Source organism: Flavitalea flava (assembly GCF_054461575.1).
In genome coordinates, this window is record NZ_JBTLQH010000022.1 from 57,672 (window position 1) to 115,342 (window position 57,671).

A 57,671-nucleotide genomic window follows, 5' to 3' on the forward strand; every position below is an offset into this window, starting at 1 on the left:
GCTGAAGAGAAAAAAGACAAACAATTAAAGGACTCCGTTGCGCTGCATCTCCCGTCTTCTTTACCCCTGACTGCTTATACCGGCAATTATGTAAACGATGTCTATGGCGACATGCGGGTCGTTTTGGAAAAGGGGGAACTAAAGATGAAGTTCTCCCATCATCCGAATATGTATGCACGTTTGGAATCCCTGGGAGGTGACCGGTTCTATGCCAGTTTCACCGATCCTGAATTCAGTAAGGCCGTTTTTCCCTTTAAGACAGAGAATGGCCAGGTAAATGGAGTAACGGTTAAAGTAGCGGACTTCGTTGAATATACGCCTTACGAATTTGTAAGACGTCCCCCTAACCCCCTGAAGGGGGACAAATAAGTTATAGTGTTTACCATAATATCATAACCAGCAATTCAATAAATATGTATAACAATCATCTCAATTATTCTCCTGAAAGCGGAGACTCTGGCTCCCCTTCAGGGGCGGGGGGGTTAACCCTTGGCATAGGAACCCGTTTGCAACATACCCAATTCGGACCTGGCGTGATCGTGGGCATCCGTTATGCCACCTACCTCATCTCTTTTATTCATCATGGAATTAAAGAGATCGATAAGACGGATGCTCATCTGGATGAAATCATCGCAGAAAATGTAACAGAGGAAATCGAAACTCATTCCGAAGTGGAAAGATCATTGCTGAAAATACTGAAGCTTTGGGGTGGGCTGACGGAGATCGTTCCCCTGGGGGACAAGTGGAAAGGGGGCACCCTGGTTCTGAATTCCGGAGACAAATCAATCAAACCAAAAGAAGTTCCCATCGATGTCTTTTTTCATAAGATCGTAATGGCAAGGGACCGCCTCAGAGTATTGGAGCAACAGATCAATGGACATAAAGGCCTTAGTGATGAGGACAAGGTCAATCTTCAACAATACATTACCCGGATCTACGGATCCTTTACCACCTTTAATGTATTATTTAAAAATAAAGAGCAGTGGTTTGTCGGCGAGAAAGGCAGCAGCGAGTAACCAATTATCCTTTCATGAAAAACCTCCCCTGAAGGGAGGTTGCTCTAACCAGTTCCATTACCATTAAACCTTATCCTATTAATACCAATATACGTAAAAGTTCACCTAAAAGATAGGATGTGCATGAATAGTGCAAAACTATGAAAGGGGCTAATAAGGGTGGATACTAAAAAAAAATATCCAGGCGATAAAGAGCACTTGTAAAGGAACTCTAAACCATAAATAAGAAGGGCCGGGACCGGTAAAAGACGCATTTTGATAATTGACCCTGCTGGAAGCTGCATAAATATTGACAGGGAGAACGAATATAAAAAAAGCAAGCAGGACCCAGCCGGTCAGGTGCCGGACCGCCGGGATCAGCAAACCGACGGCGGCCAAACCTTCCAAAACACCGGATGCGTAAACCACGAATTTCCTGCAGGGAATAATATCCGGGACCATCATGATCATCCCTTCGGTAAAAGCAAAATGTCCGCTGGCGGTGAGGATCAGCATGGCACTCATGGCTATATTGCCTGAAAGGGTAAGGGAAAGATGGTAACCCGTTATTTTTCCGGAAAAAAAGGCTATCGCAAAAACTGTCAATAAGACAACAAGGGGTTTCATTCTTTAATAATCGTTTAATTGTAAATTTAAGGCCCTAAAAACTTACCTGCGCAAATTTTACCGGATCATTGTTTATATTTATTTTTTCATTTTTATCGATCAACCGCTTATGTCACTTCCCTTTTTGCAACTGCTGACCTTCCGCTCTTTGTTATTTTTGCTCGTTCCCTTATTTCCCCTGTTCAGCCTGGGACAGTCTTACGAAAAAATACATCAAAAGGCGATCCTGGTTGATACGCACAATGATATCCTTTCCACGGCTACCCAGCGGGGATTGGACATTGGGCAGGACCTAAGAGGTCAAACGGCATCTGATCTGGCCCGGTTCAAAAAAGGAGGGGTGGATGTGCAGATATTCTCCATTTTCTGTGATGACCGGTATGGTAAAGGAAGCGCCTTTAGTTATGCCAACCGGGAAATAGATTCCTTATATGCCATTGCCGCCAGAAACCCGGACAAAATGGAGATCGTGACGGATCCCGCCGGTCTGGAAAGGGCAGTAAAACACCATAAATTAGCCGCCATGCTCGGTGTGGAAGGCGGCCATATGATTGAAGACGAATTGGACAACCTGGATAGCCTGTTCCATAGGGGCGTACGTTACATGACCCTGACCTGGAATAACAGTACATCCTGGGCTACTTCAGCAAAAGATGAGACGACCAAAGCCTTTTCCGCCACCCCCTATGGGCTTACAGATAAGGGCCGGACGATCGTCCGCCGGATGAATGAACTGGGAATGCTGGTTGACCTCTCCCATGTAGGCGAAAAGACCTTTTGGGATGCGATCAATACGACGACCAAACCTGTTTTGGTTTCTCATAGTTCCGTCTATGCGCTTGCCCCGGTGTTCCGCAATCTTAAGGACGATCAGATCAAAGCCATCGGAAAGAATGGAGGGGTCATCCAGGTGAACTTTTATTCCGGTTTTCTGGACAGCAATTATCACAAACGATTGACCGCTTTCTTGGGACTGCACAAACCGGAGTTGGATTCCATGGAAAAGGCCAAAACGCCGGATTACGCCATCAACGAATTCCTTTCACAAAAATATCCCCGGGAGGCCGATGCCCTGCGCCCACCCTTATCTTTGTTGATCGATCACATCGATTATATTGTAAAACTGATCGGAGCGGACCATGTTGGTCTTGGTTCAGATTTTGACGGCATAGAATCGGCTCCCAGGGAGCTCGATGACGTCACCACTTATCCGCTGATTACGCGGGAATTATTAAAAAGAGGATACAGCAAGCCGGATGTAGAAAAGATCCTGGGAGGGAATTTTATCCGGGTATTCAAGGCACAGGGGACGCCACAGGTGTCCCGGCCGTAACCGGGCCTTAGTGAAGGTTTGGGGCGAAGGTTAGGGGTGAAGGTTAGGGCAACTCAATAATTAAGGAGCTTTTGCACATACGCATGCAGCCTGGATCTGGCCAGGAAATTATTTTCCAGTTCGATATTAAAAGGGATGGGCGTATCCAGGGAGGCGCAACGTAACACGGGCGCATCGAGGTGTTCAAAACAATGTTCACCGATCCATGCGGCAATTTCCGCCCCGAGCCCACCGGTAAGCGTGTCTTCATGCAGCAATAATACTTTTCCCGTCCTTTCGACAACCGCCCGTATGGCTGGATAATCCAGGGGCAATAAGGTCCGTAGATCCAGGATATCTATAGAAATCTCCGGATGAGCTGCAGCATAATCGGTAGCCCAATGTACTCCCGCCCCATAAGTTATAAGGGAAAAATCTTCTCCTTCCTGCACCTGGCGGGCCTTGCCGATCTCCACTTCATAATATGCCTCAGGGACCGGACCGCTTACGCTCCGGTAAAGAGCCTTATGTTCAAAATACAACACCGGATTAGGATCGTTGATTGCGGCGATCAACAACCCTTTGGCATCCTCAGGAGTTGAAGGGTAAACGACTTTCAGACCAGGGGTATGCACGAACCAGGCTTCATTACTTTGGGAATGAAAAGGCCCTGCACCGACACCTGCGCCAGTGGGCATACGGATGACCACATCTGCATTTTGGCCCCAGCGGTAATGAATCTTAGCCAGGTTATTCACGATCTGGTTGAATCCCACGGTGACAAAATCCGCGAACTGCATTTCCATTACACTCTTAAATCCCTCCAGGCTAAGCCCCAGGGCAGCCCCCACAATGGCGCTTTCACAAAGCGGCGTATTCCTCACCCTTTCTTTTCCGAATTCAGCCACAAATCCTTCCGTGATCTTAAAGGCTCCTCCATATTCTGCGATGTCCTGCCCCATGAGTATAAGACCGGAATGACGTTGCATGGATTGATAAAGCCCCTCTTTTATGGCATCGATCAGTCTTTTTTCCGGGGCGGTTTTCAGTTTTCCGGCATCCTGAATTCCAGCGTCGGGAGCTTCGGAATCCGGAACTCCGGCTATTTCCCGAGGCTGGCCGGGAAGCGGAGCATATATATCCGCCAGTTCCTCTTTCGTATCAGGGACCAATGTCCGGGCTTCCAGAACAGGAGCCAGCCGGGATTCAATATTTTCACGGATCTCCTCCCGGATTTGGCCGACAAGATCGGCAGTAAGGATCTTTTGTTCCAGTAACCAGGCTTCAAAAGTTGCCACCGGATCTTTTTTCGCCCAGTCCTCTACCAGTTCTTTAGGAACATACTTCATTCCGCTGGCTTCTTCATGACCCCGCATACGGAAGGTCATACATTCTATCAGGTAGGGCCGTTGGTATTTTACACAATACTCCCGAATGCCTTTTAGCGTATCGTAAACAGTTAAGATATTATTCCCGTCGATACGGACCCCTTCCATTCCATACCCTTCGGCTTTATATACCAGGCTTTCGCATCGATATTGTTCCGATACGGGAGTACTTAAACCATATCCGTTGTTCTCCACCAGGAAAATGACGGGCAGATCCCAGACAGAAGCGACATTTAGCGCTTCATGGAAATCTCCTTCACTGGTCCCTCCATCGCCTGTAAAAACCAGGGAGGCCTTATTGTTTTTTTTGAGTTTATAGGCCAGCGCTATTCCATCCGCGATCCCTAACTGAGGCCCCAGATGGGAGATCATTCCGCAGATCGAATGCTCCCTGCTCCCGAAATGGAAACTTCTTTCCCGTCCCTTGCTATATCCCTCCCTGCTTCCCTGCCATTGCAGGAATAACTTTTCCAATGGCATATTCCGGGAAGTGAATACGCCCAAATTGCGATGAAGCGGCATGATCCATTCATCTTCTTTCATAGCCAGGGTCGCCCCTACTGCGATCGCTTCCTGGCCAATCCCGCTAAACCATTTGCTGATCCTGCCCTGTCTTAATAAAACCAGCATTTTTTCTTCAATCAGCCTGGGTAGTAAAAGACTCCTGTAAAAGCCGGTAAGTTCCTCGTTTTTATACTCTTTTCTGTCAAAATTCATACAATCATCCTATCGGGTTTATCTAGTAACGTTAATTGTCCGCAATTATTCGATCTCCCTCAGCGATCCCTTTCTTCTTCCCGGTCCTTATATAAAATGGAGGTAAGCAAAGATACCAGCAGGCTGAACAACAGCGCCCACCAAAAGCTTCGCACATAAAATCCGTCCACAAACTTTGCAGCAAGCAGAACAATGGCGCCATTTATAACGAAGAGAAAAAGTCCTAAAGTAAGGAGGGTGATCGGAAAAGTAAGGATGATCAGGACCGGCTTGACCAAAACATTCAGGATCGCCAGCACGAAGGCCAGCACAATAGCCGTCCAGAAAGTATCGATATGAATACCCGGCAGTACTGCGGACAGACCAAACGCAACCACCGCCGTGACGATGATACGGAGAAGGAAATTCATCAGGAACTTTTCTTCAAGTTAAGAAGAATATTGGTTCACAAAGCCCTCTATTTTAAAGGCTAAATAACAACTAATTCATAAAAAGTCTCCGGGTTCAGGTATTTAATCGCCATTTCCTGCAATTCTGCAGGAGTTATTGTTTTAACGATACGGATGCCTTCGTAAAAATAGTTTCCGTCCAATCCGTTCAGCAGTAGATTTTTCCATCTGGCCGCAACATGGAATGGACCATCCAGGTCACCAAGAACCGAACCGATCGTAAAGTTCCTTGCCATTTGCAGTTCTTCGTCATCGATAGGCTCTTCGCGGAGCAATTGCATTTCTTTATAGACTTCTTCGATGGTAGCCGCACACACCTCTTTTCCCGCCTCCGTACTGATCAGCAGGGCGCTTTCCTGGATATTGTTTAACAGGTAACTATGGATGCCATAAGTATACCCCTTGTCTTCCCGGATATTCGTCATCAGTCTTGATCCGAAAAAACCTCCAAATACATTATTCAATACCTGCACTTTCTGAAAATCGGGATGATGGCGGTTGGGGAAGTTCCTTGCGATCCGGATGGACCCCTGTACGCCATTGGGGTCATTGATGATCTGATGTTTTTTTTCATTCTCGGGGATAATAAGCGGAGTGGGGGCCAAATGACCCGCATCATGGGCAGTAAGTGGCAATTGACCAAAGTTGTCCTCCAATTGACGCAGCATATCGGCGGGAAGTTTGCCTGCGGCAAAAATCCTGCAGATCCCGTTCTGATAATATTTACGGTAGAATTCCTTTAATTCCTCTTTTTCCAAAGCCTGGTAATCTTCCAGGGAGCTGTATTTCCCATATGGATGTCCCGCACCATATAAATAGACGTCGATCAGGCGGCCGGCAACAAATTCACTTTTTTTCAGGCTTACCTGTAATCTTTGCTGCCCGTTCTTTTTAAAGATATCCAGTTCTTCCTGCGGATATACAGAGTCCATGATCAGTTCGGCCACTACCGGAAGCAATTCTTTTACATATTTGCTGAGACTGTGCAGGGTAAGCTCAGCCGTTTCATGATGACTGGCCCTGCTCAGGTGGGCGCCGTAATAATCAAAATGTTCATTTATCTGAAAAGCATTGCGTCTGGATGTTCCATTCTTCAAAAGCGCATTGGCGGTGGCCGCAACCATGTTCTTCTCTTCATACGAATTACCTGCATCAAAAATCCAGTTCACCATTAATGCCTCTTCGTTACCTAATTCGATCAGGTATACTTCCACTCCATTCTTCAAAATATGTTTTTCGTAGACGGGTAAGGCGAGGTGAAATTCTTTAGCATCTATAATAGGTGGCGCGATCTTTCTGTTTACCATATTTTATCGTTGTGACACTTAACATTTTAATCAATAATCCCTTTTTCCATTAATTCCTGGCCCGGTAATACAGGGTATTGCTGTTTTTAGGATCAAAAATCTCCCGGCTGGCCGTTTGGATTTCTTCAGCACTGACAGCCTGATATTTTCCCAGTTCCGTGTTCATCATATTCGCATCTCCCAGCAGTTCATAAATGGCCAGACTATTAGCCCGGTTCATCACGCTCATGTCTTCGAATACGATGGCCGCTTCTGTTTTGTTCTTCACCTTGGTCAATTCGTTCTCTTCAATTTTTTGGGTCTGGACTTTCAGGAGTTCTTCTTCTATCGCTTTATCTGCGTCGCTCAGACTCACCCCTTTGATCAGTTTCCCCTCGATCACCACCAGACCCGGGTCTACCGACCCGGTATGATAACATTCGATCTGGCTGAATAATTTTTTTTCTTTGACCAGAACCTGGTGCAAACGGGAAGACGCGCCCCCACCCAAAATTTCGGTCAGCAGATCCGCTGAGTAATAACCGGGTTCAGTCCGGGAAGCCATGGGATAACATTTGTACAACGCGTCAATCGGCACATCGGCCGTTACCTCCAGATGCCGGACCTCGTCCTGTTTGGGTTCCTGAGGCAGGTTGCGGATATATTTTTCACCGGACGGGATATCTCCAAACCACTTTTCCGCCAGCACACGGACCTGTTCGGTTTTTACATGGCCCGCTACAACCAGGATCGCATTGACCGGCCGGTAATATTTAAAAAAGAATTCTTTTACGTCCGTAAGAGTGGCCTGTTCAATATGGCTTAATTCACTGCCTATAGTCATCCATCGGTAAGGGTGTTTTTTATAGACCAATTCCCGGAGTTTAAACCATACATCCCCATAAGGTTTGTTGATATAATGCTCCTTGAACTCTTCACACACTACTTTTCGCTGTACTTCCAGGCTTTTCTCGTCAAAAGCCAGTGATAACATCCGGTCGCTTTCCAGCCATAAGGCAGTTTCTAAATTTTCAGCCGGCAACTGGATATAATAATTGGTAAAGTCGTTTGTCGTATAGGCATTATTCTCACCTCCGGCCAGCTGTAAGGGTGTTTCGTAATCCTCGATGTTCACCGAACCTCCGAACATCAGATGCTCGAAAAGATGGGCGAATCCCGTTTTTGCCGGATTTTCGTCCCTGGCGCCCACATCGTACAGAACGTTCACTACTGCCATAGGGGTGGAAACATCTTCGTGTACCAGTACCTTCAATCCATTTGCCAGTTGAAACCTTTCATATTGTATCATAAACAAATCCTTTTCCCTTCTTTTGGGCATTAAAAGGATTGCAAGGTAAGGCATTTGACCTTTGATCCAATTTGGCTGGCCTATTGGAAAATTTGGGAAGGTTGGCCTTATTGGAGAATTTGGCCAGCCTTCCCAAAATCTCTTATGTTGGCCCTTGCGGCTATTGGACCCATGGTCCAATTTTGACCTTAAAGAATACTTTTGACCCTCAGGACGAGCATTTGGAGCTGGCCGTTCCTTTTTACGACGACTTTGACCTTTTCGCCGGTACTTTGGAGCATATTTTTGTAAGTCTGGATATTATTGGAGAAATTATTATTTACGGCAACAACCACATCATCCGGCTTGAATCCTGCCTTTTCCGCGGGGGAATCCGCCATGATATCCCCTACTCTTATCTCGCCTTCCACCCAATAGATCCCAAGACCGGTATAGGAATAATCAAACTGGTCGCGGTAATGGGAATTAGGAAGGAGATAAATATCCCGGTGCTCATAATTCAGGATCACGTTAAAACGCCGTAGGATATCGTTACCGAGCAATCCCCCCAGGCTGGGGTAATTGGTTACATTATAATCGTCGTCAAATATATAGGCGGGCACTTTCCGGAAACGGTATGGCCCTATTCTCAATTCCTTGATAGTGGTGAGTCGCATATTGGCTTTACCGCCCAACCCCTCAGCCTGAGTAAGGAAGGTTTTCTTACGGGGATCCAGCAAACCGCTGTCACTGGCAAAATCAGAGGACAACAGCACACAAAGACCCGCTCCGGTATCAAAATAGTACCTGGCGTTGATTAAATTTTCATCTCTTACCGTAGCCGTCTGTATCGGAAGGCTCGCAATGACGGGTTTTAACAAATGTCCTCCTTTGGGATATTTATATAAGCCTTTGGAATAAACGGAGATCCGGGAGCTGTCATAGTCGATCTTTACGATATATCTTGAGAAAAAGCTATATCCGATGATCCCATCCACTTTGTCTCCGTAAACCGAACTAAGGATATCGTAATCATTTACATGAAAATTCAGACTATCTACCGATAAGCCGGGCAATAAAAGGGTCTGGTTATAGACAAACTTTACCTGTCTTACCCCGGCAATGCCCAGGATTGTTTTATCGGAAGGAAGGGGATTCAGTTTGAGACGGAGGCAGGTTGCCGAATCAAGGGAAATGCCGCCGCTCCCGGTATCCAGGATAAAATTCAGGCTGTCGGGGAATTCAGCCAGCCTCGCCCTTACCAGGATAACACCGCCGGTAAACACCGTGAAAGGAAAGCTGGTGATAAGCTTCGATGGAGGCTGAATAAACTCTTCCTGGGCAACAGTCGGTGTAATGCAGAAAAGGCCGCTAATGATCAAATAAATAAAAAGCAGGAATCTGCCTGAGCGGGTAGGGTGGTAAGGTTCGGAATAGGTGTTTTTCTGGCTAAGCATGGTTAGTTCGATTCAATGCATTAAATATATTACCAATTTAGGGTTATAAAAACCCTTCCTCTCAAAATATTCTATTTTTAAATAAGAAGGACCATCTTTTCAATCTTATGTTGCTTCTTTTCAATGACCGGCAGATACCCGTCAATGAACGGTTTAAACCGCATTTACACAAAATGTGGTATTCCGGTCCTGCTGTCCTAACTTTGCCTTTACTGATCCTATAACCATACAAACAGGACAATCCATGAATTTATCAACATTATATAAGAAGGCGATGGACTGGGAATTTCTGTCCATAGAAGAGGGAGTGTTCCTGTTTGAAAATGCTCCACTTACGGAAATTATGTACCTGGCCAATGAATTGCGGAAAATACAGGTGCCCCATGGCAAAGTAAGCTGGCAGATCGACCGCAATGTAAATACGACCAATGTATGTATTGCCAATTGCAAATTTTGCAATTTCTACAGGATCCCCGGCCACGCCGATGCCTATATTACAGATATCGAAACATATAAAAGAAAGATCGAAGAGACCTTCCGTTGGGGCGGCGACCAATTGCTTTTACAGGGAGGGCATCATCCGGGATTGGGCTTGAGTTTTTATACCGATCTTTTCAGCCAGTTAAAAGGCCTGTACCCCAACCTTAAACTGCACACCTTAGGGCCGCCCGAAATAGCGCATATCTGCAAATTGGAAAAAATGAGTCACCGTGACGTATTGACGGCGCTGAAGCAGGCAGGAATGGACTCCCTGCCCGGTGCCGGAGCGGAGATCCTGGTGGACAGGGTCCGCCGGCTTATCAGTAAAGGCAAATGCGGGGCGCAGGAGTGGCTGGATATTATGCAGGAGGCACATCAGCTCCATATCACCAGTTCTGCAACCATGATGTTCGGCCATGTGGAAACCTTGCAGGAACGTTTTGAACATCTCGTGAGGATACGAGAGGTTCAGGCCCGGAAACCGGCTGAAGCAAAAGGCTTCCTGGCATTCATCCCCTGGACATTCCAGGATGTCGATACCCTGTTAACCCGGATCCGGGGAGTACACAATCTCACCACGCCTGAAGAATATATCCGGATGATCGCCATGAGCAGGATCATGTTGCCAAACGTAAAAAATATCCAGGCTTCCTGGTTAACGGTCGGCAAACAAACCGCCCAACTATGTCTTCATGCCGGGGCCAATGATTTCGGCAGCATCATGCTGGAAGAAAATGTGGTAAGCGCCGCAGGAGCTCCTCATCGTTTCACGGCACTGGGCATCCAGGAGGCCATCCGGGAGGCTGGTTTTGAACCGCAATTACGGACTCAGCAATACGAATGGAGGGATCTGCCTGTCTCCATGGAGGAACAGGTGATCGATTATTGACATATGATTGTTTTGCCAGCTTAAGAAGGTTATAATACAATCGTCCATACTATTCTATACATTCTTTCTTTTTCCATGCGTCGGTTACAAGGTCTCCGGGACGAATTTTGGTATGAGTAATTCTCTTAATTTATTTGCCCTCCGGGAAACTTAAATCGTTGGTTTTACGTTGTAAGGACTGAAGACCCTTAGCAACATTCATGAAAAGTCCTTTTCGCAAACTAATACGCATATCGGTTGTCCTTTTTGTGTCGGTACTTTTGTTCAATTTCTTTGGATATTATTTTAATCATATAAGATCCATTGAAAACAAAGGGCTGATAGAAGCTATCAACCGGTCCGGTCATCAGCAGACACTCAGCCAGCTTATCGCCAAAGAGTCTATTCTATTGCTGAATAATCCCGGAATGAATAAGGCTCAGATTCTGAGAGATACCATTTCCAGGCATCTTTTATCCTTTCAAAATGAACAGGAGCTCCTGCAAAAACAGGTAAGATCGACTCCCCTTCCGGTACCCCAGCGTATTTTCCAGATAAAACTATTATTATCAAGTTCCCAGCAATTCTTTCAGCCATTGGTGGCTATCGGGCAGGAACTGACACAGGCGGATTCGTCGCTGCTGGTGATCAACAAACATTTGTATCTCCGTGACCTTTTATATAATGAGAAAAAGTACAGCGAGCTGATGGAAGAAGTGACCGAACGTTATTCGGAAATGGTAAACGAGAAGAGCAGTGAGGTATCCACTATCGATACCGGCAAATTCATTTCTTTGATCGTTGCTATCCTTTGTCTTATCATTCTCGTTCTGGAGCCAGCTTTTAAAAAAGGAGAAATAAATTATAAGGAATTGCAGAAAGCGCGGAATGAATTATTGAATGAGAAAAAATTCCTGGCTTCTATCCTCCAATCACAGACCAACTATGTTATCCGGATCAACCGGACAGGCCATTTTACCTATGCCAACCCTGCCTTTTTAAAGACCTTTGGTTATACGGAACAGGAGATCCTGCAAATCCTTTTTTATACGACTATTTTTCCCAAGGACCTGGCGCGTTGTCAACAGGTAGCCAATGAATGCTGGAACAATCCGGGAATAGTTTCCAGGTTGCTGATCCGCAAACCGATCGGACAATCCAGGCAGTTTTTATGGACAGAATGGGAATTCCTCGCCTTGTCCGGTGAAAACGGCCAGATCAGGGAGATCCAGGGGATTGGGCTCGATGTATCGGAAAAAATACATACCCAGCAAATAAAGGAGGATGCGATCCGAACCCTGTCTTATGCCATGACCTATGCCAAAATGGGTTCCTGGAAACTGGATTTTCTTTCCGGGGAAATGTCCCTGAGTAAAGAATTTAAGGCCTTGCTGGCCCTTGAAGAAGAAGATCCCGATAAAATGCCGATCGATGATTTCCTGCAGATCTATGTTGTTCCCGAAGATTTTACCTTGGTTTCGGAAGAATTGGCCAAAGCCATCAAACATAAGGAAGCTATTGGTTATGAAACCTCCTTTTCCTGTCGCATCATTACCAAGATGGGGTGGATGCGTTATCTCTCCGTAAAAGGAAAAGTAGTTGATGAGCAGGTAGAATTCGGTATCGCACAAGATATCACGTCCCAGAAGGAGTCGGAGAACGCCCTGCTGAACAGCGAACAGAAATTCAGGTTACTGGCGGAGAACTCCGAGGATATTATCAGTGTGCATGCCATCGACGGAACGATCTGGTATCTGTCTCCATCTGTCCGGACGGTTCTTGGATATGAAGTGGATGAAATAATCGGGAGATCGTTCTCTCAGTACGTTCACCCGGAAGACCAGCATAAATTTCTGCCGCCAAAGGAACTACCTTCTTTTTCCGATACCGAAACCGTTATCGTCCGGTATCGCATTCTCAGAAAAGAGGGGAATTATATCTGGCTCGAAACCATTATCAAACCTATCGTCGATGAAGAAGAGCTGGTCAAATTGATCTGTACCTCCCGAAATATCACAGACCGCAAGATCGCGCAGGAGAAACTGAAAAAGAAAGATCAGTTATTACAGGCGGTGGCTCAGGGCACTCATTCCCTGCTGATCAATACGGATCTCAACCAGGCCATTTCCGAATCCATACAGACCCTGGGGATCAAAGCCATGGTTGACAGAGTATATGTATTCCAAAATCATTTCGATGTGGAAAAGCAGCAATGGTTCACCAATGAAATGTATGAATGGACGGAGGACCCTGTCCATCTCCGGTTGGGAAATCCGGCAATAAAGAATATACCTTTTGAGAATATCCGAAAGATCATTGAACCGCTGAAGACCAAACAACCCTTCCTTAGTTATAAAAGCAAAGAGGAAGATCCCCAACTTATAGCCATTTACGAAAAAACAGGCGTTTTATCCTCTGTTGCCGTTCCTATTTTCCTTAAAGATGATTTTTGGGGTTTTGTGGGTTTTGATGAATTAAAAAAAGAAAGGGAATGGTCGGAGGCGGAGTTTTCTATCCTCCGTTCTTATGCCTCTTCGCTGGCAGCGGCGATCCAGCGCAAACAAATAGAACTGGAACTGGTCCAGGCCAAGGAAATGGCAGAATCCGCCAGCCAGGCCAAGAGCGAGTTTATGGCAAACATGAGCCATGAATTGAGAACGCCTATGAATGGGATTATCGGTTTCACCGACCTGGTCCTTACCACGGAGCTGCAGAAGGCGCAGCGGGACTATCTGCAGAATGTAAAAAAATCAGCCTACGGACTTCTCGGCATCATCAATGATATCCTTGATTTTTCAAAGATCGAAGCAGGAAAACTATTGATAGACCATATCCTGTTCAAGTTGGATGAACTGATCGAGGAAACCATCGATATGCTTACTATTAAGGCATTCGAAAAGAAACTGGAAATGCTTTACCGGGTTGAGCCCTCTATCCCGTCCCAATTCCTGGGCGATCCTGTCCGTATCAGACAGATCGTGGTAAATTTATTGGGCAATGCCATTAAATTCACCGGGGAAGGAGAGATCCTGGTTTCGATTAAAAGATCCGGCGGGAGTTACTCCAGGGAAGGCAGGAGTTATTTAAAACTCGCCATCGAAGTAAAGGACACAGGAATTGGCATTCGGAAAGAAAAGCTGAAAAAAATATTTGAAAGTTTTACCCAGGCCGACACTTCCACTACCCGCAAATACGGTGGTACGGGTCTCGGGCTTACTATTTCCAAAAGCCTGGCAGAACTGATGGGCGGTCATCTTACCGTTGAGAGCGAGCCCGCAAAAGGAAGCGCCTTTGTCCTGCACCTCGACCTGGAAGTAGCCAATGAACAACCGGAGATCCTGTTTCCTCCAAAGGCTTTGATGAAGAAAGTGTTGATCGTAGATGACAATGCCAGCAACCTACGGCTAATGCAGGAAACCTTTGCATATTTCCATATCGAAGCCGAGCTGGCTGATAATGGAGCCGCCGCTTTAGAAAAAATAAAGGCGGCTGAAAAAAAGGGACAGTCCTTCAATCTTATCGTTACGGATCACCGTATGCCGGGGATGGATGGCATCGCAATGGTGAAAGAAATAAAAAAAGCATTCCCCGGGAACGATATGCCTTTTATCCTTATGTTATCTTCCGTTGAAAAAAATATCTATCAGACCGAAGCAGCCAAGGCAGGCATTCAAAAATTCCTTTCCAAGCCGGTGAAAATACATGAATTGCATGCCACGCTGCTATCTCTGTTTGACAAAGGCCGGCAAAACGACGCATCAGATCCATCGATACCCGGGAATATTGAAAAGATATCCGAACCTACAAGTGTCATGGTGGCAGATGATGACCCGATCAACATGTTACTGATCTCCGAGGTGCTGCGCAGGATGGGCTTTGAAGTGATACAGGTCAGTAATGGCAAAGAAGCGCTGGAAAGACTTCCACATTGTGATCCGGTCATCATATTTATGGATGTGAATATGCCTGAAATGGACGGATATACCACGACCCGGCATATCCGTCAGATGCCCGAGCCTTATTGCAATATTCCCATTATTGCCCTGACTGCCGACGCCATGAAAGGTGACAGGGAAAAATGCCTGGAAGCCGGAATGAACAAATATATTTCCAAGCCTTTCCGGCTGGAAGAAATCGATGAGGTGTTGAAAAACTATATCCTGGTCGTATAACTCTTGTTTACCTGCATAAATCCACGTGTGTGGAAGGGGGAAGGGCATTTATAACCGTTCAGTTAATGACGAAACGATAACCTATCCCCTTGATCGTGATTATGTCCAGCATCTCGTCATCTTTCAGAAGCCTTCTCAGCCGGGTAATATATACATCGAGATTGCGGCTGTTAAAAAAGGAGTCGCTGCCCCATAACAGGTTCAGGATATCTTTTCGGTCAATGACCCTGTCCCTGTTTTCATACAGGAATTTCAGCAATTCATTTTCACGGAAAGACAACTTTTTTTCTTCCTTTTCAAATGTCAATACCTGCCGCCTTAGCTGGAAATGATATTTACCGATCCGGACCGTATCCCCCGTTATAGAAAAAGAATTATTTTCGTTGTTTTTCAGGGCGTTATTTATTCGTACGATCAGTTCCTCCATACTGAAAGGCTTTCGGATATAATCGTTTCCTCCAAGATTAAAACCCTTTACCACATCTTCCGTTCCGGCACGCGCCGTTAAAAAAAGAATAGGAATACCCGTGTTGATATTCCTGATCGCCTCAGCGATCTCGAAGCCATCCATATTAGGCAACATGATATCCAGGATACAAACATCGGGCTGGATCTTTGAAAAAGCGGGCATCACCCTGGCGCCATCGTTTTCCATCCACACCTCAAAGCCCCGGCTTTCCAGGCTTTCCTTAACGATCTTGCCAAGGAAGGATTCATCTTCTACATATAACAGCTTTATTTTACGCATTGCCCCGGGGTATTTTAACGGTAAAAGTGCTGCCGGTACCTTCCTGGCTATCTACCGTGATCTCTCCCCCCTGGCGTTCCAGTACATAGGAAACATAACTCAGGCCCAGACCATGCCCTTTTACATCATGCCGGTCACCGGAGGGTACCCGGAAAAACTTCTCAAAAATCCTCCCTTTAAAGGCTGCAGGAATACCAACCCCATTATCCGTAACCGAAAGGATCAGTTGTTCAGGTTCTGCTCCCAGGCCGATTTGAACGAAAGGGGTTATCCGGCTGTACTTTAAAGCATTGTCCAGCAGATTAAAGATCACGCTGGTGATATGCAGTTTATCGGCCCTCAGATAAAAATCCGTTCCCTTTGTTACGATGTCCAGCTTTGCCTGGTATTTTTCAAACTGGAGACGCATGGACGACATAACTTCCTCTACGAGAACTTTCAGGTCAAAATAATCGATCTTTAGTTCGATTTCCTGTCTTTCGAATAACGATAATTTCAGCACCTTATCCACCAGCAGCGTCAGTCTTTTCAATTCATTCGTAGAGATGTCCAGGTATTCCTTTGTCTTTACGGGATCCTCCAGGGCATTGAAATTTTTTAAGGCTTCGACCGCGACACTCACCGTTGCAATGGGGGTTTTTAATTCGTGCGTTATATTACTGATGAAATCATTTTTCAGCTGGGTAAGTCTTCTCTGCTGTTGCCAGTTACGATAGAGCAACAAAAGGGAGAGTACGGTAAACCCCACCAATGTCAGAGAGAACAGGATCTGAGGAAAGAGACGCCTGGAGAGGAACCAGGGTAAATTGATAAAATCCAATGAGTAGATTATTGGTTTCCTGAATCCAATCGTTACTTTACTTCCATTGGCCCCGCCCGCAAAAAATCCTGGCCGATGCCCTTCCGGCGAACCGGGGGTAATTGTTATAATAAAAGGTTGGGTTATTCCCTCTCTGGCCAGGTCGGTCCTGAACCGGCTGGTTAGCTCATTTAAGGTAATGGGATCCTGCAAGGAATCCATTCCTTCCAGGAAATGGAAAACTTTGGCGTTAACCGTACGGTAAAAAACAGAACGGGTAGAATCGGGATGGGTAGAATCCGAACGGATGGAACCGGGAGGGATGGAATCAGAGTGGATGGAATCAGAGTGGATGGAATCAGGAAAGGCTTTGATCTCATCATGACGTAAGGAAATAATAAATCTATTCGAGGAATCATTCGATAGATCCGGTTCAGGAAGATCATTATTACCTTCCATTTGCCCTTCTTTCGACCGAACTTTAAATTCATCCATCATATTCATGAAATCCGGCCTTTCCTGGATGCGGATCTTTACCGCCGTATCCAGATGCATTTTAGAGGTCTGCAGCTTAAAAATGGTTTCCCGGAAAAGAACATTGGTCCTGATCGTAAATATTCTTTTTTCTTCCTTATAGGTCTTCCAAAGCCAATAGGCCTGAAAAGTTGCGATAGTACCGATCGTCAACACGATGAGTGATATGGATATTCGCCCCCTGTGCATATAGTTTCTAAAAGTAGAACAATCATCCTTTGTTCGGCAAGAATATTAACCTTAATTAACATTAAAGCAAGACCCGTTAACCGCCTTCGGCCGGGGGTAGGAATAGATTTGTATCCTAAAATCATACATATGCCATACCAGACAGTCGTAAGACCCGCCGGAAAAAATCTACTTCCCGCCATCGCCCTATCAGTCCTTTCTGCTCTATCCCTGCTGCAAACCGCCCATGCCCAGGTGACCACCGGACCTTCTGCGACCGGACCTTCTACCGCCGGATCCACATCCTCCGGCAATGTTACCCTACCCCCAATTCTCCGGGAAGGAAGGATCGTATATGAACAGAAAACGGATATCTACCGGCGTATGACCGATGAAAGCATGAAGGCATTGATGCCCCAATTCCAAACCTCGAAGCTGGAATTGTTTTTTTCAGGGGAGGAGTCAGTTTGCCGGGGCTTGCCGGAAGAAGAAGATATACGCAATACTGCCGGACAGGACGGAGATCGAAGGATCGTTCGGTTCGGAGGCGGTCCCGATGACCAGACCTATATAAATTATGCCAGCGGGAAAATGATACAACAAAAGGATCTGGGCCCTAAAAAATACCTGATCGGGGATTCCCTTGAAAAACAAAACTGGAAACTGGACGGTGAAACCCGTACGATTAAAGGATATCTCTGCAAAAAAGCAACGACTAAAAGCCGCGACGGAAAAGATATCATCGCCTGGTATGCAGAGGATATCAGGACTTCCTCAGGCCCGGGATTATTCGGAGGCTTGCCCGGAGCCATTCTCGAATTGAATAACAATAACGCCGAGATCCTTTTTACCACTTTGGAAATAACGGGCGGAAACGCCGGCAAAAATCAGCTGAAGGCTCCATCTGATGGAAAAAAGATAAGCCGGAAGGAGTTTGAGCGGATCATGGAAGAACAATTTGGAGTACATCCGGGGGGTGGGCCAACGATCAGGATCATTCATAATTAAGCTTACCGTATAATCTTTATATCGGCTTTGCCTTCCATACCCCCCTGTACGGCTTTACCGGCAAAGCGGCTGATCTGGAAAGTAAGGCTCAGCAACCAATACTGCCTGATCACCTTATAGGAAATATTGTCGATAAAGTTTTGGTTAGTATTACGGGAAAAGCCGGTGTTCTGACGCAGTATATCGAAGACCTGCAGACGAGCCTCGGCTTTTTTGCTTTTAAATACCTTTTTGGCAATCCCTGCATTCCAAACCAGCGGGCTGCTGTTATAGTCTGCAGGCAATCCGCTGCGTCGGATATAATCCAGGTCGCTGGCAATACTGAATCCTTTGGGTAGATAGACATTCAGGTCAAGGTTGTAATTTGTTGTCCAATAGTGTTGATTTTGCCCCGGTTGCAGGGAATAACGGACATCATTATACTGTAGGTTGACTCCCCAGGTAATATCCCATATTTCTTTATACAGGAAATTCAATTGGGCTTCCTGTGCGAGGGCCCAGTTATTCCCGTTGTTCCGTACTCTGTTAACCAGGCTGGCCGTATGGTCGTAAGAAATAGTACTGTTTAGGTTCAGATTACTTTTAAGTGTTCGTACCGGAAAACCCCAGGATATATTTCCGTTCGCAGTATACAGGCCGTTCAGATTGACAGGCTTGCTGACCCTGGACCCGGTCTGACCGATTTGGTCGTCGCTCACGATCCGGTTGTGAATGCCCCTGTATTTCAACATGGCGAAAAAACTGGTGCGACGGAAAGGATCGAAGGAAATATAATTCAGATGTAAGGAATGTTCGTATTCCTGTTTAAGACCAGGGTTACCAACGGTAATATTCAGGGGATCGGAATTATCCGGCACCGGTTGTAATTGAGTGGTGGCGGGTTGATTGGTATGGGTGGTATAAAAAATGCGCAGATTCCGGTAACGGTTGAATTCATAATGAAAATTTGCTTCCGGCAGTAAATTGACATAGGCGGTATGAAGAGAGCTGTCCGCGGAGAGATAGTCCAAACGATTGGCGGAATTAGCTTCCTGCAGGAAGGCTCCTATCGTTATATTGAATTTTTGCTGTTGATGACGGAACCGGATGCCCTCACGCTGATAGGTATAGATGTTTTTAAACGCATTGGTCAATTGCACATTGGGCCGGGTATATTTGCCGCCGGCGTCCGCATCGAAGGTCTTCCTGTCCGAGGTGGAATGACTTTGGTATAAGTTGGTACTAAATTCAAACAGGGACCTTTTCGACAAGGGCTCCGTATAGGAAAGGGTAAAGCCAAAATTATTTCCTTTACCGGACAGGTCGTAAACCTGGTCCAGGGTAACTGCGGAATCGACGTTTCCCGGTTTTGAGTAACGATTGACGGAATAAAGAGAGCCATCGCCGGAACGGCTATTCCATGCAAGGGAAAGATTTGCCGACAGGGTCCTTCCTTTTTTGGAGAACCGGTGGCGAAACAGCGCTGAATTGGTCCAATCATACCCAGTTGCCTGCACCGATGAATGAGAAGCGCCCTCATTCAGCAAATCGTATGGATAGTCCGACCAGGAGCTGTCTTTTATCGTTGAAGAACTTCTGCTATTCTGGAAAATAAAGGAGGTGTTTATTTTTATGGAATTGGAAGAATCGAGCTGATGATCGGAAATAAGGGCAAGCCGTTGATTTTTGTTTAGTGCTTCTTTAACCTGATCCCGGTCTTGTGTGAAGGAATTGCCAGGCAACAGATATTGCCGGGTTTCCCGTTGGTCGGTACGGTCTTCTGCCCGATTATAAAAATAACTTCCGCTCAGCTCTGTATTTCGCCGCCAGGTATCGTTGAAATTAAGTCCCCCGGCGAGGGTTGTGGTAATAGCCGTGGTATTGTCGGCCAGGCCTTGTATGGGGATACAGGAACTAAAAGGATCGGGACCTCCCTGGTTGATCCCTTTATTACCGGGGCCGCCCATACCTCCGCTGAATCCAAGGACGTCCTGAAAGGAGAAACCTTGTTTATTGGTATTGTTGGCCATACCAAGGACAGATAATTGTCTGCTTCCGGCGAATTGGTTAAGATTGAATTTATGCTCGTACCGGGTATCTCCGGTTGTACCGTCGCCGTATGAGGCACCGCTACTGAGGCCTTCCCCGGCCTTTACATCCGTACCGCCTGCCGCGGTAAGTCTTCCGAACAGGCCATTTTTTCTGTCTTTTTTTATAGTCAGGTTGATCGTCTTTTGGCTATTTCCGTCATCAAAGCCGGAAAACTGTGACTGGTCGGATTTTTTATCGAAAACCTGCACCTTATCAACCGCATCGGCCGGCAGGTTTTTGGAAGCGATCTTAGGATCATTCCCGAAAAACTCTTTCCCATCCACCAACACCTTTTTCACTTCTTCTCCATTCGCTTTAATAATACCATTTTTGTCGACCTGGATTCCGGGCAATTTTTTCAGCAGATCTTCCACTACAGCATCGGGCTTTATCCGGAATGACCCTGCATTATACTCTACCGTATCATGACGGATCGCGACAGGCGCTGCCATACCTTCTATTGTCACCTCCGTAAGCAAACTGCTTTTATCCGTCAAAATGATCTGTCCAATGTCAGGATCCCTGATTGCTCCGGTGATCATAAAATTCCTGCTTAGGGTATGATAGCCGATATGCGTGATCAGCAGCCGGTAATTGCCGCTGTCCAAACCACCGACCCGGAACCTGCCGGAGGAAAGGCTTCGGGAAAAGCTAACCAGGGTGGAGTCCCGCGCATCAAGGATCGTCACGGTCGCATCGCTTATGGGCTGGTGGATAACCGTATCCAGCAGATAACCGCGGATACTGCCATCCCGTTGGGCAATGACTTTTACCTGTATGCTTAAGCATAAAAAAAGGAATAGAGTAACCAATCGCATGCCTGTATATTTTCGTGGATAATTAGTCCAACGAAAATACCGTAGGCATCCCCGTAAAGAGGTTAACCAGGTTTGATTTAAGGTTAACGAAGGTTAATGGTTCTGCAGATTAATTGAGGGTAACCGCCTCGCGCTCATAACCCTTCGTCTCCTGGTCATTTACGCTAAGTGCGATTTTCCAGCCTTTTCCTTCTTCGCGGAGGGATAATTCCACTTTCAGTTTTTTCATTTCTCCCACTCCGGGTAATAAGGAAAAGATGACCTGGGTATATTTTTTTTCTTCTGCGGGGCTTTCAAATTGGCCCGTCAGAATAAATGTCTTCTGACCGCTGATCTTAATAATACTGTTCCGGATCTGATCGTAAATTTCAGTGAACCGGCTTTTCGCCTGATCAAAGTTTCCGGCTTCGTAAACCAGGCAGGACCACCCATAGGCCTCGTTGCGGGGAACACTGTATAGGGTAACGATACAGGATGTAGCTCCCGGTAGCTGAAGCGTGGATTTGTATTCTTTTGCCTGCCGGGTTTGACCGATCAGTTCTCCTTTGATATTAAAAAAATGATTGGGGTAATCCTGGATGACCTTTTCAAGGGTGGATTGTGTTTTGTTGGAAAAGACACCTTGCGCGGAAACCGTTAGCGTTGCGGAAAGCAACACCGGGGCAAAGGGGAGAAATATGTTTCTCATAGCTAGGATTTTTGTCAAAGTACAAACAATCCCTTCCCTGTGCAATAGAAAAACTACGACACCCTTTTAACAATATTTTCAAAATAAATGAACACTTTCTTCGTTATCTTTAATTACAATAGTAGAAACCCTTTCTAAACCCAATACTGATGAAGAAGCACAACCTGTCATACGACACGCGTAAAACAAAGATTTACAAGGACATATATCGCCCATCGTCCAGTCTTTCCCGTTTTTTAGGAACCTTATTGTCTGTTATCGTAGTAGGGCATTCCCCCGTGAACAGTCCCGACCAACCTTTTATACGGAAATCAAAATAATTTTTGATCAATTATCGGGGCCGAAACCACCGCCGCCACCCCGGCGACCACCCCCCCCACCACCACGCATTCCGGGGAACATGCCCGGCATCTTTTTTTGATTGGATCCCGCGAAATTGTTTAGATTCCAGGTGAAGGTCAGCATTACATAGCGGGAAAGCGTATTCGTTCTGCTGACGGAATAGCCTGCCGTTGAAACATTCTTATTTACATAGGTATTTGCATTCAGCAAATCGAAGGCTGTGAGCCGGAGTTCTCCGTTTTTCTTTTTAAACAGGGATTTAGCGATACTGGGGCTCAACAGCGGAACACTGGCGTTGTATCCGGCATTGCGGGTATCGGTATAGATATAATTGAACGTTGTGGCAAACAGCCACCCGCTGTTCGTATAGGCAGTAAGCTCTGCCGTCAGGGTCTGGGAGAAATAGTTCAGATTCTGAGTGGGCCGTAAAGTGTTCCTGGCTATGGTATAGGAGGACGCCGAGCTAAAATTCATGTCAAAATTCTTTTTAATATTCGTCGTCCAGGAAATGGTTTCGCCAAGGGTGGTATTCCTGGTATAAGAATGGAGGTAGTCATGTGTAGCAGCACCTTGTGTAGAATCCACCAGGGTCTGGCTTTGCGAATAATTGGCATTCGTGATAAAATTAAGATTGGACTTGGGCTTTTTCAGGGCAAATCCATAATTTAAATACCCCGACACATTATACGTTCCATTTAAGTTTACATAAGTGGTCGTCTGGCCTCCTTTGGCGTTGTAGGAAATGGCGCTTTGAATATCATTGACTGTGGTGCTCGCATTGATCGTAGCAAAAAGCACACGTTGGGTCCCTGGATCGAACGAAGAATATAAAGCCCTGATGCTATGGGTGAACTGGGGTTTCAGGCCTGGATTTCCAACCGTATAACTGATATTATCGCTCGTGGTGGTCAGCGGTTGTAATTGGGAGGGAGAAGGATTTCCTGTCCTTCCTGTATAAAAAAAGCGAAGCCGTTGGGTCCTGGAAAAAGAATATTGAAAATTGACCGTCGGGGTCAGGTTAATATAGTTGTGTGAAACCGGGATATCTTTGGTCGTATTGAAGCTGTTAAAATCCATGAACTGTAACCCGGAGCCGATATTCAGGTTATACTTGGCATGCTGCAGACGGTAATTCAACGAAACCCGGCTGGCATGGGAAGTAAATTTATAGGAATTACTGAACAGGCTGTCGTAAGTCTTGAAATCATGAGCATCATCATCGTAATCATAGGTGTTATTGATGGTCGTGCTTTTTACATAAGTATAATTATAAGTAAGTTCCACGATCTGATTCTTGCCTACGGGCTCGGTATAGGAAAGAGTAGGACTCAGCGTAACCGAATGGAGCGAATCGTTATAATATTGATTGAGGGTGTCGACCGTACCCAGCTTATGAAATGAGTTAATAGAATAATTATAGCCATCTCCGTTATTCACGTTTGCCGTTCCGTTCAGATCGAGGGTTATTGTCCGGGAAGGTTTGTTGAATTTGTGCCGGAGTGTTAAATTGGAGCCGTTTATATTGAATCCACTGTTCGTGCCGGAAGATCTGTTTACCGAACTATTTACCATTCCGCCGTTCTGATCCACGGTGGTAGAACTGTATGAGGCATTGGGGGCTGTTGTTTGAAAGGCTATGTTCGGACGGAAAACCAGCGAATTACTGCTATCGAATTTTTGTTCCAGGTTAAAATTAATGCGTTGGTTATGGGTCCGTTGAATAGAGGATTGGGTTTGGTTCGTGATATAGGCGGAATCCGTTGAGTTCCCGAGATATTTTACTGCGTTGCTGGTCTGATTGGAGGATACATGCTGGAAATTATAGAAGTAGCTTCCGGATACCTCGGTTTTCGGACTCCAGGCATCCCGGTAATTAAGACCGCCTGCCCATACCGTCGTTAGTCCGGGACTGCTCTGATTCGTTGCTGCGGCCGGACCACCGCCACCCCGCCGTCCTCCGGAAGAGCCAAGAATATCCTGTATCGTGAAATTCTGTTTGTTGATATCATTACCCTGACCTAATACAGAAATCTGCTGGTCATTCTTAAAACGGTGCATATTGATACTTGCGTCATAGGTCTCATCCGATCCCGCACCTGCGACCGTCCTTCCAAAATAGCCCTGGCGCTTGTCTTTCTTCGTGGTGATGTTGATCGTTTTAATCCGGTTCCCGTTATCAAAACCGGAAAATTTGCTTTGGTCGTCCAGGTCATCGAATACCTGTATTTTATCAATGATATCCGGTGGCAGGTTCCGGGTGGCTAATTTAGGATCATCGCTGAAAAACCGTTTACCGTTCACCAGTATCCGTTGTACGGTTTCGCCCTGTGCGGTAATATTGCCGCTTGCATCCACCTGGATGCCCGGGAATTTTTTCAAAAGATCTTCTGCGACGGCATTTGGCTTGGTAGCATACATGGAGGCGTTGTATTCTACGGTATCCCCCTTGACGGCCATCGGAGGCCGCTGGACAATGACGGCCTCCATCATATCACTGGACCGCAACATATGAAGCTCGCCAAAATCGATAGTTTGATTGGTGGCGCTGACAGTGAATTTCTTTACGATATGTTGATATCCCTGGAAAGTGATCAACAGATGATAATTGCCCGGATTCAGATTCCGGAAGAGGAAACTTCCCTGTTTGTTGGTGACGACGAATTGGGCGCCGCTGGAATCGGAGTCGGGAGTTGCCGAAACGGTCGCAGCCTCCAGATTCTGTTTGCCGGCAGTATCCACAATGGTTCCCTTTACGGAGCCCCTGATCTTTCCCTGGGAAAAGACAGGAAAGGAAAAAAGCAGAAGTCCCGGCAAGAGAAATGAAATATATATTTTCAGGAGATGAAACATAGCTGCTAAAATAACAGGTCGTTTACTCAGGTATATCCGGAGAAGTTACCAGTGGCAAAAAGGCGGGGTCCGTAGGGTGAACAAGCAGGTTGTTCCCCGGTATCTATCGGTCAATATGGACTGGATCCCTTTTTAAGAGAACAGGTATTCCACATCGGCCCTGGTGAGGCTCTTCACAAATCCGTCGTCATCCGCAATCAGGTCCCGGGCTAAAATCCGCTTCTTTTCCTGTAATTGGAGGATCTTATCTTCGATCGTGTCTTTACAGATCATACGGTAGGCAAAAATATTCTTGGTCTGGCCGATACGGTGGGTACGGTCGATGGCTTGTTGTTCCACGGCCGGGTTCCACCAGGGGTCCACAATATATACATAGTCGGCGGCCGTTAAGTTAAGACCAACGCCCCCGGCTTTTAAGGAGATAAGGAAAACACGGCAGGAATCATCGTTCTGAAAGCTTTGAATGGCCCGCTCTCTTTCCTGGGCGGATGTGCTTCCGTCAAAATATTCATATTTGACACCGAGTTCTTTCAGCCTTTCGCGGATCAGGGCAAGCATACCCAGGAACTGGGAAAAGATCAACGCCTTATGGTCTCCGATATTTTCGGTGATCTCCCTGGCCAGCTCGTCGAGCTTGATAGAATGGTTGGGGTATCTGTCTGTCTCGTTAAGAATGGCAGGGGAATCGCAAATCTGGCGTAATTTCATCAGGCCCTGTAAAATAGTAAGCTGGGACCGCTGGATACCCTGGGTTTCGATCGTTCCCAGGATCTTATCCCGGTAATCGTTCCGGTAGGCTTCATAAACGTTCCTTTGTTCGTCCTCCATTTCACAGAACAGGATAGTCTCTGTTTTATCAGGGAGATCCTTGGCAACCTGTTCTTTGGTTCGCCTGAGAATAAAGGGATATAATAACTTCCGTAAATGGTCCTTCCGGTCCTGCTCGCCGAATTTATCGATAGGCACTGCGAATTCCTGGCGAAAGAATTCAATGCTGCCCAGCATACCAGGATTCAGGAAGTTCATTTGGGCAAATATATCGAAGGTGTTGTTTTGCAGGGGCGTACCGCTCATACAAATGCGGTGTTTGGCACGCAGCAGGCAGGCGGCTTTCGTCACTTTGCTGGCTGGGTTCTTTATGGCCTGCGATTCATCCAGTACGGCATAATCAAAAGGGATATCGACAAATAGTTTGATATCGCTGCGCAGGGTCCCGTACGTGGTAATGATCACATTAAATTCCGAAAGAGCTTGTTTATTGCGTGACCTGTCCCCCCCATGGTGGATATGATAGGTCAGGCTGGGAGAGAATTTCCGAATCTCATTCTCCCAGTTGAACATAAGCGTGGTAGGGCAGACGACCAGGGCGGTCAGCTTCTGATGGGTATCCTTATAATAGTGCAGATAAGAGAGGGCCTGGATAGTTTTACCCAGACCCATGTCATCTGCCAGAATGCCGCCCCAATTGACTTCCTGTAAATAATTCAGCCAGTGGAACCCATGAACCTGGTATGGCCTTAGAATAGCCTCCAGATGGGCAGGGGGTGGTATTTCCTTTATACGGTTGAATTCCCGCAATTGTTCGTATTTTTCTTCCAGCCGGATGATCAGCTCTTCCTCGTTACGGTTATCGTAGAGTTCATCGATCACACTCATGTGATATTTCGAAAGACGGAGCTGATTGCTTTTACCTTCCCCGACCCGGAACAACAAGGAATACTTTTTAATCCACTCTTCCGGTAATACACCCAGGGTGCCGTCATCCAGAGGTACGAACTGCTGACGGTTGGCCAATGCCTTTTTTACATCGGCTATTGTTACTTTCTGATCGCCGAACTCGATATCCACCCGTGCGTCGAACCAATCGGTATTGCTGCTGATATGGATCTTGGTCTGGGGTTTGGCCGTATTAAAACGGAAGTTTTTCAGGGCTTCGAAACCATAGACGGGAATTTTCATTTCCTCCATGGCGTCTACGAAAAGAAAGAACCAGTTATTCTTTAACACGTCAGCCCCTTTCAAGGCCAGGCTATAGGATCCTTCCGGATGAATGAACTGTGAATGAAGCGATTCCAGTTTTCTGAAAAACTGTAATTCTGCCTCCTTATTCCGGTGAACGATCAGCACCTGCGCTCCATCGGGAACGATGATCTCATCTTTTCCGCCTGGCCTTGTCTCAAATCCTTTATAGGAAAATAAAGGTTGAAAGACCAGGTAATCTCCTTTTTCCTGTAACAATAATCTTCTTTCAGGATCTCCGTCCTTCACTTCTTTTACCAATTCATCGTCAAACTCAACATGATAATCCTTGGTGAGCGGAAGAATAAAGTCTTTTAACTGTGCAGGCCAATCCTCCTTTTCGATAATCCATTTTTGTTTGCTGGCAAATTTTTCCACCAGGGCGATATCCTCCGGTTTATTCCAGAGGTAGAGGTTATTATTATAAAAGAAAAGCAAACTGCTGTCACATTCGTTCTGTGTGATCTCGACGGGTTGTCCGTTGATCTTTACATAACAGGACAGTTCAAATTTCTCGCCCTGAATCGTTACCTGGAAAAAAGGGGTAATGGTCTCACCCGTAATGCCAACCGGTTGCAGGTTGGCCGTTTTGAAAGGTTTGTGCCCATTCAGATAGAAAATAAATGGGTTTGCATTTACCTCCACGAATAACTTCTTTAGTTTCGGGTGAAGGTATTCCACCATTAATTTCTTCGTTTCCTCGGGAAGATCATCTTCTTCATGATGTATGATATTTTCCCAAATCCCGCTGAAAGGAGAATTCCGGTTCAGGTATTTATTAATCTCCGATCCCTGCATTTTGCGAAGGGAGGGGATCAGTTGTTTATCGGGTTCGTTAAAAGGATCCGTGTTAATGAATTTGGAGAGATCCATCTTCTCGACCTTCCCGGAATAGGAAGATTGCTCCTCATTACTTTCACCCGCAACAGCGTCCAGCGCAAAACCCGGAAAACTACCGTAATTGAAATTGAATACGATCCCAATGCGCTGCACATTACCAGCAGGTTTTTCTTCTTCTGTAATAACGGCAGGCTGAAGGTCTGCCTCAGCGATCCTTGGTCTTCCCAAGGCGACAGGAGCTATCCGCTTGATAGACATATCCAACACCCGTAAAAAGGGTTTTCCTTCCTTATACGTAAATTCAAACTTCCCTTTCAGATCATCGGACAGGGAATAACCATAGGCTTCAAGCAATTTATTTTTTTCTTTATCCCAATTGCGGATACTGTCAAAGTAATAGGCGCCATGTGCCTGCAGCAACTGCAAAAAAACGATCACTTTAGGAAGACATAAGGGATGCGCTGTATCAGGGTAATCGCTGCTGGTATCGAAATTCCTTTCCTCATTTTTGCGGATGACCACCTGGTAAACCTTTCCGTCGAGTTCAACCGAGGCCTTGACCATCTCATCTTTGGCAGATGATATTTTGGCCTTTTGTGTTCCCAGGAATTTTTCGGTATCCTCCAGGGTCTGGGGGGAACATAATAATCTGATGCTTTTCAGATCGATGAATTTCATTTTCACGACCGTATGCTGCTGGTCGTATTGCACTTCCTGGGCCTTCAGCATATTCCGGTCCAGGAGTTCCTGTAACTGGATCAGAGCTCCGGCTTCATGACGGCAGATATCCCCCAGGTTATAGGGACAGCTGCATCGTATGGAAAGCGTCTTGGCGTCCTTGAATTTCTGAACGTATACCTTGTAATAAGTAGCGTAACTGTCATCTTTTACACGAAAAGTGACAGATTCGAATAGTTCGTCGTATTCGATAAGCTCGACATAACCGATGGCATGAATCTTCTTTCCCCGGCGAATCACTTCATCGGTCCCATTGGTATACACATATTTTATAAGGTGCGGTAAGGCCATTCTTTAGAGTTATCAGTTTTCAGTTGGCAATTTTTTGTAGCAACGGCCAGTTAACCATTTAGCCATTCAGGGCATAATGGGTACTGCCTACAGGTTCAAAAAAGGGCAATCTGTAAAATTAAAGGAAAAAAAGTGAGTGTGGAAAAGTTTTAGTCAATTATTCATGGCCCCACCCCCCAACTCCCTAAAGGGGGAGTAAATATTTCCTGGCTTCCTCTTGGAATAGCCGTCTGCCGCTATAACTTTGCGTCCAAAGATCATTCTATTAAATTGATTTTTATGGCCCTTCGTACTACCGTCCTCACCTTTGTCCTTGCCCTTCCCTTTCTGCCTTCTTTTGCTCAAAAACTGAAAAAAGCCGATAAAATCACCCTGACCAACCTGGAAACGCATATTCGTTACCTCGCTGACGACAAACTGGAGGGTAGAAGGGCAGGATCTCCGGGTGAAAAACTGGCCAGTGATTACATCAGTATAGAATTCATGAAAGAGGGTCTCCGGCCTCTTGGGGACCAGCATGGCTGGCTTCAGGCATTTGAGATCAATGAAGGCCGTCAGATAGGTCCCGAAACCTCATTTTCGGTGGAAGACCAGGAGTTTATCCTGAATAAAGACTATTTCCCCATGGCCTGGAGTGCGGTAAAACCAGTTTCGGGTTCCCCGGCCGTAGCCTTGCAGGAAAGTGGGGAGCCGTGGTTCGTGGATTTGAAGGACCTGTTGGAAGCAAACAGGAGCCATCCGCATTTCGATCTTAACGAGGCCATACATGGCAAAATTAAGGAATATGCGAAAAAAGGCGCTACGGCCGTAATTCTTTACAATTCTTCGAAAATTGCAGATAATCTTGTTTTCGATCCCAAAGACAGGTCCGAAACAGTAGTCATTCCGGTTTTTTATATTACAAGGCAGGCAAAAAAGAAATACCTGAAAGATGAAGCTGCTTCTGTGAATATTAAAATGAAGCTCGGTTTTACTGAAAAAAAACGGACCGGGCATAATGTGGTAGGTTATCTGGATAATGGAGCGCCGGTCACGGTGGTTATCGGAGCTCATTATGACCATTTGGGTTATGGGGAAGACAGTAATTCTCTTTACCATGGTTCTGAAAGACGCATATTTAAGGGTGCAGATGACAATGCCAGCGGCGTTTCGGCTGTTATCGAACTGGCCCGCCAGCTGAAAGGTTCAAAGCTTAAAAACAACAATTATCTTTTTATCGCTTTTTCCGGGGAGGAATTGGGGCTGTTCGGGTCCAAATATTTTGTGGAACACCCGACAACCGATCTGAAGCAGGTAAATTATATGATCAATCTGGATATGGTTGGCAGGTTGAATGACAGTACCCATGCGCTGACTATCGGCGGTTATGGGACATCACCGGTTTGGAGTGAGGCAATCGCCAACTGCGGGGATAAAAACAGCTTTTCCTTTAAATTTGACAGCAGCGGAACAGGTCCCAGCGACCATACTTCTTTTTATCGCAAGGACATCCCGGTCCTTTTCTTTTTCACCGGCATACACAGTGATTACCATAAGCCAACGGACGATTATGACAAGATCAACTATACAGGCGAATTACAGGTGCTGAAGTTCATCTATGCTATTATTGAAAATCTGAATAATAAAGGCAGGATTGCTTTTGCCAAAACCCGGGAAACGCAAATGGGCGGCCCCCGGTTCACGGTTACGCTGGGTATTATGCCGGACTATGCTTTTAGCGGTGCCGGGGTAAGGGCAGATGGCGTCACAGAAGGCAGGCCTGCTCAGATAGCCGGGCTGAAGCCAGGTGATGTAATTGTGCAGTTAGGAAATTTCCCCGTAACTTCTATTCAAAAATATATGGAAGCGCTGGCTACTTTCAAAAAAGGAGATACTACAAGAGTGAAATACCGGCGCGGGAATGAGGTATTGGAAGGGCCGGTGCAGTTTTAGATTATGAACTGATGAATCGCAAGATCCATCTGACCTGTAAAAAAATCTAAGTGAACTGATGAAATTAAAATTGACGATAGATGATCTGGCGGGTGAGTTTTTTGAAGACACCCGTTTGCTGGGCGTTGTTGCGCCGGTTAAGGATTACCTGTTCTGCTGGCATATGAATAACCGGTTTCGGTTTGATTTCAGGATCAACAACGAGATCGAAATACAATTGACAAAAAAACAGCGTCAATACTTCTTTCAGGTTTATGAATACCCCGAGTCCGGCAACTGTCTGAAACATTTCCTGTATAATAATCAGTTCGACGGCGAATACCTTCTTCCTGAATTTAAACATCTTGATTTTTTATGGCTTTTAAAAGGCGACATGGTGGCTGATGATAAGTTGAAGGACTTGATGAACTCCATTAAAACGGTTCCCGGAGTACAATTGGTCATGGAACTGGCGCAGGATAAGATCAGAAATAAAGGACATTTGATCTTTTGAGAACCTTGAAGCTTTTAGCTTTAGGTTTTAGGCTTGAGGCTTGTAGTAATTCAACACTTTGCAACTAAACGTTTTTTTATATGTGGGAAGAAAAAAACAATAGCCTTTACAGAAAATTCGAGTTTAAAGATTTTTCCGGGGCCTTCTCCTTTATGACAAGGGTTGCGCTGGCAGCTGAAAAAATGGATCATCATCCACTGTGGACCAATGTTTACAATCAGGTGGAAATCTGGCTTTCCACCCATGATGCAGGCAATACTGTCACCGAAAAGGATCATAAATTGGCTAAAAAGATCGACGGGCTGGTATAGCCCCCGAAACAACGAAAAAGCCGCATCCTTTTTAAGAAGATGCGGCTTTTTATATTTTTATTTTTTAAATCCGCCTTTTTTGGCGTCTTGCGCAACTCCCCCTTTGGAGGGTCGGGCGGTAGGCCTTCAGCTATTCATACTGGCCAGGAACTCTTCATTGCTTTTGGTTCCGCGCATGCGTTTCAGCAATTCGTTCATAGCCTCTTCTGTATTCATGTCATTCAGATAGACCCGCAGCAGGTTCATTCGCTGCAATACTTCTCTTTCCAGCAGAAGGTCGTCTCTACGGGTGGAAGAGGCAACCAGGTCAATGGCCGGGAAGATACGTCTGTTGGCCAGGCGGCGGTCCAGTTGTAGTTCCATATTTCCTGTACCCTTGAACTCTTCGAAGATAACCTCGTCCATTTTAGAGCCGGTATCGATAAGAGCGGTTGCCAGGATCGTTAAGGAGCCGCCGTTCTCGATCTTACGGGCAGCACCGAAAAATTGTTTGGGTTTTTGCATGGCATTCGCTTCCACACCGCCGGATAATACTTTACCGGATGCCGGAGCCACTGTATTGTGTGCTCTAGCCAACCTTGTAATGGAATCCAGCAGGATCACCACATCGTGTCCGCATTCTACCAGACGTTTGGCTTTTTGCAGGGCAATGGTAGAAACTTTTACATGTTTTTCAGCCGGTTCATCAAAGGTAGAGGCGATCACCTCCGCTCTTACGCTGCGTTCCATGTCGGTGACCTCTTCAGGGCGCTCATCCACCAGCACGATCATCAGGTAACATTCAGGATGATTGGCGGCAATGGCATTGGCCACAGCCTTCAATAACATGGTCTTACCCGTCTTTGGTTGCGCCACGATCAATCCGCGCTGCCCTTTACCGATCGGCGTGAACAGATCGATGATCCGGGTTGAATAATCACTCGGAGTCGTGAAAAGATTCATCTTTTCGAAAGGGAACAACGGGGTCAGGTAATCGAAGGGAACCCTGTCTCTGACCTCTTCAGGGCCTTTACTGTTAATCGTTTCAACCTTCAGTAATGCAAAATATTTTTCACCTTCCTTGGGAGGACGTACGGCACCATGGACGGTATCTCCTGTTTTTAAGCCGAATAATTTGATCTGTGAAGGGGAAACATAAATGTCATCCGGGGAAGACAAATAGTTATAATCACTACTGCGTAAAAAACCATATCCGTCTGGCATCATTTCAAGAACGCCTTCCGCCTGGATTACACCGTCAAATTCTATGTTGAAAACTTCATTCCTGCGTTGGGGATACATTTTGTTCGCCATGGAATCGCCCGAACGGTTCACTTCCGGAATGGAATCGGAGTCGTCCTGTGATTGCTGATCGCCATTTTCTTCGTCATCGGGCATTTCTTCATCTTCCTCCATCCTGTTCTTCTCTTCATTTTCCAACCGGCTCTTCTGCTCATTCTCCATCCTGTTCCTCTGTTCAGGAGAAGGATGGTTCTTAAGGGGAAGCACCTTTACCGTCTGTACCGGAGGTGGAGGTGGCGGCGGGGGGGGTGGCGGAGCGGACTCTTCTTCTTCGGCTTCTTCTTTTTTCCTTCCTTTCTTCAGGAGTGGTTTTTCTTCCTTTTTGCGGCTTTCTTTTTTAGCTTCCGGTTTCTTCGGAGCTTCTTCCTCGCTTTCCACGATTGCTTCTTCGGTTGAATTAGCTGTGGAAGTCTTTATGATTCGTTTGCGTTTGGGTTTATCATCAGCGGCGTCTGGCTTAATTTCGCTTGCTACAACAGCTTGTTTGTCCAATATTTTGTAGATGAGTTCCTGTTTACTCAGTTTCTTGGAGCCGGAAATTTTCAACTGCTCTGCAATATCGAGCAGTTCTGGAACGAGCATGTCGTTCAATTGGAGAATGTCGTACATAAAATAGCTTGAGAGTTAAACCTCATTCTGAAACAGCCAGTCTGTTAAGTTGAGAATGTGAAAAATGAATTTTGATTATAATGTTGAACGGAACGACTAAAACTGATGAGCTGTGAGCTTTGGATATGAACTAATCAGCTTAATTCCACTGCAATTTTAACACAAAAACCCAAAAATCAAAAAATTTTTTTAAGAAACCCTGCTTTTCAGGCCTTTATATGCATCAAAAAAGTCGATTTTTCCCTTCAAAAGGCTCGATCTGGTTTATATTTGCCAACCTTAAAGAATTGATTTATGTTCAACACAAGAGTGAAAGTTAAAGAATTGCTCTCCACAAAACCGGAGAATCAGGAAATAACAGTAATGGGATGGGTCCGGGCATTCCGAAATAATCAGTTTATCGCGCTTAATGACGGTTCGACCAACAATAATTTGCAGATTGTAGTGGAATTGGGTTCTTATGAGGAGGCTTTTCTGAAAAAGATTACCCCGGGGGCTTCCCTGAAGGTGCAGGGAAAACTGGTGGCTTCCCTGGGAAAAGGCCAGGCCGTCGAAATTAAGGCCGGTTCGGTCGAAATATTGGGAGAATGCAATCCTGACAAATATCCTTTGCAATTAAAGAATAAGCCAAGCCTGGAATATCTCCGTGAAATTGCCCACTTGCGATTCCGGACCAGCACTTTCGGAGCAATATTCCGTGTGCGGCATTCCCTGGCTTTTGCCGTTCATCAATTTTTCAACGACAGGGGATTCGTTTACCTGCATACGCCGATCATTACGGCCTCTGATGCGGAAGGCGCCGGAGAAACCTTTCGGGTGAGCACCCTTCCATTCGATAATCCACCCCGCAGCGAAGACGGCAATATTGATTTTAAAGAAGATTTTTTCGGCCGGGCCACCAATCTGACCGTAAGCGGGCAATTGGAAGGGGAATTAGGTGCAATGGCCTTTAGTGAGATCTATACTTTCGGCCCTACTTTCCGGGCAGAGAACTCCAATACAGCAAGGCACCTGGCAGAATTCTGGATGATCGAACCTGAGATGGCATTCAATGACCTGGAAGATAATATGAATTTGGCAGAAGCATTTATCCGTTATCTGATCGGATATGTCATGAAACATAACCTGGAAGACCTGGAATTCCTATCCCAGCGTCTGGCCGAGGAAGAAAAACAAAAGCCGCAGGCAGAGCGCAGTGAAATGGGTTTGATCGAAAAACTGGAGTTCGTGGTGAATAATGATTTCGAACGGATCTCCTATACCGAAGCCATCGAAATACTGCTTCAATCTCCTGCTTACAAAAAGAAAAAGTTTCAATATGAAGTGAAATGGGGCATTGATATGCAAAGCGAGCACGAGCGTTATCTTGTTGAAAAACATTTTAAAAAACCAGTGATCGTTACCGGCTACCCCAGGGAGATCAAGGCATTCTATATGCGGCAGAACGATGATGAAAAGACGGTTGCAGCTATGGACATCCTGGTTCCCGGGATTGGGGAGATCGTCGGAGGATCGCAAAGAGAAGAAAGACTGGAAAGACTGGAAACCCGTATGAAAGAAATGGATATTCCGGTGGAGGAAATGTGGTGGTACCTCGATACACGTCGTTTTGGATCCGTCCCCCATGCTGGTTTTGGCTTAGGTTTCGAACGGATGATGCTTTTTGTAACGGGGATGACGAATATCCGGGATGTGATCGCTTTTCCAAGAACTCCAAAAAGCGCAGAGTTTTAACCAGGCCATTGTTTTTAGTAGTCTTAGTTCTTCCAGAAACAGCGGATCCTGGTCCGGACATTTTCCCTGATATTGAGATAAAACAAATTGATATCCCCGATATGATAGTTTTTCGTTCGCAGGAAAATACTACCGGGGAAGTATGGACGATGTACCCACAGGATGCCGTCATGGATACGGGCATTCGTAATCCCGGGAAAAACCTCATTAAAATTGGAAATGATGCCGCCTTTGTTCAGTCTTCGGGGGGCAGGCTCTTCCGAAGAAGTCCAGGTCAAAGGGTTGACCACCCAGGAGCTGCCTTGTTCTTCTTTTACATATTCCGGCTCATATCCGTCTTTAAAAGTCCTCCAGCCGATAAGACATCCGGTGGAGCAGGAGTCCCTGCAGGGAGAAAGGGTAGCAAAAGAATCCCGTGGTATGGCCATGCCCATGATATAGGCAGCCACCAATCTATTCTGTAGCGGCCTGTTCTCAAAAAACTCTTTGAGCAGCCGTTGGGCATGTGTCGTTCCCTGGCTATGTGAGGCAATAATTATTGGGCGGCCCTGGTTATAATGATCCAGATAGTATTGAAAAGCTGAGCGGATATCGGAATAAGCCAGGTCGAATGCACTTCGGGCGGCGGCGCTGTCTTTCGTAAAATAAGCCCGGATATGGGCCTGCCTGTATCTTGGCGCAAACACACGGCATTCATTAAAAGCGCTTGCCTGGTAAAGGATAGTAGTATAATCGGTCCTGGCATTCAGGGCAGGGTCGTTAATAACAGCGTTCCATTGCGTATCCTTTGAAGAAACCAGGGTGGTTGGGTGGAGAAAAAAAACATCAACCACTGAATCCTGGATCGTGCCCTCCCGCAGAGGGAGGGGAATGCTGTCCGAGGGATCTTTTTTATTGGGGTGGGCGGCCCAGCATTCCAGGCGGCTATAATCCGGCTGGCCCGTCCCTGATGTATCCCGCCACGCTTTATAAATAGAAACATAACGGGAGTACCCCGGGGAGCAGGACCCCAAAAAAAGGAAAGGGGCCAGGAAAAGAAAGGTTGCAGGTCGGTGTGCCAAAACTTATTATTTTTACCCTTAAAGCTACTTACAAAATTCATTGTTAACTTAAATTGTTAATCTAAAACAATTATTATGGCTATTCCCGTGGTTGATTTGGCGGAGTTTTCTCTCGATCCGAAAAGAAAAGCTTCCTTTGTAGATGCTTTAGGTAAAGCCTATGAAGAGGTAGGTTTTGTAGCGGTAAAGAATCACGGTATAGCCGAAGAAACCATTTCCGGTCTTTATGAAAATGCCAGGGAGTTTTTTTCTTTGCCCCTCGATGTAAAAAAGAAATATGAAATAGCCGGACTGGCAGGACAGCGGGGCTACACCTCCTTCGGCAAAGAACACGCCAAAGGGAGTAAGGCGGCCGATTTGAAGGAGTTCTTCCAATTCGGCCAAACGGTGACCGACAGCGATCCTATAGAATGGGAATATCCTGCTAATTTAACGGTTACCGAAATAGCCTCTTTTTCTCCTGTTTTTTCCAAAGCGTACCGGTCTTTTGAGAATTCAGGTAATCTTCTTTTGAGAGCCATTGCGCTTTATCTTGGTCTTGATGAAAAATACTTTGATAGGTACGTGCACAACGGAAATTCCATTTTGCGGGCGATCCATTATCCTCCCATAACCAGCGAGCCGCTGTCGGCCATCCGCGCAGAGCAACACGAGGACATCAACCTGATCACCTTGTTGGTTGGGGCGTCCGCAGAAGGATTGGAGATTCTTTCCAAACAAAAGGAATGGGTGCCGGTGACTTCTTTACCCGAACAGATCGTCGTTAATGTAGGGGATATGTTACAAAGACTGACGAATGATAAATTAAAATCCACTACTCACCGGGTGGTAAATCCTCCGCGAAGTTTATGGGATAATTCACGTTATTCCATTCCTTTCTTTTTGCACCCAAAAAGCAGTATGAGTCTTGGCTGTTTGCCGGGCTGCATCGATACCGGACATCCGAAGAATTACAAAGATACTACCGCCGGAGAATACCTGGACGAACGTCTGAGGGAAATCGGGTTGAAGAAATAATGGACTAAAACTTTAGCAAACGGAAAAGCATAATCGCAGACGAAAATCCTGCGATAAAGCATAGGGCTAATTTTGCTATTATGTACAAACGTAGGGCGACACGATCGGATTTTGGCCTTGTGATGATCATGGGTAAAAAAGGTTGTTTTAAAAATACACGATCCTGGCATTTTACAAGTGTCAAACCCATAAAATTGGCGGATCGGTATGGGGTCTTCCACAAATCTAATTGTTATTGTGCTTTCATTATATCTTTTTTTAATCTCTTTTTAATTTATTTTTTATACTAAAACATTAGCTGCCATTCATCCCTGACTTTTACCTTTTGTCCGGTTTTCTCATACTGCCATATACCCGGTTTTCTCCGTGAAAACCGCTCCCATGGTGCATTTTATACATTCGCCATTAGTAGCCTATGAAAATTACCTTCCTTAAAACAGTACTTTGTGTTGCATAGTACTAAAATAGTACTTACCTTTGGTTTGTCAAGATAATTATTCACTGCCATACCCCACTCTTCGGGAAAAAGAACAGAAGGCAATCGACAGGAGGAGGAAAGGCAAAAGCTCAAAAATCTAAAGTATGAATATCGAAAACACCCAGAGCCAGATGCGGAAAGGTATCCTGGAGTTTTGTATTCTCTCTGTTATCAGGCGCGGCGAAGCATACCCTTCGGATATTGTCGAAGAGATGAAGGGCGCCAACCTTAATATACTGGAGGGAACGCTTTATCCTTTGCTTACCCGGTTAAAGAATGCCGATATGCTCACTTACCGCTGGGTAGAAAGTAATTCCGGGCCCCCGAGGAAATATTTCTCCTTAACGCCAAAAGGAGAAGCCTTCTACGGGGAATTGGAGGCTACCTGGAACGAGTTGGCCAATGCCGTTCACTCTCTAACCAACAAGACAAACGGCATGAGCGGGACAACCGGCGAAACGATCACCTTCTAAACTTCAACCTTCAAATACAACTCAAATGAAAAAGATAATCAACATAAACTTTCATAGCAGGGTAGTCCCCATTGAAGAGACTGCTTATGAAATTCTTCAGCAATATATAGAAAGCCTGCGTGGTTATTTCGCCAATGAAGAAGGTCGTGATGAAATTATCAGTGATATCGAAAACCGGTTTGCAGAGCTTTTTTCTGAAAACCTGAAAAAAGGTGCTACCTGTATTACCGATGCAGACGTAAATACGATCATCGGCAGTATGGGGCGTCCGGAAGATTTCGAACAGGAGGAAGGGGCCGGTTCACCCCATTCAGGCACCTCAGCCAATGCCGGTTCAGGCGCTTTCACTACAGGCAGCGCGGAAAAGGATCCCGGAACCGGAAGTCCGGGGAACGCAGGTCAGCAAAGCAGCGCGCATTCGTTTTCTCAGGAAGGGCCCCGCCGGCTTTACCGGTCCGAGAATGACAAACTGCTGGGCGGTGTTTGTGCCGGTTTGGCTAATTATTTACGCCTGGACCCCGCTATTGTGCGGATCCTTTTTGCACTGATCACTTTTGGGGGATTCGGTCTCGGGTTTATTTTATATATCATTCTCTGGATCGTGGTTCCGCCAAGATCCCTGGATGCCAATGTCCGCAAACGCCTTTATCGCAATGGAGAAGACCGGGTAATCGCAGGTGTAGCCAGCGGTCTGGCCGCCTATTTTCATATCGACGTCTGGATCCCGCGTCTGATCTTTGCACTGCCGCTGATCCTGGGTATCATAACGTCGGTTTTCCGTAATATCTGGTTCGATTTTGATGCAGGTCCGGCATTTCTTACCGGAGGATTCGGAGGATCACTTTTTATCACCTACCTGGTCTTGTGGATAGTGCTTCCTGAAGCAGTTTCCGCTTCCGAAAAACTGGAAATGAGAGGAGAAAAAGTTGACCTGGAGTCCATTAAGAATACAATTCGCGGTGATATCGAAAATTTTAAGGGCCGTGCCAAAGAAATGGGCAGTGAAATGCAGGAACAGTTCTCCAAAGTCGGGGAACAAATGAAACAAAGTACCCAATCATTCAAATCCGAAGCGGCTCCGATCTTCCGTAAGACCGGCAGCGGCATTGGCCACGCTATCGGAGTTTTGTTCAAAGCTTTCTTTTTATTCATCGCCGGCATCATTGCCTTTTCCCTGATCATGGTTCTGATCGGATTTGCGTTCCGGGGCGATGGAATTATAACCATCAAAAGTTATCTCCTGGGCGGATTCTGGCAGAACTTCCTGGCCTGGGCAAGTTTTATATTATTCCTGGTTATCCCTGTTATTGCCTTGCTCACCTGGTTGATCCGCAGGATCACCGGGGTGCGATCCCGAAACCATTATCTGGGATATACTTTTGCCGCCTTGTGGGTGATCGGCCTGTTTTCTTTTGTCGCTCTGGCCGGAATGGTCTTCAACAATTTCCGGACAAGACAACATATTGAAGAAACGTTACAGCTTTCCCAGCCTGTTCAGGGAAAATTAATTCTGAAAACCACAGAGGATAAGGTTATCTATTACGACAATGATAATGACTGGTTGTTTAGTTCTGACTGGGAAAGGAATGGTCCTTTTTACTATTTGAATGAAGATAGCCTGCTGTTAAGAACAGTTCGGATAAACCTGTTTAAAAGCGAAGATTCCGACTATCATGTGCATGTGATCCGGTTCAGTCGCGGCAATAATCCCACCATCGCCAAGGCCCTTGCCGAAAAGATCACCTTCACACCCCGGCAGACAGACAGCATTCTTTATCTGCCAAAAGGGTTTGCCATTACACGGGATCAGAAGTTCCGTAATCAGCAGGTATTGGTTGCCGTAGCCATTCCGGTAGGGAAGCGGATCATCGTGAACAAAAATGTCGAAAGATACCGTTGGTTCAACGTGAATGTAAACAACCGGCATATCCGGTGGAACAACCATAACGATGATGACTGGAGCATTGATTCGGATGATGATGGGGATTGGAATAACAGTTATCACTGGACGAATAACGTTGAATATATCATGACCCCGGACGGTCTTTCGAGGACTGATAAAAAAAACACGGTGTCGGGAGAGGATAAAGAGGAGGATGAGGATAAAACAAATAATACCGGAAAAAAAGGACCGGAAAAAAAGAGCAAAGACAAGTCTTCCCCGAATAATGACGGATACCGGTATCACTCCCCTGCAGAGCCCGCCAAACCCAAAAAATCAACGGATACGGCAGTGATCAAGAGTACGGCAATGAATAGAATGGAAGATGCACATCTTTATCTTTTGTCGGCATTGTTTATTCGATAAGCGGGCAGGTTTGACGGGCAAACCGGCCCAACGAAGGGACAAGTCAAGCGGAAAAATGGACAAGCCATCAAAATAAAAGGTTGAAATCAGTTGGTTGAAGTTGGAACACGGGCTTCTCCGGCAATGGCCGGGAAGCCCTTTTTGCTTTAATTTATTGAACGAGAAACCATATTTTTGCCGCACAAAATCACATACATGAAGAGTACTCCTTTCACAGAAAAACACATTGCCCTTGGCGCGAAAATGGCTGAATTTGCCGGCTATAATATGCCCATCAGCTATAGCGGTATAAACGATGAACATCATGCCGTCCGTACCAATGCCGGAATTTTCGATGTCAGCCATATGGGCGAGTTCATTGTCAAAGGGGAGCATGCCCTGGATCTGATCCAACGCGTCACCACAAATGATGCATCAAAATTAACCGCAGGAAAGGCGCAGTACAGCGCACTTACCAATGAGAGTGGCGGAATCGTTGACGATCTGATCGTTTATTGCCTCGAAGAAAATAAGGCATATATGCTGGTCGTGAATGCTTCAAATATTGAAAAAGACTGGAACTGGATATCGAAATACAATAACCGGCGTGCAGAGATGCACAATATCTCCGATAAAACCTGCCTGCTGGCCATCCAGGGGCCCAATGCGACAAAGATCATGCAGACGCTGACGGATATCGATATTCTCAATCTGAAATATTACACTTTTGAAAAAGGGAAGCTCGCGGGTGTGGAGAATGTTATCATCAGCGCAACCGGGTATACCGGGGCAGGGGGAATTGAAATCTATTTTGAAGACAAGGACGGAGCAGCAGATACGATCTGGAATAAAATATTTGAAGCGGGGGCCGTTCAGGGGCTGAAACCCATCGGTCTGGGGGCAAGGGATACCCTTCGGTTGGAAATGGGTTATTGCCTTTATGGAAATGATATCGACGATACAACCTCTCCGTTGGAAGCCGGTCTGGGCTGGATCACCAAATTCACGAAGGATTTTACCGCCCGCCCAATCCTGGAAAGCCAAAAAGCAGAGGGGATCACCCGCAAACTGGTAGGGTTTGAAATGATGGAAAAAGGGATCCCCCGTCATGATTATGAGATCAAGGATTTTTCAGGCCGGATAATTGGAAAAGTATGCTCCGGAACGCAATCCCCTACGCTTGGCAAGGCCATTGGTTTGGGTTATGTGGATAGTTTTTTCTCCAATATTGATACAATAATTTATATCAAGGTTCGCGATAAGCTCCTCCAGGCCAAAATTATTAAGCTTCCTTTTAGTTAATAAGCACAATTTTTAAGCTTCTGCAGAAGGTTGGAATGATTTTTTCTTGTTTTATGACCGGAAGAGGGTTATTGGTGAAAATTTAACCCTCTTCCGGTCATCGTCTTATTATAATAACCCCATGCCTACCATCCATCTAACGACTTTTGTTGCCGCTTCTGCGGAACGGGTATTTGACCTTTCCCGGAGTATTGAGCTCCATCGTAAATCTATGGCCCATACTGGAGAACAGGCCATAGGAGGAACCACCAGCGGGCTGATCGGTCTTGATGAAACCGTTACCTGGCAGGCAAAACATATAATGCGCAAAAGGGTCATGAAATCGAAGATCACCGCTATGGTACGACCTTTTTCCTTTACGGATGAAATGGTAAGTGGCGATTTTAAGCGTTTTAAACACGAACACCATTTTAAATCCATAGAAAATGGCACCCTGATCATTGACCTGCTCGAATTTGAGGCGCCTTATGGCAGTTTGGGCAAGGTGGTCAATCAATTATTCCTTACCAATTATTTGAAAAAACTCCTGGAACAGCGTAATCAAATGATCAAAGAATACGCTGAATCTGAAAAATGGAGGTTTGTTTTAGACAGATAGGTCCGTACGAACCCTTAAATTTGCGGTTTATTCCGTTATGACAAGTTCCAAACCCAGCTTATATACAGCAGTTTCCCCCGCCTTATTACATTTATATGATCTGAGTCACGCCGTAGTGGTGATCATTGATGTCCTTAGGGCCACTTCTACCATTGCCACAGCCCTGCACAACGGGGCTAAATGTGTTATTCCGGTAGACAGCGTGGCCAAATGCATTGAATTGGGCAAACAGATTGATGGCATTACTGCCGGTGAGCGGGATGGCAAAATTGCCGAAGGGTTAAAACATGGTAATTCTCCTTTTGAATATCCCCGCGAATTTGTAGGTGGAAAGACCCTGGTCCTTACGACTACGAATGGCACCAAATTACTCCATATGGCCCTGGATAGGGGTGCCGGGCAAATCATAACCGGTTCTTTTCCTAATCTGGGAGTAGTTTGCGATTACCTGCTCTCTCAAAATCTGCCTGTTGTCCTTGGCTGTGCAGCCTGGAAAGACAGGGTTAATATTGAGGACCTTTTGTTCGCCGGGGCCGTTATCAATAGGATAAAAAAGAATTTTTCCATCAATTGCGATTCCTCTCAGATTGCCGAGACCCTGTACGGAAACGCCAAAAAAGATCTGTTTTCCTTCATGAAGGTTAAAAATGCCTCTCATTTTCATCGCCTCAGCGGGTATGGTCTGGAGGAGGATATCCGCTATTGCCTGACCCCGGACATCGCCAATACCCTTCCCTTTTACGAGAACGGCAAGTTGATCGTGCTCTGAAAAGCCAAGGGCTTTTCAGAGCTAAGCCCCATCATTAGATTCGAAAGCCCCGAAGATGAACTTCGGGGCTTTCGCTGGAAGATCCTCCGTATATCGTAAACATTGTCACCTATAAGGCGTTACTTTTGCAGACTTTACCGGTCCGCATGGGTCCTTTCAGTTTGAAAAAAAACAATCTTCATATTGCATTAGTAGGCAATCCCAATAGCGGGAAGAGCTCCCTGTTCAATGCCCTTACGGGGCTGAACCAGAAAGTAGGGAATTTTCCAGGAGTGACTGTAGACAAAAAAACCGGCACAAGTGAGCTAAACCCGGGGAACCAGGTAAATATCATCGATCTTCCCGGAACCTATAGCCTTTATCCCAAAAGACCGGATGAATGGGTGACTTATAAAGTCCTTTTAGGTCAGGACCCTGCTGTTCAGGCAGATATGGTTGTGTTACTGGTTGATGCCAGTAATCTGAAAAGGAATCTGTTATTCTGCTCCCAGATCATTGACCTGAAGATTCCGGTGATCGTTGCCCTGACCATGATGGATCTTGCCAAACAAAAGGGGATCGAAATAGATGTTGACGGGCTGGAAAGGGAGCTGGGCATACCGGTAGTAGCGGTTAATCCCCGCAAGAACAAGGGTATCCCTCCATTGAAAAAAGTAATTCAGGGTATGGCCCGTCAGGTTTATCAGGCCCCGGCCCGGAATTTTATCGCCAGCAACATACTTGCGGCAGGAGCCGTCCGGGACGTAAAAGAGTTGTTTCCGGAAAAAGAGATCAGCGATTATACCGCGATTCATTACCTGATCAATCACGAAAATTTCGACTTTCCTCCAAAAATACAAGGTGGTATAGAGCAGATCGAAAGCGACCACGCTTTTAATCATACACGAATACAGGCGGACGAGATCATGCAGCGTTATGCCAGGATCAAACAGATCATGCAGCACACTGTCTCGGAGCCGGATCCCCTGCAAAAAACCCTGTTTACCGAAAAACTGGACAACCTGTTGCTGCACCGGCGATGGGGCTATGTAATCCTGGTGGGGGTTCTTTTCCTTCTGTTTCAAAGCGTATTCTGGCTGGCCAGGTTCCCCATGGAAGCGATAGACTTTTCTTTTTCACAACTGGGAGGGTGGCTGGGCCGGCTTTTGCCGGAAGCCTGGTGGAGCGATCTGCTGGTTAATGGGCTGCTTGCCGGACTAAGCGGAATATTGGTCTTCGTTCCCCAGATTATGATTCTTTTTGGGCTGATCACGATCCTGGAGGACACCGGTTATATGGCCCGCATCAGTTTTCTCACAGACAAGCTGATGCGTAAGGTGGGTTTGAACGGGAAAAGTGTAATGCCGATGATCAGCGCATTCGCCTGCGCCGTACCGGCCATCATGAGCGCCCGCAATATCGAGAACCGGAAGGAACGTTTGTTGACGATCCTCATAACCCCGTTAATGAGCTGCAGTGCAAGGTTGCCGGTATATGCCATCCTGATTGCACTCGTCATTCCTCAAAAGCAGGTTTTGGGCATATTCAGCCTGCAGGGCCTGGTGATGATGGGCCTTTATTTATTGGGAGTCGTCATGGCGATGATCGTGTCTTATGTCGCCAAATGGTTTATCCATATGAAGGAAAAGAGCTTTTTTATCCTGGAACTACCGATTTACCGGGCTCCGAGATGGAATAACGTCGTTGTCACCATGATCAACAAGGCAAAGATATTTGTGGTAGATGCGGGAAAGGTAATTATGGTCATCAGCCTGATCCTTTGGGCGCTGAGCTCCTTTGGGCCAGGAGATGGAATGAAAAATATAAAGACACATTATGCGCAGCAGATAGAGGAAAATCCCGGGAAAACACAGGAATTGGAAAAAGACAGGGATGCAAAACTGCTGGAAAACTCCTTTGCCGGCAAATTGGGCAAAACCGTCGAGCCGGTGATCGGTCCCCTTGGATATGACTGGAAGATCGGGATAGCCCTTATCACCTCCTTTGCCGCCAGAGAAGTTTTTGTTGGGACGATGGCTATCTTGTATAGTGTCGAAGGCGGAAAAAATGCGGACCAGAAAACATTACACGACCGGATGGCATCAGCCCGAAGGTCAGACGGAACCCCGGTGTATACGCTGGCCAGCGGCGTTTCCCTGATGGTCTTTTATGTGCTGGCCATGCAATGTATGAGCACTCTGGTCATCGTCCGGCGGGAAACCCGTAGCTGGAAAATACCGCTGATTCAATTGGTCTATATGACCGGGCTGGCTTATTTGATGAGTTTCCTGGCCTATAATCTGTTGAAATAACTTTTAGATATTTCTTAGTTTTTCCACCGCATTTTCCAGCGTCTCCTTTTTTTTGGCAAAACAAAACCGGATCACTTTATCATCCTTTCCTGATTGATAAAAAGCGCTGACGGGGATAGAAGCCACCCCGTATTCTTTCGTAATGCGGATAGCCAGATCCTTATCCCCCTGATCACTGATCCGGTCATAGCTGAACAATTGAAAATAGCTGCCATAAGAAGGCAATGGAGTAAATCGGGTAGTTTCCATCAACCGGAGGAAATGGTCTCTTTTTTCCTGCATAAAAGAGCCGAGGGTAAGATAGCTGCTTTTATCGGTCAGAAATGTCGAAAGGGCAACCTGGGAAGGAGAGTGACAACTAAAACAATTGAACTGATGCACTTTGCGGAATTCATTCATCATATCCGGTGAGGAAACACAATATCCCAGCTTCCATCCGGTACAATGGTAAATCTTACCAAAAGAAAAACAGACAAAACTTCTTTCCATCAGGTCCGGATAACGCAGGATTGATTGATGGGGTATCCCGTCAAAAATAAGATGTTCATACACTTCATCGGAGAGGATGAAGATATTGGTGCCGCGGACAATGGAACGTAACGCTTCGATATCTTCAGGACCCAAAACAGCCCCTGTAGGATTATGGGGAGAATTGATCATGATCATCCGGGTTCGGGAATTGATCTTCGTTCTGACGATATCCCAATCGATCTTATACCCGGGAAAACCCAGATTGATACGTACCGGAATGGCGCCATTGATCTCGATATTCGGAATATAGCTGTCATAAGCCGGTTCAAAAACAATGACCTCGTCTCCCGACCGTAATACTGTCGTCAATGCCGTATAAATGGCATAGGTGCCTCCGGGGGTGATGGTGATCTGCGAATCCTGGTTTATATTCGTTCCATACAGGAAGCGGATCTTTTCGGACAATACCTCCCGCAAGGCAGGCAACCCATTCATGTGCACATATTGGTTGAAGCCTTTGTTCATGGCCTCATTTACCAGCGCTATCAATTCCTGGTTCATGGGATAATCCGGAAACCCCTGTCCAAGGTTCACCGCCCCATATTCTGCGGCCAGGGAGCTCATCACCGTAAAAATGGTCGTACCGACCTGTGGAAGTTTGCTTGTTATTGTTGGGGATGACATATCAGGACCTCTCTTTACTCCATTATTTGCTTCACTTTATTGCTTAATTTCTATGTTCTCCGGCCGGATCAGAGATTCACCGTTCATCCGCAGATAGACCTGTGCCACCGTGACCACATCTTTCTGGCAATAGGTCACAATACGGGGAAGGTCCTTTTGCAGCCAGTAGACTTCTCCTACCTGGCTACCGTTAATATCGTCTTTCGGTGTCGGGACCCCCAGGACATGGGCCAGCAGGTTCAGTGAAACAAAACTTTTGTATTCGCCGAATTTCCATAGTTCCATCGTGTCGATATGCTGTATTTCCCAGGGCTTTTTACCGGACAGATTCAGCACGGAGGGTATGGGAAGTCCATGAATGACCATCCTTCGGCATAAATAGGGGAAATCAAAATCCTTGCCATTGTGGGCGCAAAGATATTTCTGATTGTCGGATGCCCATTTGCGTAACAGTTCGTTAAACTGAAGAAGGAGGTTCTTTTCATCATCCCCGTAAAAAGATTTAAGAGAGATCTTTTTCTCCGTACCGGAAGAAGAAATAATGCCGCAACTGATACAGATGATCTTGCCAAACTCTGCATAAATGGCTGCCCGTCCATAGATCTCTTCCGGATTGGTCAATGGTTTGTCCCTGATAAGGGATTCGGCCTTGTGCCGCCACAAATCCTTCCAGTCATCGGGAACTTCTCCGAATGCGGCGTACTGGGATACCGTTTCGATATCGAGGAAGAGAATGGTATGGAGTGGATAAGGGGCCATAAGGTCGGACTAAAGGAATTGATCTCCTTTATTACGTTTTAGCTCGGCTACATATTCTTTGATTTCCTGTTCTTTTTCCCGTTTGCAGATCATCAGAACGTCCCTGGAATCCACGACGATAAAATCGTCTAAACCTTGCAGCAGGAGCAGTTTTTCATTGGGCGCATGGACCATGCATTTGGTAGCATCTATCACGACTACATTGTCTCCTGCCACCGCGTTCCCCAGATAGTCTTTTTCCAGGTTCTCATATGCGCTGTTCCAGGTGCCCAGATCGCTCCATCCGAAGGAGGAGGGGATAACATATACATTATCCGCTTTTTCCATAATTCCGAAGTCAATGGAAATATTGGTACATAAGGGATAAATATGATCAAGAGCTTCTTTTTCCGAGGGGGTATTGAACTTGTCTTTATCAGCGGAAAATACGTCATACATTTCCGGGAGATATTTTTCAAAAGCCTGGATAATATTCTTTACCTGCCAGACAAATATACCGGCATTCCATAAAAAGTCTCCGCTCGAAAGGAAGGTCCTGGCCAGTTCCAGGTTGGGTTTTTCCGTAAAGGTTTTCACCTTGTATACATTGTCGGTTACGGAATGCTGTTCATGCTGAATATATCCATACCCGGTATTCGGGTGTGTCGGTTTAATTCCCAGGGTAATAAAAGCATTATGTTTATTCACAAAGCTGAGTGCTTCCAGGCAGACCTTATTGAAGCCTTTTGTGTCGAGGATCAGGTGATCGGCCGGAGCAACGATCAGAGATGCCAACGGATCGGACTGCTGCAGCTTAAAAGAAATGTAGGCTATACAGGGTGCCGTGTTTTTACGGGAAGGCTCCCCCAGTATATTGGCCTGCGGCAATAGTGGCAATTGCGTATGGACGATCCCGGAGTATTCCTGGGAAGTCACTACATATATATTTTCTACCGGAATAAAGGAAGCAAACCGTTCGAAGGTCCATTGGATCAGGGTCTTACCCGTATTCAGGATATCCAGGAATTGTTTGGGGTAATTCTGACGGCTCATGGGCCAGAACCGGCTGCCGATTCCGCCGGCCATGATCACCACGTAATAATGTCTATTCATAATTCAATCTTGATGTAAATTCTGCTATTGATCCTCAACCTACGAAATCTCTTTTATTCCACGCTGTGTCCTAAATAATTCCTTCCCGGATAAGGTCATGCAAATGGATAAAACCTGCATATTGTTTCCCGCTTGTTACCACCAACTGGGTGATATCATTGTTGCGCATTAAATCCAATGCTTCTACGGCCAGAGCTTCCGCCCCAATGGTCTTTGGATTGCTGGTCATAATATTTTTCGCCGTAATACCGACCGATACTTCATTTTTTTCCAGCATACGCCTCAGGTCTCCATCCGTAATGATTCCCAGCAATTCCCCCTTTTCATCGGTTACTGCGGTAGCACCAAGTCTTTTGGAGGTGATCTCCATGATTACTTCTCTCAGGGAAGTATCGTTTCCCACATGGGGTTTTTCATTCTGAATATACAGATCCTGCACGCGCAGATACAATTTTTTACCTAAGGTGCCTCCCGGATGAAAACGGGCAAAATCCCCGCTGTCAAACCCGCGCATTTCCATTAACGTTACGGCCAGGGCATCACCCATAACCATTTGTACGGTAGTACTGCTGGTCGGCGCCAGGTTGATCGCACAGGCCTCTTTCGAAACCGTTGTATTCAGAACGATATCGGATTGTTTTGCCAGAGCGGATTGCAGATTGCCAACCATTCCGATCAGCGGATTTCCGAAATTACGTATAAATGACAATAACATTTTGATCTCCGGGCTTTCCCCGCTTTTGCTGACGATCATCACCACGTCCTGCTCCTGGACCATACCCAGATCTCCATGAATAGCGTCGGCCGCATGCATAAAAACAGCCGGTGTACCTGTAGAGTTCAATGTGGCGACGATCTTTTGCGCAACAATGGCACTTTTTCCGATGCCGCTTATCACTATCCGCCCTTTGCAGGCAAAAAACAATTCGGCCGCTTTCACGAATTGGTCATCTAAAAGCCCTTCCAATGCTGCAACCGATGCCGCCTCAGTCCGGATCGTATTTTTGCCTGTCTCTAAAATGTTTTTATCCCTGCTCATAAATGATTCGGCAAACCTACATTAAAAACATAAATAGACAATAAACAGTCAAATTGCTCCTTCAAACGCTTTTTGCTGAAAAAATTCAGGGTTCATTTTTCGTTTATTCCCCGAATGAACGTTTTTATGTTTTTTTCTCTCAAGGGTTTCTCCATGATCGCTAATGTCGTGTTTTGCTGATGATTTGTAAATCCATGAATACCAGTAGGCTTTTGTAAAAAATAGATGTAGGAAAACATATTAATTTTCTTTATATTTATGACACAGCCTTCCAATTTTAACAGAAATGACTAGTTCCTTACCCTGTTTTTGCATAACTTCGCCATCCTTTAAGTTAAACGAGACAGAACCCTTTTGAAAAAACAAATACTGTCATTTTTACTGTCCAGTGGATTTCGGATTCATTAGAATGATAAGGTAAATCGTGAGTAGGAAAATATTTGAGCATGGCAACAACCGTAACTAAAAAAACTTCGACCAGAAAAAACAAGGCAATTAGTAGCAACCCCGTTAATAAACCTGCCTCTAGCCAACTTCTGGCCCAGTTACAAGAACACTTTGGTTTTGATGCATTCAAGGACAACCAGGATGCCATCATACAAAACGTATTAGCCGGCAAGGACACCTTTGTCATCATGCCGACTGGCGGAGGCAAAAGCCTTTGCTACCAATTACCCGCTATCATAAGCGAAGGAGTGGCTATTATCGTCAGCCCGTTGATCGCCCTGATGAAAAACCAGGTTGATCTGGTGCGCAGTTACAGCAGCAGGGACAACGTTGCGCATTTTCTTAATTCGACGCTTAATAAAAAACAGATAAGGGAGGTCCATGCCGATCTGCTGAATGGCCATACCAAAATGCTGTATGTAGCTCCGGAGACGCTCACCAAGCAGGAGAATATGGACTTCTTCAGCGATCTGAAAATATCTTTTTTTGCTGTGGATGAGGCCCATTGTATTTCTGAATGGGGCCATGATTTCCGGCCGGAATACCGGAGATTGCGTGAGATGATGGATCAGATCAACCCTGATATCCCGGTGATCGCCCTAACGGCTACGGCAACTCCTAAGGTTCAAAGCGATATCGTTAAGAATCTGGCTCTTCGGGATCCTAAAATATTTATCTCCTCTTTTAACCGCCCGAATCTTTATTACGAGATCCAGCCAAAGATAAAAAAGGATCAGACCATTAAAAGTATTGTCCGCTACATCGTACAACATAAGGGAAAAAGCGGCATCATTTATACGCTGAACCGGAAAACTACAGAGGAACTGGCGGATATGCTGGTAGCGAACGGCATCAAGGCCGTAGCTTATCACGCCGGGCTTGACAGCAAGCTTCGTGCGGAAAGACAGGATCTTTTCCTCAATGAAGACGTACAGGTGATCGTGGCCACCATCGCTTTTGGAATGGGCATCGACAAACCGGACATCAGATTCGTCATCCATTTTAATATTCCTAAATCCATAGAGAATTATTACCAGGAGACAGGACGTGCTGGACGTGATGGATTGGAAGGAAATTGCATTCTTTATTATTCGCATAAGGATGTGGCCAAGCTGGAGCATCTGATGAAGGACAAACCGCTCAGTGAAAGGGAAGTAGGTGCCCAGCTTATTAATGAGACAGTTGGATATGCCGAGACCGGAGTCTGCCGTCGCAAAGTCCTTATGAGTTATTTTGGGGAAGGATATACAGCGGAAAACTGTGGTAGTTGCGACAACTGTCTGCATCCGAAAGAATGGATAGAAGCCCAGAAAAGTGCGGTGAAAGTTTTGCAGACCGTCAAGGCATTGGACGAAAGATTCGCTACCGGATACACCGTCAATGTTCTTATCGGCAAACTGACTCCGCAGATCCAAATGTTCCGTCATGAAGGCATCCCGGAATTTGGTATCGGTAAGGACGAGCCTGAGCATTTTTGGAATTCCCTGCTCCGCCAGTTACTCCTGGAAGACCTGTTGAAAAAAGATATAGAAGAATATGGTGTATTGAAGCTCACGAAAAAAGGCGAGGATTTCCTGAAGAAACCCGGTTCATTCAGGATCGTGCTGAACAATATATTTGAAGAGGCCTATGCGGATGACGAGGAAGAAGGGGGTGAGGCCGTTGCCGCCGCCGCTACGGATACAAAATTATTCGAACTCCTGAAAGAAATTCGCCAGAAAGAAGCCAAAAAGAAGGCACTGCCTCCTTTTGTCATCTTCCTTGAAAACTCCTTGCAGGATATGGCCACCCTTTACCCAACAACAGTCCAGGAACTGGAGAAATGCCAGGGAGTGAGTAAGGGTAAAGCGATCCGGTATGGCAAGCCCTTTATCGAGCTTATTGCCAAATATGTGGAAGAGAATGAGATCGTCAAACCGGATGATTTCATTATGAAGAGCGTGGTTAATAAAAGTGTCAATAAAGTTTATATCATCCAGCAGGTTGATAAAAAAATTCCCCTGGAGACCATCGCTAAAAACAAAGACCTTCGTCTGGATGCCTTATTGGAGGATATGGAGACGATCGCTGCCAGCGGAACCAAACTGAACCTGGACTATGCGGTCGATGAGATGCTGGATGAATATGAGCAGGATGAAATCATCGAGTATTTCAAAAGCTGTGAGACAAGCAGCCTCCAGATAGCCCAGCAGGAATTAGCTGAAGGTAATTTCACCTGGGAGCAGTTAAAGATCATGCGGATCAAGTTCCTGAGCGAATATGGGATGTAATCCCGTATTTTTTTAAGGATTTAGCTCTCAAAATTTCGGAAATTCACTAAGAATGCCATATTTTTGCCACCCCAATCAAAAAAGGGGACGTGGGGTGCGGTAGCTCAGTTGGTAGAGCAAAGGACTGAAAATCCTTGTGTCGGCGGTTCAATCCCGCCCCACACCACGAAGAAAATCAAGCGATTACGACTGAAATGGCGTAGTCGCTTTTTCTTTACTACTACATACAACATTTAACTCCGACAGTCCAGGGCTATAATTTAAATGCCGCTCGGAACGACCAAATAAGTTTGTGTTGAGGCGTATATTTGCGCCATGATCACTTCCACTCTTTCTCAGTTACACTGGTATAAAATAATGAGTCCCCATTTTGCGAAAGCTATTGACTTTGCCCTTACAACAGATCTCGCTTCCCTTCCAGTAGGCAAACACGAAATTGACGGAGAAAATGTGTTTGGGATCATCAATGAATATTCCACCAAACCGATCTCCGAATGTGACTGGGAAAGTCACCTGAAATATGCCGATATCCAGGTTTTGATCTTCGGTTCGGAAAAGTTCGGTTACAGTCCGCTGAACGGTCAGGAACCGTCTGTACCTTATCAACCGGAAAATGATGTCATTCTTTATCCAGGCTCCGTTTCTACAGGCAACGAGGTCGGCAAAGATGCTTCCGGAACTTCCGCTCCCGGCAGTGTGGAAGCATCGGGTTATATTACCCTCAATGCCGGCGGGTTCATTATATTTTTCCCCACAGATCTTCATCAGCCTGAACTATTTATCGAACGGCCTGAACCGGTAAAAAAACTGGTCTTAAAAGTAAAAGTTTAGCTACGCCTGGATTTGCGTTATATTGCTGTTGATGACAGACTCCGAAAAAATACTTTTTAAGAATAAACTGAAGCGTGCCGGCCTTGCCATTATTGAGCAGCGCATTTCCACGACAAAGGAGTCCATGGACCAGGCACAGCAGGCCGCCAATCAGGAAGGAAAAAGTTCTGCCGGGGATAAATACGAAACGGCAAGGGCCATGGGGCATTTACAAAAAGACATGCATACCCGTCAACTGGTAGAACATTTAAAAGAATTGGCAGCACTCCATGAGATAAATGCGGATATTATCTATTCTGCTTCAGGAACCGGTGCATTTATCGTTTGTGAAGGCATCTCTTTTTTTATTGCAGCCGGATTGGGCAAACAAAAAACAGACGACCAAACGATCTTCTTTCTTTCTCCGCACGCTCCCCTGGCCCGAGCCCTGGAACATAAAAAAGTCGGGGAATCCTTTCTGTTTAATGCGGTAAACACCGTTATTTTGGATGTGTTTTAAGAAAAGCATAAATAAACGGGTTACAATTTTTCACCAATGGCTACCCTTATATTTACAAACGCATTTCATTTACAAACCAACCCAAGATGTCAGTAACATGAAAAAAACACTGCTAGCCTCTTCTTTATTTTTGGTAGGCCTCATAGCTTTTTCCCAGGAAAAGGCGCCGCTGATCTCCATTATCCCTGCTCCTGCCAGTCTGCAGATAGATCAGGGGCATTTTGTCTTGCCAAAAACTGTCGTTATCGAAGCGCCGGATCAGGCTGAACTGGCACAAACGCTGGAAAGCCTTAAAAATCACCTGAGTGTTCCAACAGGGTATACGGTCACCATTTCAAAAAAAGCCACCGGAGCGGCGACAATCCTCCTGTCTTTACAAAAAACACCGGATATCTCCCTCGGCGCGGAAGGCTATTCTTTATCCGTCACTTCAAAAAATATAACGATCCGGGCCAATCAACCGGCAGGTTTGTTTTACGGTGTTCAATCCCTTTTGCAATTGTTCCCCACAGAAATTGAAAGTCCTGTCCGGGTGACAAAGGTCACCTGGCAAACGCCCTGTGTGACGATAAAGGATTCTCCCCGTTTTTCCTGGAGAGGGTTGATGTTCGATGTTTCCCGTCATTTTTTTACCAAGGCGGAAGTAAAGGATTTTATCGATCAAATGGTAAAGTATAAATACAATTTGCTGCATCTTCATCTGACCGATGACGAAGGTTGGAGGATCCAGATTAAAAGCCTTCCCAAACTAACGGAAGTGGGAGCATGGAATGTACGCAGGGTTGGGACCTTCGGTACTTTTGCAGCGCCGGCAGCAGACGAGCCCCGTGATTATGGCGGTTTTTATACCCAGGAAGATATTAAAGAACTGGTGCAATACGCCAAAGACCGTTTTGTCAATATTCTTCCGGAAGTGGATGTCCCCGGGCATAGCCTGGCTGCCATCGTATCTTACCCCGATCTTTCCTGTACCGAAGGAGCAGAGAATTATCGCGTCCGGTCCGGTGAAAAGATCATGGACTGGCACAAAGGCGGGTTTTCTGCGCTGGTGGACAATACGCTATGCCCGGCTAATGAAAAGGTCTATACTTTCCTGGATAAGGTATTTACAGAACTGGCCGGTCTTTTCCCCTTTGGTTATATCCACGTGGGCGGCGATGAGTGCGCTAAAAACTTTTGGGAAAAAAGTGATGCGATCAAACAGTTGATGCAAAAAGAAGGCTTGAAGAGTATGGAGGAAGTCCAAAGTTATTTTGAAAAACGCGTCGAAAAGATCGTGGAGTCAAAAGGTAAAAAAGTGATTGGATGGGATGAAATACTGGAAGGCGGCCTTGCTCCAAATGCCATGGTTATGAGCTGGAGGGGGATGAAAGGGGGAATAGAAGCCGCCAAACTAGGTCATGAAGTCGTAATGAGCCCTACTACCTTTGTGTACATCGACTATATGCAGGGTGACCCAATCATCGAACCTCCTGTATATGCTACCCTGCGCTTAAAAACAGCCTATTCCTTTGAACCGGTTCCCGAGGGTGTAGACCCCAAGCTCATTAAAGGAGGCCAGGCAAATCTATGGACTGAGCAGGTTTATAATACCCGTCATATGCAATATATGGTTTGGCCCCGCAGTCTGGCAGTAGCGGAATGTTTATGGTCTCCAAAGGAAAAAAAGGACTGGAATAATTTTGCGAAAAGAACGGAAATTAATTTCGGAAGGATGGATCTGGCCAAGGTAAAATATGCCCGTTCTATGTTCGATCCGATCGTTACCGTAAAAAAGGATTTCAGCGCCAATGATTCCCTTTCTGTCGAACTATCCACGGAAATAGAAGGATTGGACATTCATTACAGTTTTGACAATTCCAATCCGGATAATTTTTATCCGAAATATACCAGTGGCCTTTCGGTACCAAAGGATGCGGTCATGTTGAAAGTCATCACCTGCCGTGACGGCAAACCCATTGGCCGGCAGATGGATCTGCCTGTAAAAGAGTTGATCCGCCGGGCAGGCTTGAAAGGCGGAGAGGAATAAATACCTTTGCCCGACAAAATCGTATAGACATGAGCGATGTGCTGGGCGAGGCCATTTCAGATTATTATCATCAAACATCCACCGGCAAACTTTGGGTTCATAACAAATATGGCCCGAAAGAAGAGATGCCGGTGGATGTTTATTTCAGGGATGCGGAAGACATGCCCGAAATGGAATGGCAGGCACTTCAACAATGCAAGGGAAAAATCCTGGATATCGGCGCAGGAGCGGGAAGTCACGCCCTTGTCTTACAGGGTATGGGGTTGGATATTACTGCCTTGGATATTTCACCTAAGGCTGCACGGGTCATGCAACTCCGTGGGGTCAATCAGATTATCCGGCAAGATTATTTCACCCTGGAAACCGGCTCCTTCGATACCCTTTTACTCCTGATGAATGGGATCGGGCTGGCCGGGACACTGGATGGTCTCAATGGGTTTTTGGATCAGGCAAAAAAAATAATGAATCCAGGAGCCAGCCTGATCTTCGACTCCTCCGATATTGCTTATCTGTATGAAGAGAAGCCCTACAAGGGCAATGGCTATTATGGAGAGATCCTTTATCAGTATGAATACCGCAAACAAAAATCAGATTGGTTCAATTGGTTATTTATCGACAGAAAAACATTAATTGAAATAACAGCATCGGCAGGATGGCATACCTCGGTCTTAACCGAAGATGAATGGGGGCAGTACCTGGTGAAATGCGAGCTTCGATGAAACCGATGTGTATAAGCATCAAAACAGGGATTTATTTTTTCACCATCAGATCCAGGAATTTCTTATCCAGCTTGTGGCCATACCAGTCTACGTAATTCACATCCGTTCTGCCCGAATCCAAAACTCCGAAATCCCCAATGAATTGCCAGACGGCAAACCCGATCTGGTAGGAAGAAAGGATGTCCAGCACATCGGCGAACCAGGCGACAAAGACTTCATGCGGCGTCTTATTCCAGGCTCCGCATTCCCCGCAATGGACACCAATCCCTTTTTGTGCCAGTTCGATCCAGGGTTTATAATAAGTCTCCAGCATCTGGCGGCTCAGGTATTGATTGCCTACCTGTCCGGGCCACAAAGGAACCGGCAGGTGTTCGGTGTCTTTATTTGCCCAGGGAGCTTTATAATGGGAAATAGCGTGGGGATGATAACCCCGGCAGCTTTGCGCAATGTCCAGATCCAGGATTTCGGGTATGACTGAATTACCGACATTATTACCATCAGCAATAACCAGGTGCCCACTATTCTCTTTTCGTATTGCTTCAGCCGCCTCTTTAGCCACTTTCCGGTAAACAGCTCCCGGAACGTCACTCCGTTTCGAAAGCTGGTCATTCATATCTTCCCGCATACTGGGTTCATTCAGGAGGTCAAAACTTATTTTCCGGGAGGAAATATTTTTATAGCGTTTGGCCCATACATTCCAATGAAAATAAAAAGCTTTTTGCGCTTCGGGGTCTGTCCAGAGATTATATGGTTCGTGGAACCCCGCATTGATACAATAGCCCGGCGCACGGTGCAGGTTCAGGCTTACATGCATATTGTATTTATGGGCCAGGGCTACCAGGGCATCGATCTCTTCCAACTTTTTTTCATCCAGCTGGTATACTTCTTCCGGGGTGATATTCCGGGTACGGTCGAACCGGAGATAATGTGGATAAGCGATGGGCAGTCTTATAAAATCAAAACCCCAACCGGCCATCCATTTAAAATGTTCCTCCACGGTAGGATATTTTCCTGTACCGGGAGAGGGAGAAAAAAAATCCAGCAGGTTGAAGCCTTTCCATTGGGGTAATTTATTCGCGTAAGAAGAAGGAAGAGCCGCCAGGGCCGCTTTTTCAGCCAAAGAAATACCGATCGTGGCCAGACCGGTATTTTTAATAAAGGATCTTCGATGCATAGGTCTGTTTTAAAAAGTGCCGGGATCCATAACAAAAAAAATCCATTTGAGGCATCCCTAACCGGTCAA

42 protein-coding genes and 1 tRNA gene (1 of these 43 only partly in view) are annotated in these 57,671 nt (G+C 45.9%); 24 read left to right on the forward strand and 19 right to left on the reverse strand.

What is annotated here, in order from left to right; all coding sequences use genetic code 11:
* On the forward strand, positions 1-369 hold the final stretch of the coding sequence (locus ACX0G9_RS18730; protein WP_459066477.1) for a serine hydrolase. It extends 1,206 nt beyond the left edge of the window; only the last 369 of its 1,575 coding nucleotides appear in the window; the start codon falls outside the window, past its left edge; it ends in the stop codon at positions 367-369.
* 44 nt (positions 370-413) lie between these two features.
* Positions 414-1,016 (forward strand): hypothetical protein, encoded by a 603-nt coding sequence (locus tag ACX0G9_RS18735; protein WP_459066478.1) that lies wholly within the window; start codon positions 414-416, stop codon positions 1,014-1,016.
* A gap of 150 nt (positions 1,017-1,166) precedes the next feature.
* On the opposite strand, the gene ACX0G9_RS18740 is transcribed toward ACX0G9_RS18735, so the two are convergent.
* Entirely contained in the window at positions 1,167-1,622 is a 456-nt protein-coding gene (locus ACX0G9_RS18740) for a DoxX family protein (protein WP_459066479.1), read from the reverse strand.
* Between the two features lie 109 nt (positions 1,623-1,731).
* Between ACX0G9_RS18740 and ACX0G9_RS18745 the strand changes: the two genes are divergently transcribed.
* Complete coding sequence (locus ACX0G9_RS18745; protein WP_459066480.1) at positions 1,732-2,955, forward strand: dipeptidase; 1,224 nt, start codon at positions 1,732-1,734, stop codon at positions 2,953-2,955.
* A 53-nt stretch (positions 2,956-3,008) separates the two neighbouring features.
* Here the strand turns inward: ACX0G9_RS18745 and ACX0G9_RS18750 are convergent, their stop codons facing one another.
* The 5 genes from ACX0G9_RS18750 to ACX0G9_RS18770 all read right to left on the reverse strand — a co-directional run bounded on the left by ACX0G9_RS18750 (position 3,009) and on the right by ACX0G9_RS18770 (position 9,519).
* The gene (locus tag ACX0G9_RS18750; protein WP_459066481.1) at positions 3,009-5,039 is read right to left on the reverse strand and encodes an alpha-ketoacid dehydrogenase subunit alpha/beta; all 2,031 of its coding nucleotides are present in this window, start codon (positions 5,037-5,039) and stop codon (positions 3,009-3,011) included.
* 59 nt (positions 5,040-5,098) lie between these two features.
* On the reverse strand, positions 5,099-5,449 hold the full coding sequence (locus ACX0G9_RS18755) for a phage holin family protein (RefSeq protein WP_459066482.1): 351 nt from the start codon (positions 5,447-5,449) through the stop codon (positions 5,099-5,101).
* A gap of 59 nt (positions 5,450-5,508) precedes the next feature.
* Positions 5,509-6,795, reverse strand: a complete 1,287-nt coding sequence (locus ACX0G9_RS18760; protein WP_459066483.1) for a M16 family metallopeptidase — start codon at positions 6,793-6,795, stop codon at positions 5,509-5,511.
* 49 nt (positions 6,796-6,844) lie between these two features.
* Complete coding sequence (locus tag ACX0G9_RS18765; RefSeq protein ID WP_459066484.1) at positions 6,845-8,083, reverse strand: M16 family metallopeptidase; 1,239 nt, start codon at positions 8,081-8,083, stop codon at positions 6,845-6,847.
* A 188-nt stretch (positions 8,084-8,271) separates the two neighbouring features.
* Positions 8,272-9,519, reverse strand: coding sequence for an aspartyl protease family protein (locus ACX0G9_RS18770; RefSeq protein ID WP_459066485.1), 1,248 nt, complete (start codon positions 9,517-9,519; stop codon positions 8,272-8,274).
* Positions 9,520-9,763: 244 nt separating this feature from the next.
* Here ACX0G9_RS18770 and mqnC point away from each other — a divergent pair, with 244 nt between their 5' ends.
* Together mqnC and ACX0G9_RS18780 are read left to right on the forward strand one after the other, a co-directional pair.
* Positions 9,764-10,888: a cyclic dehypoxanthinyl futalosine synthase gene (mqnC, locus tag ACX0G9_RS18775; RefSeq protein WP_459066486.1), complete on the forward strand. Its 1,125-nt coding sequence runs from the start codon at positions 9,764-9,766 to the stop codon at positions 10,886-10,888.
* A gap of 200 nt (positions 10,889-11,088) precedes the next feature.
* Positions 11,089-15,039, forward strand: coding sequence for a response regulator (locus ACX0G9_RS18780; protein WP_459066487.1), 3,951 nt, complete (start codon positions 11,089-11,091; stop codon positions 15,037-15,039).
* A gap of 58 nt (positions 15,040-15,097) precedes the next feature.
* Here ACX0G9_RS18780 and ACX0G9_RS18785 read toward each other — a convergent pair whose 3' ends face one another.
* Together ACX0G9_RS18785 and ACX0G9_RS18790 are read right to left on the reverse strand one after the other, a co-directional pair.
* Entirely contained in the window at positions 15,098-15,787 is a 690-nt protein-coding gene (locus tag ACX0G9_RS18785) for a response regulator transcription factor (RefSeq protein WP_459066488.1), read from the reverse strand.
* Positions 15,780-17,309, reverse strand: coding sequence for a sensor histidine kinase (locus tag ACX0G9_RS18790; RefSeq protein WP_459066489.1), 1,530 nt, complete (start codon positions 17,307-17,309; stop codon positions 15,780-15,782). Before ACX0G9_RS18790 ends, ACX0G9_RS18785 begins: the two co-directional genes overlap by 8 nt.
* 129 nt (positions 17,310-17,438) lie before the next feature.
* On the opposite strand from ACX0G9_RS18790, the gene ACX0G9_RS18795 reads away from it, so the two are divergent.
* Positions 17,439-18,296, forward strand: a complete 858-nt coding sequence (locus ACX0G9_RS18795; protein WP_459066490.1) for a GLPGLI family protein — start codon at positions 17,439-17,441, stop codon at positions 18,294-18,296.
* Between the two features lie 2 nt (positions 18,297-18,298).
* Here ACX0G9_RS18795 and ACX0G9_RS18800 read toward each other — a convergent pair whose 3' ends face one another.
* Positions 18,299-21,184: a TonB-dependent receptor gene (locus tag ACX0G9_RS18800; protein ID WP_459066491.1), complete on the reverse strand. Its 2,886-nt coding sequence runs from the start codon at positions 21,182-21,184 to the stop codon at positions 18,299-18,301.
* Between the two features lie 109 nt (positions 21,185-21,293).
* Positions 21,294-21,872, reverse strand: coding sequence for a hypothetical protein (locus tag ACX0G9_RS18805; RefSeq protein ID WP_459066492.1), 579 nt, complete (start codon positions 21,870-21,872; stop codon positions 21,294-21,296).
* Between the two features lie 149 nt (positions 21,873-22,021).
* Here ACX0G9_RS18805 and ACX0G9_RS18810 point away from each other — a divergent pair, with 149 nt between their 5' ends.
* On the forward strand, positions 22,022-22,192 hold the full coding sequence (locus ACX0G9_RS18810) for a hypothetical protein (RefSeq protein WP_459066493.1): 171 nt from the start codon (positions 22,022-22,024) through the stop codon (positions 22,190-22,192).
* Positions 22,193-22,199: 7 nt separating this feature from the next.
* Here ACX0G9_RS18810 and ACX0G9_RS18815 read toward each other — a convergent pair whose 3' ends face one another.
* Together ACX0G9_RS18815 and ACX0G9_RS18820 are read right to left on the reverse strand one after the other, a co-directional pair.
* Positions 22,200-25,028, reverse strand: coding sequence for an outer membrane beta-barrel protein (locus ACX0G9_RS18815; RefSeq protein ID WP_459066494.1), 2,829 nt, complete (start codon positions 25,026-25,028; stop codon positions 22,200-22,202).
* A 168-nt stretch (positions 25,029-25,196) separates the two neighbouring features.
* Positions 25,197-28,952, reverse strand: coding sequence for a DEAD/DEAH box helicase (locus ACX0G9_RS18820; RefSeq protein WP_459066495.1), 3,756 nt, complete (start codon positions 28,950-28,952; stop codon positions 25,197-25,199).
* 279 nt (positions 28,953-29,231) lie between these two features.
* Between ACX0G9_RS18820 and ACX0G9_RS18825 the strand changes: the two genes are divergently transcribed.
* The 3 genes from ACX0G9_RS18825 to ACX0G9_RS18835 all read left to right on the forward strand — a co-directional run bounded on the left by ACX0G9_RS18825 (position 29,232) and on the right by ACX0G9_RS18835 (position 31,688).
* Positions 29,232-30,884: a M20/M25/M40 family metallo-hydrolase gene (locus ACX0G9_RS18825; protein WP_459066496.1), complete on the forward strand. Its 1,653-nt coding sequence runs from the start codon at positions 29,232-29,234 to the stop codon at positions 30,882-30,884.
* 58 nt (positions 30,885-30,942) lie between these two features.
* Complete coding sequence (locus ACX0G9_RS18830; protein ID WP_459066497.1) at positions 30,943-31,377, forward strand: IPExxxVDY family protein; 435 nt, start codon at positions 30,943-30,945, stop codon at positions 31,375-31,377.
* An 80-nt stretch (positions 31,378-31,457) separates the two neighbouring features.
* Positions 31,458-31,688: a 4a-hydroxytetrahydrobiopterin dehydratase gene (locus ACX0G9_RS18835; RefSeq protein WP_459066498.1), complete on the forward strand. Its 231-nt coding sequence runs from the start codon at positions 31,458-31,460 to the stop codon at positions 31,686-31,688.
* 126 nt (positions 31,689-31,814) lie between these two features.
* Here the strand turns inward: ACX0G9_RS18835 and rho are convergent, their stop codons facing one another.
* A complete protein-coding gene (gene rho, locus ACX0G9_RS18840; RefSeq protein WP_459066499.1) occupies positions 31,815-33,578 on the reverse strand; it encodes a transcription termination factor Rho in 1,764 nt (587 codons plus the stop codon).
* Between the two features lie 294 nt (positions 33,579-33,872).
* Between rho and asnS the strand changes: the two genes are divergently transcribed.
* The gene (gene asnS, locus ACX0G9_RS18845; protein WP_459066500.1) at positions 33,873-35,312 is read left to right on the forward strand and encodes an asparagine--tRNA ligase; all 1,440 of its coding nucleotides are present in this window, start codon (positions 33,873-33,875) and stop codon (positions 35,310-35,312) included.
* Positions 35,313-35,335: 23 nt separating this feature from the next.
* Here the strand turns inward: asnS and ACX0G9_RS18850 are convergent, their stop codons facing one another.
* The gene (locus ACX0G9_RS18850; protein WP_459066501.1) at positions 35,336-36,373 is read right to left on the reverse strand and encodes a DUF3089 domain-containing protein; all 1,038 of its coding nucleotides are present in this window, start codon (positions 36,371-36,373) and stop codon (positions 35,336-35,338) included.
* 75 nt (positions 36,374-36,448) lie between these two features.
* On the opposite strand from ACX0G9_RS18850, the gene ACX0G9_RS18855 reads away from it, so the two are divergent.
* The 7 genes from ACX0G9_RS18855 to feoB all read left to right on the forward strand — a co-directional run bounded on the left by ACX0G9_RS18855 (position 36,449) and on the right by feoB (position 45,588).
* Positions 36,449-37,390, forward strand: a complete 942-nt coding sequence (locus ACX0G9_RS18855) for an isopenicillin N synthase family dioxygenase (protein ID WP_459066502.1) — start codon at positions 36,449-36,451, stop codon at positions 37,388-37,390.
* A gap of 582 nt (positions 37,391-37,972) precedes the next feature.
* Positions 37,973-38,341, forward strand: a complete 369-nt coding sequence (locus tag ACX0G9_RS18860) for a PadR family transcriptional regulator (RefSeq protein WP_459066503.1) — start codon at positions 37,973-37,975, stop codon at positions 38,339-38,341.
* 25 nt (positions 38,342-38,366) lie between these two features.
* A complete protein-coding gene (locus ACX0G9_RS18865; RefSeq protein ID WP_459066504.1) occupies positions 38,367-40,649 on the forward strand; it encodes a PspC domain-containing protein in 2,283 nt (760 codons plus the stop codon).
* A gap of 195 nt (positions 40,650-40,844) precedes the next feature.
* Positions 40,845-41,930: a glycine cleavage system aminomethyltransferase GcvT gene (gcvT, locus tag ACX0G9_RS18870; protein WP_459066505.1), complete on the forward strand. Its 1,086-nt coding sequence runs from the start codon at positions 40,845-40,847 to the stop codon at positions 41,928-41,930.
* A gap of 121 nt (positions 41,931-42,051) precedes the next feature.
* Complete coding sequence (locus ACX0G9_RS18875) at positions 42,052-42,528, forward strand: SRPBCC family protein (RefSeq protein WP_459066506.1); 477 nt, start codon at positions 42,052-42,054, stop codon at positions 42,526-42,528.
* A gap of 37 nt (positions 42,529-42,565) precedes the next feature.
* Positions 42,566-43,297, forward strand: a complete 732-nt coding sequence (locus ACX0G9_RS18880; RefSeq protein WP_459066507.1) for a 2-phosphosulfolactate phosphatase — start codon at positions 42,566-42,568, stop codon at positions 43,295-43,297.
* Positions 43,298-43,443: 146 nt separating this feature from the next.
* Positions 43,444-45,588: a ferrous iron transport protein B gene (feoB, locus tag ACX0G9_RS18885; protein WP_459066508.1), complete on the forward strand. Its 2,145-nt coding sequence runs from the start codon at positions 43,444-43,446 to the stop codon at positions 45,586-45,588.
* Positions 45,589-45,591: 3 nt separating this feature from the next.
* Here feoB and ACX0G9_RS18890 read toward each other — a convergent pair whose 3' ends face one another.
* The 4 genes from ACX0G9_RS18890 to ACX0G9_RS18905 form a co-directional block, all read right to left on the reverse strand.
* Positions 45,592-46,743 carry a methionine aminotransferase gene (locus ACX0G9_RS18890; protein WP_459066509.1) on the reverse strand — a complete coding sequence of 384 codons (1,152 nt, stop codon included), beginning with the start codon at positions 46,741-46,743 and terminating at the stop codon, positions 45,592-45,594.
* A 36-nt stretch (positions 46,744-46,779) separates the two neighbouring features.
* A complete protein-coding gene (locus ACX0G9_RS18895; protein ID WP_459066510.1) occupies positions 46,780-47,502 on the reverse strand; it encodes a ribonuclease H-like domain-containing protein in 723 nt (240 codons plus the stop codon).
* Between the two features lie 9 nt (positions 47,503-47,511).
* Complete coding sequence (locus ACX0G9_RS18900; protein ID WP_459066511.1) at positions 47,512-48,594, reverse strand: mannose-1-phosphate guanylyltransferase; 1,083 nt, start codon at positions 48,592-48,594, stop codon at positions 47,512-47,514.
* A gap of 70 nt (positions 48,595-48,664) precedes the next feature.
* Positions 48,665-49,633 carry a KpsF/GutQ family sugar-phosphate isomerase gene (locus ACX0G9_RS18905; RefSeq protein WP_459066512.1) on the reverse strand — a complete coding sequence of 323 codons (969 nt, stop codon included), beginning with the start codon at positions 49,631-49,633 and terminating at the stop codon, positions 48,665-48,667.
* 446 nt (positions 49,634-50,079) lie between these two features.
* On the opposite strand from ACX0G9_RS18905, the gene recQ reads away from it, so the two are divergent.
* From recQ to ACX0G9_RS18935, 6 genes are all read left to right on the forward strand, one after another.
* Positions 50,080-52,350 carry a DNA helicase RecQ gene (gene recQ, locus ACX0G9_RS18910; protein ID WP_459066513.1) on the forward strand — a complete coding sequence of 757 codons (2,271 nt, stop codon included), beginning with the start codon at positions 50,080-50,082 and terminating at the stop codon, positions 52,348-52,350.
* Positions 52,351-52,443: 93 nt separating this feature from the next.
* Positions 52,444-52,516 (forward strand) — tRNA-Phe (locus tag ACX0G9_RS18915).
* Positions 52,517-52,665: 149 nt separating this feature from the next.
* Positions 52,666-53,181 carry a YhcH/YjgK/YiaL family protein gene (locus ACX0G9_RS18920; protein ID WP_459066514.1) on the forward strand — a complete coding sequence of 172 codons (516 nt, stop codon included), beginning with the start codon at positions 52,666-52,668 and terminating at the stop codon, positions 53,179-53,181.
* 31 nt (positions 53,182-53,212) lie between these two features.
* Complete coding sequence (locus ACX0G9_RS18925; RefSeq protein WP_459066515.1) at positions 53,213-53,680, forward strand: hypothetical protein; 468 nt, start codon at positions 53,213-53,215, stop codon at positions 53,678-53,680.
* A 97-nt stretch (positions 53,681-53,777) separates the two neighbouring features.
* Positions 53,778-55,709: a beta-N-acetylhexosaminidase gene (locus ACX0G9_RS18930; RefSeq protein WP_459066516.1), complete on the forward strand. Its 1,932-nt coding sequence runs from the start codon at positions 53,778-53,780 to the stop codon at positions 55,707-55,709.
* A gap of 29 nt (positions 55,710-55,738) precedes the next feature.
* Positions 55,739-56,428, forward strand: coding sequence for a class I SAM-dependent methyltransferase (locus ACX0G9_RS18935; protein ID WP_459066517.1), 690 nt, complete (start codon positions 55,739-55,741; stop codon positions 56,426-56,428).
* 31 nt (positions 56,429-56,459) lie between these two features.
* Here the strand turns inward: ACX0G9_RS18935 and ACX0G9_RS18940 are convergent, their stop codons facing one another.
* Positions 56,460-57,602 carry a glycoside hydrolase family 5 protein gene (locus ACX0G9_RS18940; protein ID WP_459066518.1) on the reverse strand — a complete coding sequence of 381 codons (1,143 nt, stop codon included), beginning with the start codon at positions 57,600-57,602 and terminating at the stop codon, positions 56,460-56,462.
* Positions 57,603-57,671 lie beyond the last annotated feature (69 nt).

What these genes read in the sequence shown, in the direction of transcription:
- feoB (WP_459066508.1), top strand. Translation starts at nt 43,444, where the DNA reads ATGGGTCCTTTCAGTTTGAAAAAAAACAATCTTCATATTGCATTAGTA.
- ACX0G9_RS18895 (WP_459066510.1), bottom strand. Translation starts at nt 47,502, where the DNA reads ATGGCCCCTTATCCACTCCATACCATTCTCTTCCTCGATATCGAAACG.
- ACX0G9_RS18820 (WP_459066495.1), bottom strand. Translation starts at nt 28,952, where the DNA reads ATGGCCTTACCGCACCTTATAAAATATGTGTATACCAATGGGACCGAT.
- ACX0G9_RS18900 (WP_459066511.1), bottom strand. Translation starts at nt 48,594, where the DNA reads ATGAATAGACATTATTACGTGGTGATCATGGCCGGCGGAATCGGCAGC.
- ACX0G9_RS18760 (WP_459066483.1), bottom strand. Translation starts at nt 6,795, where the DNA reads ATGGTAAACAGAAAGATCGCGCCACCTATTATAGATGCTAAAGAATTT.
- ACX0G9_RS18765 (WP_459066484.1), bottom strand. Translation starts at nt 8,083, where the DNA reads ATGATACAATATGAAAGGTTTCAACTGGCAAATGGATTGAAGGTACTG.
- ACX0G9_RS18785 (WP_459066488.1), bottom strand. Translation starts at nt 15,787, where the DNA reads ATGCGTAAAATAAAGCTGTTATATGTAGAAGATGAATCCTTCCTTGGC.
- ACX0G9_RS18750 (WP_459066481.1), bottom strand. Translation starts at nt 5,039, where the DNA reads ATGAATTTTGACAGAAAAGAGTATAAAAACGAGGAACTTACCGGCTTT.
- ACX0G9_RS18770 (WP_459066485.1), bottom strand. Translation starts at nt 9,519, where the DNA reads ATGCTTAGCCAGAAAAACACCTATTCCGAACCTTACCACCCTACCCGC.
- ACX0G9_RS18930 (WP_459066516.1), top strand. Translation starts at nt 53,778, where the DNA reads ATGAAAAAAACACTGCTAGCCTCTTCTTTATTTTTGGTAGGCCTCATA.
- ACX0G9_RS18805 (WP_459066492.1), bottom strand. Translation starts at nt 21,872, where the DNA reads ATGAGAAACATATTTCTCCCCTTTGCCCCGGTGTTGCTTTCCGCAACG.
- ACX0G9_RS18890 (WP_459066509.1), bottom strand. Translation starts at nt 46,743, where the DNA reads ATGTCATCCCCAACAATAACAAGCAAACTTCCACAGGTCGGTACGACC.
- ACX0G9_RS18745 (WP_459066480.1), top strand. Translation starts at nt 1,732, where the DNA reads ATGTCACTTCCCTTTTTGCAACTGCTGACCTTCCGCTCTTTGTTATTT.
- ACX0G9_RS18865 (WP_459066504.1), top strand. Translation starts at nt 38,367, where the DNA reads ATGAAAAAGATAATCAACATAAACTTTCATAGCAGGGTAGTCCCCATT.
- mqnC (WP_459066486.1), top strand. Translation starts at nt 9,764, where the DNA reads ATGAATTTATCAACATTATATAAGAAGGCGATGGACTGGGAATTTCTG.
- ACX0G9_RS18790 (WP_459066489.1), bottom strand. Translation starts at nt 17,309, where the DNA reads ATGCACAGGGGGCGAATATCCATATCACTCATCGTGTTGACGATCGGT.
- ACX0G9_RS18880 (WP_459066507.1), top strand. Translation starts at nt 42,566, where the DNA reads ATGACAAGTTCCAAACCCAGCTTATATACAGCAGTTTCCCCCGCCTTA.
- ACX0G9_RS18855 (WP_459066502.1), top strand. Translation starts at nt 36,449, where the DNA reads ATGGCTATTCCCGTGGTTGATTTGGCGGAGTTTTCTCTCGATCCGAAA.
- ACX0G9_RS18935 (WP_459066517.1), top strand. Translation starts at nt 55,739, where the DNA reads ATGAGCGATGTGCTGGGCGAGGCCATTTCAGATTATTATCATCAAACA.
- ACX0G9_RS18830 (WP_459066497.1), top strand. Translation starts at nt 30,943, where the DNA reads ATGAAATTAAAATTGACGATAGATGATCTGGCGGGTGAGTTTTTTGAA.
- ACX0G9_RS18920 (WP_459066514.1), top strand. Translation starts at nt 52,666, where the DNA reads ATGATCACTTCCACTCTTTCTCAGTTACACTGGTATAAAATAATGAGT.
- gcvT (WP_459066505.1), top strand. Translation starts at nt 40,845, where the DNA reads ATGAAGAGTACTCCTTTCACAGAAAAACACATTGCCCTTGGCGCGAAA.
- recQ (WP_459066513.1), top strand. Translation starts at nt 50,080, where the DNA reads ATGGCAACAACCGTAACTAAAAAAACTTCGACCAGAAAAAACAAGGCA.
- ACX0G9_RS18795 (WP_459066490.1), top strand. Translation starts at nt 17,439, where the DNA reads ATGCCATACCAGACAGTCGTAAGACCCGCCGGAAAAAATCTACTTCCC.
- ACX0G9_RS18835 (WP_459066498.1), top strand. Translation starts at nt 31,458, where the DNA reads ATGTGGGAAGAAAAAAACAATAGCCTTTACAGAAAATTCGAGTTTAAA.
- ACX0G9_RS18875 (WP_459066506.1), top strand. Translation starts at nt 42,052, where the DNA reads ATGCCTACCATCCATCTAACGACTTTTGTTGCCGCTTCTGCGGAACGG.
- ACX0G9_RS18825 (WP_459066496.1), top strand. Translation starts at nt 29,232, where the DNA reads ATGGCCCTTCGTACTACCGTCCTCACCTTTGTCCTTGCCCTTCCCTTT.
- asnS (WP_459066500.1), top strand. Translation starts at nt 33,873, where the DNA reads ATGTTCAACACAAGAGTGAAAGTTAAAGAATTGCTCTCCACAAAACCG.
- ACX0G9_RS18940 (WP_459066518.1), bottom strand. Translation starts at nt 57,602, where the DNA reads ATGCATCGAAGATCCTTTATTAAAAATACCGGTCTGGCCACGATCGGT.
- ACX0G9_RS18735 (WP_459066478.1), top strand. Translation starts at nt 414, where the DNA reads ATGTATAACAATCATCTCAATTATTCTCCTGAAAGCGGAGACTCTGGC.
- ACX0G9_RS18925 (WP_459066515.1), top strand. Translation starts at nt 53,213, where the DNA reads ATGACAGACTCCGAAAAAATACTTTTTAAGAATAAACTGAAGCGTGCC.
- ACX0G9_RS18755 (WP_459066482.1), bottom strand. Translation starts at nt 5,449, where the DNA reads ATGAATTTCCTTCTCCGTATCATCGTCACGGCGGTGGTTGCGTTTGGT.
- ACX0G9_RS18860 (WP_459066503.1), top strand. Translation starts at nt 37,973, where the DNA reads ATGAATATCGAAAACACCCAGAGCCAGATGCGGAAAGGTATCCTGGAG.
- ACX0G9_RS18905 (WP_459066512.1), bottom strand. Translation starts at nt 49,633, where the DNA reads ATGAGCAGGGATAAAAACATTTTAGAGACAGGCAAAAATACGATCCGG.
- ACX0G9_RS18740 (WP_459066479.1), bottom strand. Translation starts at nt 1,622, where the DNA reads ATGAAACCCCTTGTTGTCTTATTGACAGTTTTTGCGATAGCCTTTTTT.
- ACX0G9_RS18810 (WP_459066493.1), top strand. Translation starts at nt 22,022, where the DNA reads ATGAAGAAGCACAACCTGTCATACGACACGCGTAAAACAAAGATTTAC.
- ACX0G9_RS18800 (WP_459066491.1), bottom strand. Translation starts at nt 21,184, where the DNA reads ATGCGATTGGTTACTCTATTCCTTTTTTTATGCTTAAGCATACAGGTA.
- rho (WP_459066499.1), bottom strand. Translation starts at nt 33,578, where the DNA reads ATGTACGACATTCTCCAATTGAACGACATGCTCGTTCCAGAACTGCTC.
- ACX0G9_RS18780 (WP_459066487.1), top strand. Translation starts at nt 11,089, where the DNA reads ATGAAAAGTCCTTTTCGCAAACTAATACGCATATCGGTTGTCCTTTTT.